At 73.1% G+C, this 57,671-nt stretch carries 41 protein-coding genes, 1 pseudogene and 1 riboswitch (1 of these 43 running past the window's edge); of the genes and pseudogenes, 6 read left to right on the forward strand and 36 right to left on the reverse strand.

The features are described from left to right. Positions 1-106, forward strand: a pseudogene (locus IF01_RS0108525) (ATP-binding protein); the annotation flags it as partial. Positions 107-208: 102 nt separating this feature from the next. On the opposite strand, the gene cimA reads toward IF01_RS0108525, so the two are convergent. The 28 genes from cimA to IF01_RS0108670 all read right to left on the reverse strand — a co-directional run bounded on the left by cimA (position 209) and on the right by IF01_RS0108670 (position 43,495). Beyond that, on the reverse strand, positions 209-1,825 hold the full coding sequence (gene cimA, locus IF01_RS0108530; RefSeq protein WP_030392691.1) for a citramalate synthase: 1,617 nt from the start codon (positions 1,823-1,825) through the stop codon (positions 209-211). Between the two features lie 402 nt (positions 1,826-2,227). After that, positions 2,228-3,340 carry a branched-chain amino acid aminotransferase gene (locus tag IF01_RS0108535; protein WP_030392692.1) on the reverse strand — a complete coding sequence of 371 codons (1,113 nt, stop codon included), beginning with the start codon at positions 3,338-3,340 and terminating at the stop codon, positions 2,228-2,230. Positions 3,341-3,557: 217 nt separating this feature from the next. Then, positions 3,558-4,595, reverse strand: coding sequence for a 3-isopropylmalate dehydrogenase (locus IF01_RS0108540; protein ID WP_030392693.1), 1,038 nt, complete (start codon positions 4,593-4,595; stop codon positions 3,558-3,560). Between the two features lie 77 nt (positions 4,596-4,672). Next, positions 4,673-5,242 (reverse strand): Uma2 family endonuclease, encoded by a 570-nt coding sequence (locus IF01_RS0108545; RefSeq protein ID WP_030392694.1) that lies wholly within the window; start codon positions 5,240-5,242, stop codon positions 4,673-4,675. 93 nt (positions 5,243-5,335) lie between these two features. Then, entirely contained in the window at positions 5,336-8,728 is a 3,393-nt protein-coding gene (locus IF01_RS50925; protein ID WP_030392695.1) for a S8 family serine peptidase, read from the reverse strand. Between the two features lie 280 nt (positions 8,729-9,008). Continuing rightward, entirely contained in the window at positions 9,009-9,167 is a 159-nt protein-coding gene (locus IF01_RS48140; RefSeq protein WP_157855184.1) for a hypothetical protein, read from the reverse strand. Between the two features lie 346 nt (positions 9,168-9,513). Further along, positions 9,514-11,097: a phosphoglycerate dehydrogenase gene (gene serA, locus IF01_RS0108560; protein ID WP_030392696.1), complete on the reverse strand. Its 1,584-nt coding sequence runs from the start codon at positions 11,095-11,097 to the stop codon at positions 9,514-9,516. Positions 11,098-11,354: 257 nt separating this feature from the next. After that, complete coding sequence (gene ilvC / locus IF01_RS0108565) at positions 11,355-12,353, reverse strand: ketol-acid reductoisomerase (RefSeq protein ID WP_030392697.1); 999 nt, start codon at positions 12,351-12,353, stop codon at positions 11,355-11,357. 136 nt (positions 12,354-12,489) lie between these two features. Beyond that, positions 12,490-13,014: an acetolactate synthase small subunit gene (gene ilvN, locus IF01_RS0108570; protein WP_030392698.1), complete on the reverse strand. Its 525-nt coding sequence runs from the start codon at positions 13,012-13,014 to the stop codon at positions 12,490-12,492. A 35-nt stretch (positions 13,015-13,049) separates the two neighbouring features. Further along, positions 13,050-14,903, reverse strand: coding sequence for an acetolactate synthase large subunit (locus IF01_RS0108575; protein WP_030392699.1), 1,854 nt, complete (start codon positions 14,901-14,903; stop codon positions 13,050-13,052). A gap of 310 nt (positions 14,904-15,213) precedes the next feature. Continuing rightward, positions 15,214-18,123 carry a putative bifunctional diguanylate cyclase/phosphodiesterase gene (locus IF01_RS0108580; RefSeq protein ID WP_082558511.1) on the reverse strand — a complete coding sequence of 970 codons (2,910 nt, stop codon included), beginning with the start codon at positions 18,121-18,123 and terminating at the stop codon, positions 15,214-15,216. Positions 18,124-18,732: 609 nt separating this feature from the next. Continuing rightward, positions 18,733-21,768 (reverse strand): helix-turn-helix transcriptional regulator, encoded by a 3,036-nt coding sequence (locus IF01_RS0108585; protein ID WP_233290165.1) that lies wholly within the window; start codon positions 21,766-21,768, stop codon positions 18,733-18,735. 131 nt (positions 21,769-21,899) lie between these two features. After that, a complete protein-coding gene (locus tag IF01_RS48145) occupies positions 21,900-22,061 on the reverse strand; it encodes a hypothetical protein (RefSeq protein WP_157855185.1) in 162 nt (53 codons plus the stop codon). A gap of 223 nt (positions 22,062-22,284) precedes the next feature. Then, positions 22,285-23,793 (reverse strand): Asp-tRNA(Asn)/Glu-tRNA(Gln) amidotransferase subunit GatB, encoded by a 1,509-nt coding sequence (gatB, locus tag IF01_RS0108595; RefSeq protein ID WP_030392702.1) that lies wholly within the window; start codon positions 23,791-23,793, stop codon positions 22,285-22,287. Positions 23,794-23,875: 82 nt separating this feature from the next. Further along, the gene (locus tag IF01_RS0108600; RefSeq protein ID WP_369826134.1) at positions 23,876-24,136 is read right to left on the reverse strand and encodes a hypothetical protein; all 261 of its coding nucleotides are present in this window, start codon (positions 24,134-24,136) and stop codon (positions 23,876-23,878) included. After that, entirely contained in the window at positions 24,133-25,626 is a 1,494-nt protein-coding gene (gatA, locus tag IF01_RS0108605; protein ID WP_030392704.1) for an Asp-tRNA(Asn)/Glu-tRNA(Gln) amidotransferase subunit GatA, read from the reverse strand. Before gatA ends, IF01_RS0108600 begins: the two co-directional genes overlap by 4 nt. A 3-nt stretch (positions 25,627-25,629) precedes the next feature. Continuing rightward, positions 25,630-25,926, reverse strand: coding sequence for an Asp-tRNA(Asn)/Glu-tRNA(Gln) amidotransferase subunit GatC (gene gatC / locus IF01_RS0108610; protein WP_030302932.1), 297 nt, complete (start codon positions 25,924-25,926; stop codon positions 25,630-25,632). Positions 25,927-26,113: 187 nt separating this feature from the next. Beyond that, positions 26,114-27,829, reverse strand: a complete 1,716-nt coding sequence (locus tag IF01_RS0108615) for a putative bifunctional diguanylate cyclase/phosphodiesterase (RefSeq protein WP_078879796.1) — start codon at positions 27,827-27,829, stop codon at positions 26,114-26,116. A gap of 310 nt (positions 27,830-28,139) precedes the next feature. Beyond that, the gene (ligA, locus tag IF01_RS0108620; protein ID WP_078879828.1) at positions 28,140-30,557 is read right to left on the reverse strand and encodes an NAD-dependent DNA ligase LigA; all 2,418 of its coding nucleotides are present in this window, start codon (positions 30,555-30,557) and stop codon (positions 28,140-28,142) included. Between the two features lie 24 nt (positions 30,558-30,581). Continuing rightward, a complete protein-coding gene (locus tag IF01_RS0108625) occupies positions 30,582-31,610 on the reverse strand; it encodes a methionine synthase (RefSeq protein WP_094745499.1) in 1,029 nt (342 codons plus the stop codon). Between the two features lie 120 nt (positions 31,611-31,730). Next, entirely contained in the window at positions 31,731-34,019 is a 2,289-nt protein-coding gene (locus IF01_RS44945) for a right-handed parallel beta-helix repeat-containing protein (protein WP_063764174.1), read from the reverse strand. Positions 34,020-34,231: 212 nt separating this feature from the next. After that, positions 34,232-36,562, reverse strand: coding sequence for a hypothetical protein (locus IF01_RS41460; RefSeq protein WP_037779401.1), 2,331 nt, complete (start codon positions 36,560-36,562; stop codon positions 34,232-34,234). Positions 36,563-36,773: 211 nt separating this feature from the next. Further along, the gene (locus IF01_RS41465; protein WP_037779403.1) at positions 36,774-39,023 is read right to left on the reverse strand and encodes a right-handed parallel beta-helix repeat-containing protein; all 2,250 of its coding nucleotides are present in this window, start codon (positions 39,021-39,023) and stop codon (positions 36,774-36,776) included. A 195-nt stretch (positions 39,024-39,218) separates the two neighbouring features. Further along, complete coding sequence (locus tag IF01_RS0108650) at positions 39,219-39,908, reverse strand: SDR family oxidoreductase (RefSeq protein ID WP_030392708.1); 690 nt, start codon at positions 39,906-39,908, stop codon at positions 39,219-39,221. 13 nt (positions 39,909-39,921) lie between these two features. After that, positions 39,922-40,446, reverse strand: coding sequence for an LOG family protein (locus IF01_RS0108655; RefSeq protein WP_030392709.1), 525 nt, complete (start codon positions 40,444-40,446; stop codon positions 39,922-39,924). Positions 40,447-40,502: 56 nt separating this feature from the next. Then, positions 40,503-41,060, reverse strand: coding sequence for a Uma2 family endonuclease (locus IF01_RS0108660; protein ID WP_030392710.1), 558 nt, complete (start codon positions 41,058-41,060; stop codon positions 40,503-40,505). Positions 41,061-41,075: 15 nt separating this feature from the next. Continuing rightward, complete coding sequence (gene mnmA, locus IF01_RS0108665) at positions 41,076-42,215, reverse strand: tRNA 2-thiouridine(34) synthase MnmA (protein ID WP_030392711.1); 1,140 nt, start codon at positions 42,213-42,215, stop codon at positions 41,076-41,078. A 98-nt stretch (positions 42,216-42,313) separates the two neighbouring features. Beyond that, entirely contained in the window at positions 42,314-43,495 is a 1,182-nt protein-coding gene (locus IF01_RS0108670; RefSeq protein WP_030392712.1) for a cysteine desulfurase family protein, read from the reverse strand. Positions 43,496-43,786: 291 nt separating this feature from the next. Between IF01_RS0108670 and IF01_RS0108675 the strand changes: the two genes are divergently transcribed. Further along, complete coding sequence (locus IF01_RS0108675) at positions 43,787-44,557, forward strand: IclR family transcriptional regulator (protein ID WP_030392713.1); 771 nt, start codon at positions 43,787-43,789, stop codon at positions 44,555-44,557. Here the strand turns inward: IF01_RS0108675 and IF01_RS0108680 are convergent. From IF01_RS0108680 to IF01_RS0108715, 8 genes are all read right to left on the reverse strand, one after another. Then, positions 44,493-45,152 (reverse strand): trimeric intracellular cation channel family protein, encoded by a 660-nt coding sequence (locus tag IF01_RS0108680; RefSeq protein WP_030392714.1) that lies wholly within the window; start codon positions 45,150-45,152, stop codon positions 44,493-44,495. The two genes, IF01_RS0108675 and IF01_RS0108680, sit on opposite strands and share 65 nt — an antisense overlap. A 43-nt stretch (positions 45,153-45,195) precedes the next feature. Next, a complete protein-coding gene (locus IF01_RS0108685) occupies positions 45,196-46,260 on the reverse strand; it encodes an ABC transporter ATP-binding protein (protein WP_030392715.1) in 1,065 nt (354 codons plus the stop codon). 34 nt (positions 46,261-46,294) lie between these two features. Further along, positions 46,295-47,368, reverse strand: a complete 1,074-nt coding sequence (locus tag IF01_RS0108690; RefSeq protein WP_030392716.1) for an ABC transporter ATP-binding protein — start codon at positions 47,366-47,368, stop codon at positions 46,295-46,297. Continuing rightward, on the reverse strand, positions 47,365-48,375 hold the full coding sequence (locus tag IF01_RS0108695) for an ABC transporter permease (RefSeq protein ID WP_030392717.1): 1,011 nt from the start codon (positions 48,373-48,375) through the stop codon (positions 47,365-47,367). Before IF01_RS0108695 ends, IF01_RS0108690 begins: the two co-directional genes overlap by 4 nt. A 101-nt stretch (positions 48,376-48,476) precedes the next feature. Then, positions 48,477-50,258: an ABC transporter substrate-binding protein gene (locus IF01_RS0108700; protein ID WP_030392718.1), complete on the reverse strand. Its 1,782-nt coding sequence runs from the start codon at positions 50,256-50,258 to the stop codon at positions 48,477-48,479. A 56-nt stretch (positions 50,259-50,314) separates the two neighbouring features. Beyond that, on the reverse strand, positions 50,315-51,304 hold the full coding sequence (locus tag IF01_RS0108705; RefSeq protein WP_030392719.1) for an ABC transporter permease: 990 nt from the start codon (positions 51,302-51,304) through the stop codon (positions 50,315-50,317). Positions 51,305-51,778: 474 nt separating this feature from the next. After that, positions 51,779-52,726 carry an enhanced serine sensitivity protein SseB gene (locus IF01_RS0108710; protein WP_051741118.1) on the reverse strand — a complete coding sequence of 316 codons (948 nt, stop codon included), beginning with the start codon at positions 52,724-52,726 and terminating at the stop codon, positions 51,779-51,781. A gap of 175 nt (positions 52,727-52,901) precedes the next feature. Next, complete coding sequence (locus IF01_RS0108715; protein ID WP_030392721.1) at positions 52,902-53,696, reverse strand: enhanced serine sensitivity protein SseB C-terminal domain-containing protein; 795 nt, start codon at positions 53,694-53,696, stop codon at positions 52,902-52,904. A 244-nt stretch (positions 53,697-53,940) separates the two neighbouring features. Continuing rightward, positions 53,941-54,047: riboswitch (glycine riboswitch) on the forward strand. 215 nt (positions 54,048-54,262) lie between these two features. Between IF01_RS0108715 and gcvT the strand changes: the two genes are divergently transcribed. The 4 genes from gcvT to IF01_RS0108735 all read left to right on the forward strand — a co-directional run. After that, positions 54,263-55,384, forward strand: coding sequence for a glycine cleavage system aminomethyltransferase GcvT (gcvT, locus tag IF01_RS0108720; RefSeq protein WP_030392722.1), 1,122 nt, complete (start codon positions 54,263-54,265; stop codon positions 55,382-55,384). Positions 55,385-55,473: 89 nt separating this feature from the next. After that, positions 55,474-55,857 (forward strand): glycine cleavage system protein GcvH, encoded by a 384-nt coding sequence (gene gcvH, locus IF01_RS0108725; RefSeq protein WP_030392723.1) that lies wholly within the window; start codon positions 55,474-55,476, stop codon positions 55,855-55,857. A gap of 78 nt (positions 55,858-55,935) precedes the next feature. Next, on the forward strand, positions 55,936-57,204 hold the full coding sequence (glyA, locus tag IF01_RS0108730) for a serine hydroxymethyltransferase (RefSeq protein WP_030392724.1): 1,269 nt from the start codon (positions 55,936-55,938) through the stop codon (positions 57,202-57,204). Between the two features lie 190 nt (positions 57,205-57,394). Beyond that, on the forward strand, positions 57,395-57,671 hold the start of the coding sequence (locus IF01_RS0108735; RefSeq protein ID WP_030392725.1) for an L-serine ammonia-lyase. 1,091 nt of this gene lie beyond the right edge of the window; only the first 277 of its 1,368 coding nucleotides appear in the window; it begins with the start codon at positions 57,395-57,397; the stop codon falls past the right edge of the window.

A 57,671-nucleotide genomic window follows, 5' to 3' on the forward strand; every position in this document is an offset into this window, starting at 1 on the left:
CAGCACCGAAACCCCCGTCATCACCCTCGACGCCCGACGACGCGACAGCGCCAAGAGCGCCCTCATCACCCTCGTCGAACACGCCCTCCTCGCCCGGCTGCGGTGACCCCGGGGCACCGTTCCACGACGCACGGCCGAACGGCGCGGCCCGCGGACCCTCCGGTCCCCGGGCCGCGTCGTCGTGTCACCGCGGCGGGCTGACCGGCCCTCAGTCCTGGGTCGGGTCCGGCTCCAGTCCGGCCCGCAGCAGGCCGTAGGTGTAGGCGTCCTCCAGCCCCAGCCAGGAAGCGGCCACCACGTTGTCGGCCACCCCGACCGTGGACCAGGTGGCGGTGCCGTCGGTGGTCTCGATCAGCACCCGGGTCTTGGAGCCGGTGCCGTGCTGGCCCTCCAGGATGCGGACCTTGTAGTCCACCAGCTCCAGCTTGGCCAGTTGCGGGTAGATCCGCTCCAGCGCGGTGCGCAACGCCTTGTCCAGCGCGTCGACCGGGCCGTTGCCCTCGCCGGTGGCGAGCATCCGCTCGCCCTTGGCCCACAGCTTGACCGTCGCCTCGTTGCCCGCGCTGCCGCCCGGGCCCTGCTCGCTGATGGTGCGCCAGGACTCCAGGGCGAAGTAGCGCTCGCGGCGGCCGCGGACCTCGTCGCGCAGCAGCAGCTCGAAGGAGGCGTCGGCGGACTCGTAGGTGTAGCCGAGGTTCTCCTGCTCCTTGACCCTGGCCACCACCCGGCCGGCCAGGTCCCGGTCGGTGGAGAGGTCGTAGCCGAGCTCCTTGCCCTTGAGCTCCACCGAGGCGCGGCCGGCCATGTCGGAGACCAGCATCCGCATGGTGTTGCCGACCGTCTCCGGGTCGATGTGCTGGTAGAGGTCCGGGTCGACCTTGATCGCCGAGGCGTGCAGTCCGGCCTTGTGGGCGAAGGCCGAGAAGCCGACGTAGGGCTGGTGGGTGGAGGGGGCGAGGTTGACCACCTCGGCGATCGCGTGCGAGATCCGGGTCATCTCGGCGAGGCTGCCGGGCGGCAGCACCCGGCGGTCGCACTTGAGCTCCAGCGCGCCGACGACCGGGAAGAGGTTGGCGTTGCCGACCCGCTCGCCGTATCCGTTGGCGGTGCACTGGACGTGGGTGGCGCCGGCCTCGACCGCGGCCAGGGTGTTGGCGACGGCGCAGCCGGTGTCGTCCTGGGCGTGGATGCCGAGCCGGGCGCCGGTCGCGGCGAGGACGTCGGCGACGGTGTCGCGCACGCCGGAGGGCAGCATCCCGCCGTTGGTGTCGCAGAGCACCACCACCTCGGCGCCGGCCTGGTGGGCGGTGCGGACCACGGCCAGCGCGTAGTCCCGGTTCGCCCGGTAGCCGTCGAAGAAGTGCTCGCAGTCGATGAAGACCCGGCGGCCCTGCGCCCGCAGGTGGGCGACGCTGTCCCGGACCATCTCCAGGTTCTCGTCCAGGGTGGTGCGCAGCGCCAGTTCGACGTGCCGGTCGTGGGCCTTGGCGACCAGGGTGATCACCGGTGCGCCGGAGTTGACCAGCGCGGCGAGCTGCGGGTCGTCGGCGGCGCGGCCGCCGGCCCGCCGGGTGGCGCCGAAGGCGACCAGCCGGGCGTGCCGGAGGTCCAGCTCCTCGGCGGCGCGGGCGAAGAACTCGGTGTCCCGGGGGTTGGCTCCGGGCCAGCCGCCCTCGATGAAGCCGACGCCGAACTCGTCCAGGTGCCGGGCGATGGCCAGCTTGTCGGCCACCGTGAGGTTGATGCCCTCACGCTGGGCGCCGTCGCGCAGGGTGGTGTCGAAGACGTGGAAGGCGTCGTCGGGGAGGTTGCTCGCCTGGGTCATGACCCTGGGTCTCCGTTCCGGGAGGTCGGTTTACTGCTCTGCCGGTTCTGATTCCGGCTCCACTGTCCAGCATCCCGCGCGCGCCCGGTGTCCCTCGGCCCCTTGTGGGGGCTCCGGCCGGTCCGGGGGAAACAAAAAGACCCCTCGCGGGTGCGAGAGGTCTGCGCGCGGGTCTGGACGCTGGTGGTCGCTGCTCCGCATCGGGTGGTGCGGGAGCGGTCACTGCGGACCGGCGCGCCTGCTGCTAATAATCAGCGAAAGCGAGGACACGTCGGCAGTCTGGCACATCGTCCGCGTCGCGGCCCGCCCGTCTCGGCATCCGGAACGGGCGGGCCGGGACGGGCGGGTGGAGCCGGGGCGCGCCGGGCGGGCTCGACGAGCGGCCCGCCCGGCGGGGCGGGATCAGACGATCCGGTGCAGCCAGCCGTGGGTGTCGGGGGCCTGGCCGCCCTGGATCGCGAGCAGGGCGCGGCGCAGCTCCATGGTGACCGGGCCGGGCTCGCCGGCGCCGACGGTCCAGTCGCCGCCGCGGGACTTGACCGAGCCGACCGGGGTGATCACGGCGGCGGTGCCGCAGGCGAAGACCTCGGTCAGGGTGCCGTCGGCGTTGCCCTGCTTCCACTCCTCGGTGGAGATCTTCCGCTCCTCGACCGCGTAGCCGAGGTCGGTGGCGAGCTGCAGCAGCGAGTCGCGGGTGATGCCGGGCAGCAGGGCGCCGGACAGCTCGGGGGTGACGATCCGGGCGTCCTTGCCCTCGCCGAGGACGAAGTAGAGGTTCATGCCGCCCATCTCCTCGATCCACCGGTGCTCGGCGGCGTCGAGCCAGACGACCTGGTCGCAGCCCTTGGCGGCGGCCTCGGCCTGGGCCACCAGGGAGGCGGCGTAGTTGCCGGCGCACTTGGCGGCACCGGTGCCGCCCGGGGCCGCGCGGACGTAGTCCTCGGAGAGCCAGACCGAGACCGGCTTGACGCCGCCCGGGAAGTAGGCGCCGGCCGGGGAGGCGATGATCATGAAGAGGTAGGAGTTGGCGGGCCGGACACCCAGGCCGACCTCGGTGGCGAACATGAACGGCCGCAGGTAGAGGCTCTGCTCCGGCTCGTTCGGGACCCAGGCCTGCTCCTGCTGGACCAGCAGCTCGACGGCCTCGACGAAGGCCTCGACCGGCAGCTCCGGCATCGCCAGCCGGCGGGCGGAGGCCTGGAAGCGCGCGGCGTTGGCCTCCGGGCGGAAGGTCGCGATCGAGCCGTCGGCCTGGCGGTAGGCCTTGAGGCCCTCGAAGATCGCCTGGCCGTAGTGCAGGGTCATGTTGGCCGGGTCCATCTCGATCGGCGCGTAGGGCGCCAGCTGGGCGTCGTGCCAGCCCACGCCCTCGGTCCAGCGGATGGTGACCATGTGGTCGGTGAACACGCGCCCGAAGCCCGGGTTGGCCAGCCGGGCCTCGCGCTCCGCCTGGGGCAGCGGGTGCGCGGAGGGCTTGAGGTCGAACGTGATGGGCGCCTGGGTGGGCGTGCTCATGGCTGTGTGTCCTTCACCGTGGGGTTGGTCCGGGCCGCCTCCGCCGGTGCTCGTCCCGGACTCTCGCTCCGGTACGGACGCACGACGGCACGGCCCACTGTCGATACTCGCATCCAGAGGGCCGTGCCGAACAGTCGCGGACTCCTTGGAGAACCGCAAGCTGCCGTTATGGGGTCCGGCCCTCGGGCCGGAACACCGTTTGTCGGGTCCCGGCCTCCTAGGCGGATACTCGGGCGGCGAGCGCGTCGCCGACCTGGGAAGTGGTACGGGTGCCGGTCCGCTCGGTGAGGTCCGCGGCGACCGCGGCCTCGATCCGGGCGGCCTCGGCGGCGTACCCGAGGTGGTCGAGGAGCATGGCGACCGACAGCACGGTGGCGGTCGGGTCGGCCTTGCCCTGGCCGGCGATGTCCGGGGCCGAGCCGTGCACGGGCTCGAACATCGACGGGAAGGCGCCGCTCGGGTTGATGTTGCCGCTCGCGGCCAGGCCGATCCCGCCGGTGACGGCGGCGGCCAGGTCGGTCAGGATGTCGCCGAACAGGTTGTCGGTCACGATGACGTCGAACCGCTCGGGCTGGGTGACGAAGAAGATGGTCGCCGCGTCGACGTGCAGGTAGTCGGTGGTGACCTCGGGGAACTCGGTGCCGACCTGCTCGAAGATCCGGGTCCACAGGTGGCCGGCGTGCACCAGCACGTTGTTCTTGTGCACCAGGGTCAGCTTCTTGCGCGGACGCGCCTGCGCCCGGCGGTAGGCGTCGCGCACCACGCGCTCGATGCCGAAGGCGGTGTTGAGGCTGACCTCGGTGGCCACCTCCTGCTCGGTACCGGTGCGCAGCGAGCCGCCGTTGCCGACGTACGGGCCCTCGGTGCCCTCGCGGACGACCACGAAGTCGATCTCCGGCTCGCCGGCCAGCGGCGACTTCACACCCGGGAAGAGCCGGCCCGGCCGGAGGTTGATGTGGTGGTCGAAGGCGAACCGCAGCTTCAGCAGCAGCCCCCGCTCCAGCACTCCGGACGGCACGCTCGGGTCGCCGATGGCGCCGAGCAGGATCGCGTCGTGGGCCTTGAGCTCGGCGAGCACGCTCTCCGGGAGGGTCTCACCGGTGCGGTGGTAACGCCGGGCGCCGAGGTCGAACTCGGTGCTCTCCAGCTTCACATCGGCGGGAAGTGCCGCCTCCAGCACCTTGAGGCCCTCGGCCACCACTTCCTGGCCGATACCGTCACCGGGGACGACTGCGAGACGAATCGTGCGAGACATGCTCGGAGGCTACGCCGATGTCCCAGAGCCTGACATCCGGCGTCCACCATCCGGACAGCACCCCTACTGGGAGCCGATCAGGTGAGATCGATGTCGACCGGGAAGGGCCGGTCGAGCTTCAGCTGCTTGTGGTGGATGCCGGTAAGCCCGTAGAGCCCGGTGGCCGGGTCGATCTCGTAGGTGTGGACCACGGGCCGGCCCTCGTTGCACTCGACCCGCCAGAAGTGGGGGATGCCAGCGGCGGCGTACTTGCGCGGCTTGACCTCGCGGTCGCGCTCCTGGGATTCCTGGGAAACGACCTCGACCAGGAGCAGCACGTCCTCCGGACGGCAGAAGGTCTGGTCGTCGCCGGTGTCCGCCCGCAGGTCGACCACCATCAGATCGGGCTCCGGCCGATTGCGGTCGTCCAGTACCAGCCCCATCCGACGCCAGATCTCCCAGCCGACCGGTACCTGATCGGTCAGGCACCGGTCCAGAACACCGACCGTGCGCGCGTGGAAGCGAGTCTGAGGCGCACTGAACACCAGGCTGCCGAACAGCAGCTCGGTGTGCGGCGGCAGGTCGCACATTCGATCGAGATCGTCGGCGCTGCGACCCTCGGCCGGCGGGCGAAGCCAGTCCGGGTATGGCTCAAGGAGGTCGTCCACCGTTCCACGTTCGCAAGAACGGCGTGACGGAAGCCAGTCGACCACCCGGACGAGGGAGCGCGTGGGCGCGGCCTCGCGCTCCCTCGGAGTGGCTCAGGGCAGGGTCAGGATCTGGCTGCGGCGGCCCTCCGGGTTGAGGTGGTGGAGCAGGAGGACGCGGGACCGGTCGCCGTCGGTGCGGCGGATGTCGAGCAGGGTGGCGGGGTGGACGGGGGCGGCCAGGGCGGTGGGGCCGCCGGGGCCGGTGCGGATGTCGACGGCGGGGTGCAGGACGTCGACGGCCAGGGTGGGACGGGTGCCGCGCAGACCGATCGCGGAGAAGGCGTCGGCCGGGTCCCGACCGGCGCCGGACAGGCCGGTCCACACGGCGTAGTGGACCGTGCTGTGCCCGGCGCGGACGCCCGGGAGGACGGACAGCCGGACCGGAAGGACCACCGTGTCGGAGTCCAGCAGGGCGGTGTCGGTGTCGCCCCAGCGGGCGTTCAGCGGCTGGACGTCGAGTTCGGCGCCGGTGCGGGCGTCCAGGGTGCGGGCCACCAGGACGTCGCTGCCGCGCATCCGGTCGGCCTTGACCAGCACGTCGGTGGTGCCGTCCCCGTCGGTGTCCAGCACGGCCCGGACGCCGAACAGCCCGACCGGGGTGGCGGCCGGGGCCCAGACCTGGGCACCGAGGTAGAGCCGGCCCTCGGCGAGCGGGTCCCCGGCCACGGCGGGCGCGTCGGTGGCGGCCCCCGCGGCCCGCAGGTTGGCCGCGCGGTCGCCGGGGCGCTCCACGCAGACGTCCCGCAGGTGCTCGGCCTCCTCGGTGCTGCCTTCCGGCACGAAGCCCGCGCCGGGGCCGACGGCCGCCCCGCTGTCCGGCGGGCAGTCCGCCCAGCGGGCGCCCTCCCCGCCGAGTGCGAAGGCACTGAGCAGGCCCGGCGCGTCACCGGGCGCGTCGGTGCCGGTGAGCGCGACCACGGCCCCGGAGCGGGTGGTGCGGACCGGGGCGGTGGCGGCCACGTCGGTGGCCGGGCGCGGGGCCGCGAACAGCGGCACCCGCAGGCCCGGGGCGGCCGGGTCGTCCGGGGTCAGCAGCAGCCGGCCGGAGAGCTCGCCCCGGTAGCTGCGGGCCCGGCCGCCCTGGACGGTGGCGATCGTCGGGTCCGGGGCACGGCCGAGCGCGCCGGGCACGCTCAGGGTGACCCGGACCCGCGCGGTGCCGCCGGGCGGCACCTCGATCCGGTCGGGCGCGAGCTCGAAGCGGGCGCCGGGCAGCTCGGTGGCGGCCGCGTAGCCGGTCCGGTAGGCGACCGGGGCCGCGGACAGGTTGCGGACCTCGACCTCGCGCACCAGGGCGAGCGGCCCGGTGACGGCGACCGGGCCGAAGGAGACGCCGACGGCCCCCTCCACCGCGCCCTCCCCCGCCGCGTAGGCGACGGCCGGGGTGCGGACGGCCCGGTCGACGGCGGCCCGGCCGGCGCCGGTGCGCTCGGGCCCGTAGACCGGGCCGGTGCCGCCGTCGCCGAGCCAGGTGTCCCCGGCGGTGTTCATCAGCGCGGCCTTGACCTGCTCGACGGTCCAGCCGGGGTGGGCCGCGCGGACCAGCGCGGCCAGGCCGGCGGCGTGCGGGGTGGCCATCGAGGTGCCGTCCTCGCGCTGGCCGCCGGTGCCGCTGCCGACCCGGGCCGACCAGATGGTCTCGCCGGGGGCGGCGAGGTCCGGCTTGACCACCCCGGGCACGCCGATGCCGCGGGAGGTGAAGTCGGTGAGGGTGTCGAGCCGCTGGGGCTGGTCCTGGGCGACGACGCCGTGCAGCGGGTTGCCCGGCGCGGCGAGGCGGACCCGGACCGGGCCGGCGGCGGCGCCCGCGCGAAGCCGTTCGCCGTCGGCGCGGGCGAGCAGGGCCAGCGGGACCCGGTCGTTGCCGGCGATCTCGGCGAGGTGGTCGTCGTCGGCCGCGAGCAGGGCGCCGAGCGCGCCGGCCCCGGCGACGTGGTCGGCGCGCGGGCCCGAGCCGCAGGCGCGCTCGGACTCGCGGGTGCTCCAGGCGAGCACGGCGATCCGCCCGGCGAGCCGCTGCCGGTCGGCCTCGGAGAAGGCCGTGCAGCCGTCCCGCTGGTCGGCGGGCAGGGCGAGCTCGCCGGCCACGTCGGCGGTGGACCAGTCCTGGTAGCGGGCGCTCCAGTGGGCCGGCACGACCCCGGCCAGCGGCTGCGGGTCGAGCACGGTGAGGCCGTCGGCGTCGCTGTGCGGGTCGACCGAGGCGGCGACGGCGAGCGCCCTGGCGGCGGTGCCGGGGCTGCCGCCGATGGCGTACACGTCGCCCTCGTTGCCCGCGGCGGCGACCACCACGGTGCCGAGCGCGGCGAGCCGGTCGACGGCGAGGGCGTCGGCGTCGTCGGTGGCGCCGAAGCGGCTGCCGAGCGAGAGGTTCAGGACGTCGAGCCGGTCGCTCGGGTCGCCGTCGCCGTCCGGGTCGGCGGCCAGGTCGAGGGCCTCGCCGAGCTGGTCGGTGGAGCCGTCGCAGCCGAACACCCGGATCGCGTACAACTGGGCGCCGGGCGCGGCGCCGGGGCCGACCCGGAAGCCGGCCGGGTCCAGGCCGGGCCGGTAGGGGCCCCGGTAGGGCTGTCCGTCGGTGGTGACGCCGAGGCCGGCGGCGGTGCCGGCCACATGGGTGCCGTGGCCGTTGCGGACGCAGTCGATCGGGTTCTCGTCCGGGTGCGGCTCGGGCTGGTAGTGCGGGGAGGACGGGTCGGGCTGGTAGTCGTCGCCGACCAGGTCGCGGCCGCCGGTCACCTTGGCGCTCGGGAAGAGGCCGGCCGGCGCGGGCTTCGCCCCGTCGACGGAGCGGAACGCCTCCTCGGTGCCGGGGCCGCCGAAGTCGGCGTGGGTGTAGTCGATGCCGCTGTCCGCGATGCCGATCCGCACGCCCCGGCCGGTGTCGCCGCCGTCCGGGCCGCCGTCGGAGGAGGCGCCCGTCCAGACCTCGGGCGCGCCGGTGACCGGCACCGAGTGGGCGTTGTCCCGCTGCTTGCGGACGATCGGGTGAACGGCCGCGACCCCGGGCAGGATGCGCAGCGCGGGCAGCCGGTCGGCGGGGGCGTTGACCGCGAGTCCGGTGACCAGGGTGCGGGTGCGGTAGAGCTCCCGGGCGGCGGGGACGGCCTCGTGGACGGCGTCGGCCAGGCGGTCCAGCGCCGTGGAGGCGCGGGTCCGCTGGGCGGCGCCGGCCCGGGCGGCCTCGCCCCGGACGGCCTCCGGGGAGCGCCGGTTGCGGCGGGCCTCGTCCCCGGCCCGGCGCCAGGCGGGGGCGACCGGTTCGGTGGCGAGTTCCAGCAGGACGGCGACGGGTCCGGCGGCGGAGCGGCCCGGCGGGGCCGACGGGGACGTCGGCGGGCTGCCGGTGGCCGGGGCGGCCCCGGTGAGCAGGGCCGGTCCGGCGAGCAGGGTGAGCGTCAGGCCGAGCCGGGCAAGCGGTCGGCGGACGACGGGATGGCGCATGGTCCTCTCCCCCGGCCGGGGGAACTGATCCGCATCCGGTGCCGCTGACGCCCGCCCGCGCGGCCGTCGATCACCCTTCCGGGGGCCCCAAATTAGGAATATCGCGCCGGTCCGGGCGAGTAACTTCCACCGAACGGCGGCAACTTGCACTCCTGGGAGTGACCCTCCGTCAGTCCGTCCGGCCCATTCGGCGGATGAACGCCGAACGGGCCGGAGGCGGCCCGTCGGAGCCGGCCGACCAGGGGCCGCCGGTCAGTGGCCGGTGGTCAGTGGCGGCCGGTCAGTGGCCGGTGGCGCCGCCGTTGTCGCGGCGGTCCAGCGCCCGCTGGAGCGCGGCGGCGGCGAAGGGGTTCCGCTCCACGGCCCGGCGGCGGCGGGGGGCGCGGGTCTGCGGGGCGGCGGGGGCGGAAGCGGCGTGGCGGTCGGCGGTCGGGGGCATACCGGGGCTCCTTGGTTCGATACGCGCCGTGGGAAACGGACGCGGCGGGGTGGGGAGGAGGGGGGTAGGTACACCGGGCAGGGGTCTCCCGCCCATCGGGTGCGGACGCGCGCACGGGCCGGACGCCCTGGCTACAGGGGCGGCACACCGTGCGGCTGACTCCACGGTACGACCCGCGCCCAGCCGTGTCTGCACGAATACTTGGATTTCCTACTATCTGAGACGGCCGTCACCCGGAGGAACGCGCCAGGGCCCGGACCGCCGTGCGAACGGCGGTCCGGGCCCTGGTCAGGGATGGTGCGGGGTAGTGCGGGGTAGTGCGTGGTGACGCGTGGCGGTGCGGGGCTCAGGCGCCGAGGTCGACCGAGCGGGCGAAGCGGGCGCCGATCTCGGCCGCGATCGCCGACAGCACCTCCTGCGGGATCTCGCTGTCCACGGTGAGGGAGGCGAGCGCGCCGCTGCCGTCGCGGGCGACCTGCATGCCGGCGATGTTGATGCCGGCGTCACCGAGGTGGCGGCCGAGGACGCCGACCACACCGGGCCGGTCCTCGTACTTGAAGAAGGCCATGTGGTCGGTGAGCGCCACGTCCACGTCGAAGGCGTCCACCCCGACGATCTTCTGGACCTGCTTGGGGCCGGCCAGCGTGCCGGAGATGGCGATCTCCTCGCCGTCCGCCAGGGTGCCGCGCACGGTGATGACGTTGCGGTGCTCGGGGCTCTCGCTGGAGGTGGTCAGCCGCACCTCGACGCCGCGCTCCTGGGCGAACAGCGGGGCGTTGACGTAGGACACCGTCTCCGCCACGACGTCCTCGAACACACCCTTGAGGGCGGACAGTTCGAGCACCTTGACGTCGTGCTGGGTGATCTCGCCGCGCACCTCGACGTCGAGCCGGACGGCGACCTCGCCGGCCAGCGCGGTGAAGATCCGGCCGAGCTTCTCGGCCAGCGGCAGGCCCGGCCGGACGTCCTCGGCGATCACGCCGCCCTGGACGTTGACCGCGTCCGGCACCAGCTCGCCGGCCAGCGCCAGGCGGACCGACCGGGCCACGGCGATGCCGGCCTTCTCCTGGGCCTCGTCGGTGGAGGCGCCCAGGTGCGGGGTGGCCACCACGTTGTCGAGGGCGAACAGCGGCGAGTCGGTGCACGGCTCCTTGGCGTACACGTCCAGGCCGGCGCCGGCCACCCGGCCGTCGCGCAGGGCGCTGAGCAGCGCCGCCTCGTCGACGATGCCGCCGCGGGCGGCGTTGACGATCCGGACGGTCGGCTTGACCTTGTGCAGCGCCTCGTCGCCGATCAGGCCGATGGTCTCCGGGGTCTTCGGGAGGTGGACGGTGATGAAGTCCGAGACCTCCAGCAGCTCCTCCAGCGAGACCAGCTTGACGCCCATCTGCGCGGCGCGGGCGGCCTGGATGTAGGGGTCGTACGCGACGATCTTCATGCCGAAGGCGGACATCCGCTGGGCGACCAGCACGCCGATCCGGCCGAGGCCGACGACGCCGAGGACCTTCTCGCTGAGCTCCACGCCGGTGTACTTGTTGCGCTTCCACTCGCCGCCCTTGAGCGCGGCGTTGGCCGGCGCGATGTTGCGGGCGACGGAGATCAGCAGACCGCAGGCGAGCTCGGCGGCGGTGACGATGTTGGAGGTCGGCGCGTTCACGACCATGACGCCGGCCTTGGTGGCGGCGGAGACGTCCACGTTGTCCAGGCCGACGCCGGCGCGGGCGACCACCTTGAGCTTGCGGGCCGCGGCCAGCGCCTCGGCGTCGACCTTGGTGGCGGAGCGGACCAGGATCGCGTCCACGTCCGCGATGGCGGTCAGCAGTTCGGTGCGGTCCGCACCGTTGCAGTGCCGGATCTCGAAGTCCGGGCCGAGGGCGTCGACGGTGGCGGGCGACAGCTCTTCGGCGATCAGTACTACGCCAGATTTCACAGTTGTAGCAGCGCTCACGACAGTGTGTCCTTAACTGTCCGGTTCTCCCCGGATCCGGGCACGAGGGTGGCCTTGCCGGGCGGGGGGAAGGTGGCATGCCGCGTAGCTAGACGCACGACGCTGTGGGCCTGACGCGCACTCGGAAGTGTATCGACGGGCTGGGTAACGGGCTGCTCCCGTCCGGCAAAATCACCCGGACGGGAGCCGCCTTGTTGTACAAGGGGGATACAAACCCGCGAGGGCCCTCCCCCGAGGCCTTACGCCTCTTCCTTGACCCAGCTCATGAGCTTGCGGAGCTTCTTGCCGGTGGTCTCCAGCAGGTGGTCCTCGTCGGCCTTCTTGTACTCGTGGTACTTGGGCAGACCGGCCTTGTACTCGGCGATCCAGGTGTTGGCGAAGGTGCCGTCCTGGATCTCGGTGAGGACCTTCTTCATCTCGGCCTTGGTGTCGGCGGTGATGATCCGCGGGCCGGTGACGTAGTCGCCCCACTCGGCGGTCTCGGAGACCGACCAGCGCATCTTCTCCAGGCCGCCCTCGTACATCAGGTCGACGATGAGCTTCAGCTCGTGCAGGCACTCGAAGTAGGCGATCTCCGGCTGGTAGCCGGCCTCGACCAGGGTCTCGAAGCCGGCCTTCACCAGGGCGGCGGTGCCACCGCAGAGGACGGCCTGCTCACCGAACAGGTCGGTCTCGGTCTCCTCGGTGAAGGTGGTCTTGATGACGCCGGCCTTGGTGGCGCCCAGGCCCTTGGCGTAGGACAGCGCCAGGTCGAAGGCCTTGCCGGTGGCGTCCTGCTCGACCGCGACGATCGCGGGGACGCCGCGGCCCTCCTCGTACTGGCGGCGGACCAGGTGGCCCGGGCCCTTCGGGGCGACCATGCAGACGTCGACGTCGGCCGGGGGCTTGATGAAGCCGAAGCGGATGTTCAGGCCGTGGCCGAAGAACAGGGCGTCGCCGGCCTTCAGGTGCGGGGCGATGTCCGCCTCGTAGACGTCCGCCTGGATCGGGTCCGGCACCAGGATCATGATGACGTCGGCCTCGGCCGCGGCCTCGGCGGGGGTGACCACGCGCAGGCCGGCCTCCTCGGCCTTGGCGCGGGACTTGGACTCCGGCTTCAGGCCGACCCGGACGTCCGCGCCCGAGTCGCGCAGGGACAGCGCGTGGGCGTGGCCCTGGCTGCCGTAGCCGATGACCGCGACCTTGCGGCCCTGGATGATGGACAGGTCGGCGTCGTCTTCGTAGAACAGCTCGGCCACGGGGGCACATCTCCTTGCGAGTGGATTGCCGGGTCTGCGGTGGTTCCTACCGTATGCGGATCCGGCGTCGGGGTGGGGCGGTGCTTCAGGGTTTGAGACGGCGGCGCGTCCCGGAGGGGCGAGGACCGGTCGGGTCCTAGGCGCTGCGGTCGAGGGCGCGCAGCGAGCGGTCCGTGATCGAACGGGCGCCGCGGCCGATGGCGACCAGGCCGGACTGGACCAACTCCTTGATGCCGTAGGGCTCCAGCATCCGGAGCATGGCCTCCAGCTTGTCCGAGCTGCCGGTGGCCTCGATGGTCACCGCGTCCGGGGACACGTCGACCGTCTTGGCACGGAACAGCTGGACGATCTCGACGATCTGCGACCGGGTGTCGTTGTCGGCCCGGACCTTCACCAGGACCAGTTCCCGCTGGATCGCAGCGGACTGGTCGAGTTCGACGATCTTTATCACGTTGACGAGCTTGTTGAGCTGCTTGGTGACCTGTTCCAACGGGAGGTCCTCGACGTTGACCACGATGGTCATCCGGGAGATGTCCGGGTGCTCGGTCGGGCCGACGGCGAGGGAGTCGATGTTGAAGCCCCGACGGGAGAACAGCGCGGCGATCCGGGCGAGCACGCCGGGCTTGTTCTCGACCAGGACGGAGAGGGTGTGCTTGGACATGGGTCGTGGGTTCCCTTGGTCGTTCCGGAAGGGGCTCAGTCGAGGTCGTCGCCGAAGTCGGGACGGACGCCGCGGGCGAACTGGATCTCGTCGTTGCTGGTGCCGGCCGCGACCATCGGCCAGACCATGGCGTCCTGGTGGACGATGAAGTCGATGACCACCGGGCGGTCGTTGATCTCCATCGCCTGCTTGATCACCGCGTCGAGGTCCTCGGGGCGCTCGCAGCGCAGGCCGACGCAGCCCATCGCCTCGGCCAGCAGCACGAAGTCGGGGATCCGGGTGCCCTGGGCCGGCGGCTCGATGCCGTCGTGGCCGGGACCGGCGTGCAGCACGGTGTTGGAGTAGCGCTGGTTGTAGAACAGCGTCTGCCACTGCCGGACCATGCCCAGCGAGCCGTTGTTGATGACCGCGACCTTGATCGGGATGTCGTTCAGGGCGCAGGTGACCAGCTCCTGGTTGGTCATCTGGAAGCAGCCGTCGCCGTCGATCGCCCAGACCGCGGCCTCGGGCCGGCCGGCCTTGGCGCCCATCGCGGCCGGGACCGCGTAGCCCATGGTCCCGGCACCGCCGGAGTTGAGCCAGGTGCCCGGCTTCTCGAACCGGATGAACTGCGAGCTCCACATCTGGTGCTGGCCGACGCCCGCCGCGTAGACGGCGTCCGGGCCGACCAGCCGGCCGATCCGCTCGATCACCTGCTGCGGGGAGAGCTGGCCGCCGGGCGCGGGCTCGTAGCCGACCGGGTAGGTGGTCTTCCACTCGTCGAGCCGCTCCCACCAGTCGCCGTAGTCGCCCTTGTGGCCGGCGTCGAACTCGGCCTGGACGGCGACGATCAGGTCGGCCAGCACCTCGCGGGCGTCACCGACGATCGGCACGTCCGCCGGGCGGTTCTTGCCGATCTCGGCCGGGTCGATGTCCGCGTGGACGACCTTGGCGTACGGCGCGAAGCTGTCCAGCTTGCCGGTGACCCGGTCGTCGAAGCGGGCGCCGAGGGTGAAGAGCAGGTCGGCCTTCTGGAGCGCGGTCACGGCCGGCACGGAGCCGTGCATGCCGGGCATGCCCAGGTGCTGCGGGTGGCTGTCCGGGAAGGCGCCGAGCGCCATCAGGGTGGTGACCACCGGGGCGCCGGTCAGCTCGGCCAGGATGCGCAGCTCGGCCGTGGCGCCGGCCTTCATGACGCCGCCGCCGACGTACAGGACCGGGCGCTTGGCGGTGACCAGCATCTTGGCCGCCTCGCGGATCTGCTTGGCGTGCGGCTTGGTCACCGGGCGGTAGCCGGGCAGCGAGGTCTCGACCGGCCAGCGGAAGGTGGTGGTGGCCTGCAGGGCGTCCTTGGCGATGTCGACCAGGACCGGGCCGGGGCGGCCGGTGGCGGCGATGTGGAACGCCTCGGCGATCACCCGGGGGATCTCGGCCGGGTCGGTGACCAGGTAGTTGTGCTTGGTGATCGGCATCGTGATGCCGCAGATGTCCGCCTCCTGGAAGGCGTCCGTGCCGATCGCCTTGGAGGTGACCTGGCCGGTGATGGCGACGATCGGCACCGAGTCCATGTAGGCGTCGGCGATCGGGGTGACCAGGTTGGTCGCGCCCGGACCGGAGGTCGCCATGCAGACGCCGACCCGGCCGGTGGCCTGCGCGTAGCCGGTGGCGGCGTGGCCGGCGCCCTGCTCGTGACGGACCAGGATGTGGCGCACCTTGGTGGAGTCCATCAGCGGGTCGTACGCGGGAAGGATGGCCCCGCCCGGGATGCCGAAGACGGTGTCCGCACCGACGGCCTCCAGCGAGCGGATGAGCGACTGGGCGCCGGTCATGGTCTCGACGACGTGCTGAGGAGCGGGAGCGTGGGCGGCCGGGGTGTCCCCGCGGCGGGGGGATGCGGCGTGCTCGGTCATCTGCCTGTCTCTTCTCGGTTCTGGCCGGCCCGGTGGTTTGCGGGCCCCGGGGGGTCGAGGGTGGGGTCCCGCTTGCGGGCCGATCGCCGGCTCTGCCCCAATCGTCCCTTTCGCGGGGCCTCGGGGCCAGGGGTCTTGCGGTGGTGGAACAGCGTCGGTGCAACAAAAAACCCCTCGTGCCCAAGGGCATGCGAGGGGTGGCGCGTCGGTCTGTCACGAACGGGGCAGGGCCCGCTCAGCCGACGCGCCCGCCAAGTACGAGAATTCGGGTGCGCATGGCAACGACCTTCCTCCCGCCGAGGGTCGGCTGTCAAGCAGGTGGGACGGCCGTCTCGCCATGCGGACCGGCTCCCGGACCTGCCACGGCCGGGTGTTCGGGCAGGTCGGAGCCGTTGTGGTGAGGTGCGACACGCCCCGCGGCGGCCTCGCCGCGGCCACTCGTCCGGGTGTCCGCGGCCAGGAAGGCGCGCCGCGCGGGCAGCGGGCCGAGCGGCCTCGGCACCGGATACGCGCGGCGGGCCAGCTCGCGCCGGAGCCGGATCTCGTCCAGCGGCGCGGAGAACGCCGAGCCCTGCACCTGGCGGCAGCCCAGCTCCTGCAGCACGGCCACCTGGCGCGGCAGGTCGACGCCCTCGGCGGCGGTGACCAGCCCGAGGTCCCGGCCGAGCCGCAGGGCGTGCCCGGCGAGGGTCCGGGCGAGCGCGGACTCGCCCAGGTCCTGGACCAGCGAGCGGTCCAGCTTGAGGCCGTCGAAGGGGAGCCGGACCAGTGTGCCGAGCGAGCCCCGGCCGGCCCCGAAGCCGGCCAGCGCGGTACCGACGCCGAGCCGGCGCAGCGCGTCCAGCCGGCGGCCGAGCTCGTCCGCCAGGTCGTCCGGGCCGGTCCTGGCCACCTCGACGATCAGCTGGCCGCCGGGCAGCCCGCTGTCCCGCAGGGCCGCGACCACCGCCTCGTAGAGCCCGGGCGCGCACAGCCGCTCGGCCGACAGCCGGACCGACACCGGGACCGGCGGCGGGACGGCGCGGCCCCGGACGGGCAGGCCCCGGCGCAGCGCGGCGGCGGTCACCGCCTCGCGGACCAGCCAGCGGGAGAACCGCGCGGCGGCGTCGCCCGGCTCGGTGGAGCGCAGGAACTCCGCGGGGGTGAGCAGCAGGCCCTGTGCGGAGCGCCAGCGGGCCTGGGCCTCGACGGCGGTGACCGCGCCGGTGGTGAGGTCCACCACGGGCTGGTGGAGCAGGGTGAAGCCGCCCTCGCGGACCGCCGCGCGGAGCCGTTCGTCCAGCTCGGTGCGGCGCTCCAGGTCGGCGCGCATGGCCGGGGTGTAGAGCATCACCCGGCCCTTGCCCTCGGACTTGGCGCGGTACATCGCGAGGTCGGCGTTGCGCATCAGCTCGTCGGCGGCGGCGCGCGGGTCGGCGGCCGGACCGCGTTCCGGGGTGCCGAAGGCGATCCCGATGCTGGCGGCGACGCTGAGTTCGCTGCCGCCGATCCAGTAGGGCTCGGAGAGCGCGGCGCGCAGCCGTTCGGCGAGCTCCTGGACCTGGAGCCGGCCGAGCGGGCCGCAGACCAGGGCGGCGAACTCGTCGCCGCCGAAGCGGGCGACGGTGTCCCCGCAGCGGACGGCGCCCTGGAGCCGGCGGGCGGCCTGGACCAGCAGCTCGTCGCCGACCTGGTGGCCGGCGGTGTCGTTGACCGCCTTGAAGCCGTCCAGGTCGAGGAAGAGCACGGCGACCCCGGAGCCCGCCTCGTCCTGCGGGCCGCGGGCGGCCAGGGCGGCCCGCAGCCGCTGGGTGAACAGCGCCCGGTTGGGCAGGTCGGTGAGCGGGTCGTGGAACGCGTTGTGCTGCAACTGGGCCTGCAGCATGACCCGTTCGGTGACGTCGCGGCTGTTCAGGATCAGGCCGTCGCGGTACCGGTCGACGGTCGACTCGACGTGCAGCCACTCGCCGCCGCCGGAGCCGATCCGGCACTCCACCCGGGCCGCGGGCAGCGGCTCGGCGCCCGGGTCGCGGTGGGCGGCGAGCCGCCCCCGGGCGAGGAAGCGGCGGACCTCCAGCAGCACCCGGTCGACGTCCTCGGGGTGGATGAGGTCGAGCAGGTTGCCGCCGACGAGCTCCTCCGGGTCCCGCCCGTAGACGCCGAGCGCGGCCGGGGAGACGTAGGAGAGCACGCCGTTGGCACCGGCGATCATGATGACGTCGCTGGAGCCCTGCACCAGGGAGCGGAAGTGCGCCTCCTTGTGGGCGAGTTCCTGGGCCAGCGAGAGGTTGTCGAGCAGCATGATGCCCTGGCGCAGGATCAGCGCCAGGCCGACGGTGCAGGCTGCCGAGGCCACCACCCGGTCCAGCGAGCGCCCGCCGAGGGCGTTGTAGAGGATCCCGGCGGTGCAGACGGCGGCGGCCGCGTACGGGGTGAGCGCGCTGAAGGTGGTGGCGACCCGGCGGCGGGGCAGCCCGCCGAGCGCCGGGTGCTCGCGCAGCGGGCGGCGCCAGCGCGGGGACCACGGGGCCCAGGCGAGCAGCAGGCTGCCGGCGAACCAGCCGGCGTCCAGGAGTTCCCCCGAGTGGTAGCTGCTGCGAAGCTCGGGCGAGGTGAACAGGGCGTCGCAGAGCACGGTGACGGCGAGGCCGACCATGGCGGTGTGGACGGCGGCGCGGTTGCCGTCCCGGCCGCCGAAGCGCAGGCCGACGACCAGCGAGACGAGCAGGATGTCCAGCACCGGGTAGGCCAGGTTGAGGGCCAGCCGCAGCGGGGAGCCGTCCTCGCCGGCGGCGGTGCGGCCGAGGGCGAGGCTCCAGCTGAGGGTGAACAGCGAGCCGGCCACCAGCCAGCCGTCCAGCAGCAGGCAGAGCCAGCCGGCGGCGGTGCGCGGGCGCTGGGCCAGCACCAGGACGCCGGTGATGGCCAGCGGGGCGAACAGCAGGAAGGCGTACTCGGCCAGCGAGTTGGGCGGCAGCTGGGTCCGCTCGACCAGCTCGTACCAGCCCCAGGTGCCGTTGCCGAAGGCGACCATGAGCGAGGAGAGGCCGAACAGCAGCCAGGCCGGGCGGGCGTGGCCGCCGACGGTACAGCCGTAGGCGAGACAGGAGAGCGCGGCGGCGAGGGCGGCCGCCGCCAGGCCGAAGTCGCCCATGAAGACGGCGACCTGGCGCGAGCCCCAGCCGAGTGCGGCGCCGAGGGCGTAGGCGAGGCAGAGCACGCCGAGGACGGCGCCCGGCAGCTTGCGGCTGCAGAGCGCCCGGCGGAGCGGTCCGGGTCTCGCGCCGCCGCCGGCCGGACGGTACGGGGGCGGGCCGCCCGCGCGGACGCCGCGTGGGCGCGGGCGCGGGCCCGGCCTCGGCGGGCCCGGTCTCGGCGGACCGTCCGCGGGCAGGACGGCGTCCGGCGCCTGGGGCCGTCCGGCTCCGGGCAGCACCGCGTCGGTGGAGCTCACTCGGCCTCTCCCCCTCCGGCCCGGGGCCTCGCGCCCCGGTCACGGACCACCGGCCGCGCGCCCGGTGGCCGTGCGCGGTGACCTGGCGCCCCGGCAGGGCGGTGACCCAGGGGGCGGGGGGCCTGCCGGCCGTCCCGCCACACCGATGTTCCCGTTCGGGACCCTACACCACTTCGGTCACTCAATGACACGCACACTCAACTTAGAGTAATGGCCCAGGGGTGGGGAATTGCGTCCGATTCCACCGAATCGGTCCGGTTGACGGGGGCGCGCACAAGGGGGCTCACGCAGCGCGCACGGGAGCACGCGGCAGCGCCCGCCCGGCACCGGCCACCGCGGCGGTACGCCGGGCGGGGCATCGGACGGGCGCACCCGACGGGAGCGGCCGACGGGCCGTCAGCGGGCGGCCGGGGCAAGGTCCTCGGGGAACAGCCGCAGCCGGTGGGCCAGCGCGGCCGCCTCGCCCCGGCCGGCCACCGCGAGCTTGCCGAGGATGTTGGAGACGTGCACGCTCGCGGTCTTCGGCGAGATGTACAGTTCCTCGGCGATCTGCCGGTTGGTGCACCCCCGGGCGAGCAATCGGAGCACGTCCCGCTCACGGGGGGTGAGGCCGAGGGATTCACCGGCCGGCAGTGCCGGAGCGGGCACCGGGCGGCCGGCGACGAGCGGGAGACCGGCCCGCGCGGCCAGCGCGTCGATCTCGGCCCGCAGTGCGGCGTCGGACCGGGCGGACGCCAGTTCCCGCGCCTCGCGCAGGAGTTCGGCACCGGATTCGCGGCGCCCGGCCAGCACCTCGGCCTCGCCGGCCCGCAGCAGCGCGACCGCCAGCGGGTACGGCAGCCCGGTCCGGCGCAGCGCCGCGACCGCGGTGGCCCACTGCTCGGGGGTGTCCGCCCCCTCGGCGCGGGCCAGTTCGGCCTCCAGCAGCCGGGCCCAGCCGTGGTGCAGCGGCACGGTCGGGGTCAGCCCGGCCGCCGTCGCGGCGATCCTGGCCAGCACCGCGGCCCGGCCCCGGTCGGCCTCGGGCAGGCCCCGGCTGTCGGCCTCGGCGGCGGCGCCGTCCACCAGCAGCGGGTAGAGGTCGGCGAGGTAGCCGCAGCGGAGGTCCTCGTCCAGGGCCGCGATCAGCTCGGCGCGGGCGTCCAGCGGACGGCCCGCCCCGGCGGCGACCCGCAGCGCCAGCCGCGCGATCGGGACGGAGTGCTGGAGCTGGCCGATCCGGTTGGCCGCCCTGGCCTGCGTCAGCATCGCGGCGGCGCCGGGCAGGTCGCCGCGGAGCAGGGCGATCTCGCCGCGCATCCGGTCCAGGAACTCGGCGTGGGTGCCGGTCACACCGATCAGCTGGCACTCGGCGAGCACCTGCTCGGCCTCGTCGACCCGCCCGAGGTCCATCAGCGCCTCGGCGAGGTTCCCGGTCAGGATGGCGCCGATGTTGCGCTGGAGGCCGTTGCCCCGGGCCGACTCCAGGCCCTCGCGGGCGAGCGCCGCCGCCTCCTCGGCCCGGCCGAGGCCGCGCTGCATCGAGGACAGGTTGTTGAGGCCGCGCAGCAGCACGTCGGGGGCGCCGATCCGCCGGGTGGCCTCCACCGCCGCGGTGAGCTGGGCGACCGCGGTCTCCGGGTCGGAGTCGAGGTCGTTGCGCAGCCCGCCGAGCGTCATCAGGGCGTGCTGCTCGACCGCGTCGGCGCCCACCTCGCGGGCGATCCGGACCGCCCGCTCGGCGAGTTCGACCAGCTCGGGCCGGGGGTTGGAGAGCATCCCGCTGCCCGCGGCGAGGGCGAGCACCTCGGCCTGGACGGCGGACGGCGGCAGGTGCTCGACCAGCCGCTGCGCGTACGCGATCTCCTCCTCGTCGCCGGAGCGGCGCAGGTGGCCGAGCATCCGGGCCCGGTTGATCCGGAACCAGGCGGCGCGGGCCGGGTGCTCGGTCTCGTCGACCAGCTTGAGCGCCCGCTTGGCCAGGCTCAGCCCGCGCTCGCGGTCCCCGCTGCGGCGGGCCGCGACCACCGCCTCGGCCAGCACGTCGATCAGGCAGAGCCGGTCGCAGCGCTCGTCGTGCCGGTCCACGTCGCAGGAGCAGGGCGGGTAGGTCTCGGCCCAGTCGTGCGGGCGCAGGGTGCCCGCCAGCACCTCCGCCGGGACCTCGTCCCAGAGCTCCAGGGCCCGTTCCAGCATCCGCAGCTGCTCGGCGAAGGCATTGCGCCGGCGGGCGGCCCTGGCGGCCTCCAGGGCGGTCGGCAGGGCCCGGGCCGGGTCGTGGGCGTGGTACCAGTAGTTGGCCAGCCGGGCGGGGCGGACGTCGGAGCCGACCAGGTGCGGATCGGCCTCCAGCGCGGCCGCGAAGCGCCGGTTGATCCGGTGCCGCTCGCCCGGCAGCAGGTCGTCCGAGACCGCCTCCCGGACCAGCGCGTGCCGGAACCGGTAGCCGTCGCCGTCGGTGTCCGGGCGCAGGATGTTGGCGCCGACCGCGACCCGGAGCGAGGCGATCAGCTCCTCCTCGTCCTCCAGGACGGCGGCCAGCAGGGCGTGCTCGACGTAGGAGCCGCCCTCGGCGGCGATCCGCAGCACCCGCTGGGTCTGCTCGTCCAGCGCCTCGACCCGGACCAGCAGCATGTCCCGGAGCGAGTCGGTGAGCCCGGCCGAGCAGCCCTCGCGGAAGGCGGTGGCCAGCTCCTCGACGAAGAAGGGGTTGCCCTCGGAGCGGCGGTGGATCCGGTCGACCAGCTCCCGGTCCGGGGCGGCGGTGCCGAGGATGCCGGCCAGCTGCGCGGCCACCTCGCCGGGCCCGAACCGCTCCAGCTCGGCCCGCTGCACGGTGCGCAGCCGCTCCAGCTCGGCCAGGAACGGCCGCAGCGGGTGGCGGCGGTGCAGGTCGTCGCTGCGGTAGGTGGCGACCAGCAGCACCCGGGCCCGGTGCAGGGTGCGGACCAGGTAGGCCAGCAGTTCCCGGGTGGAGCGGTCGGACCAGTGGAGGTCCTCGACGGCGAGCACGAGGGTACGGTCCGTGCCGAGCCGTTCGAACAGCCTCGCGGTGTGCTCGAACAGCCGGGCTCGTCCGTACTCGTCGTTGGGTTCGCCGTCGGCCTCGCCGAAGTCGGGCATCAGCCGGGCGAGATGACCCTCCATCCCGGCGGCGGCCGCCTCCAGCTCGGGACCCAGGCCCCGGTGCAGCCGGCGCAGCGCGGTGGCCAGCGGCGCGTAGGGCAGGCCCTCGGCGCCGATCTCCAGGCAGCCGCCGACGGTGGTGACCACGCCGTCGAGGCAGGCCTGGCGGAGGAACTCCTCCAGCAGCCGGGTCTTGCCGACGCCGGCCTCGCCGCCGATCAGCACGGTCTGCGGCTGGCCGTCCCCGGCCCTGCGCATGGCGTCCAGCAGGACGGTGAGTTCCGGATCGCGGCCGACGAAGACGGGACTCACCGATATCTGCTGCATGGAGGCGAGCATGCCACAGAGGTCGGGTGCGCTCCGAGGGGTTATCCCGCCCCCTGGACGCCCGGAAGGGGAGGCGCACCCCCGTGGCGCCTCCCCTTCCGGTCCCTGCTCGGCACCTCGGTGCCGGTCCGTCAGCATTCGCGCGGACGGACGGCGCGCCGCTGCAGGCGGAAGCCCACGTTCGGACGCCAGCCGGTGCGCTTGGCACCCTTCGCCTCGAGGACCAGGCGCTCGTGCTGGGCCTGGGCCCGGAGTTCCAGTTCCTGCTGCTTGATGAGCTCGTACTCGATCACGGTGTTTCCCCTCGTGGGTTTCGGTGTCTCTCTCGTTCTGAGGTAAAGATTCCTCTCCCAGAGGGGGGCGCCGCATCGGCAGCCTGCCGGATGTTCCGGCCCCCTTCCGCCTTAGGCAGGGGGTCCCGGGTACGGCAAAGGCCCGGTCCTACCCCTTATGCAGGGTAAGACCGGGCCTCAGGCCACTAAGTAGCCCTAAGAACGCCTTAGACGCCTTGGAACCTCAGGCAGAAACGCCCAGCTTCTCAAGGATCAGATCCTTGACCCGGGCCGCGTCGGCCTGGCCGCGGGTGGTCTTCATGACCGCGCCGACCAGGGCGCCGACCGCGGCGACCTTGCCGTCGCGGATCTTGGCGGCGATCGCCTCGTTCTCGGCGATGGCCTGGTCCACGGCGGCACCGAGCGCGGAGTCGTCCGAGACCACGGCCAGGCCGCGCTGCTCGACGACCGCGTCCGGCTCGCCCTCGCCGGCCAGCACGGCCTCGATGACCTGGCGGGCCAGCTTGTCGTTCAGCTTGCCCTCGGCGACCAGCGCGGCCACCCGGGCGACCTGCGCCGGGGTGATCGGCTGCTCGGCCAGCTCGGTGCCGGTCTCGTTGGCCCGGCGGGCCAGCTCGCCCATCCACCACTTGCGGGCCTGGTCGGCCGGGGCGCCGGCGGCGATGGTCTCCTGGATCGGCTCGACGGCGCCGGCGTTCAGCACCGACTGCATGTCCTTGTCCGTCAGGCCCCACTCGGCCTGCAGCCGGGCCCGGCGCACCCGCGGCAGCTCGGGCAGCGCGGCGCGCAGCTCCTCCACCCAGGCGCGGGCCGGGGCGATCGGCACCAGGTCCGGCTCCGGGAAGTACCGGTAGTCCTCGGCGTTGTCCTTGATCCGGCCGGCGGTGGTGCTGCCGTCCTCCTCGTGGAAGTGCCGGGTCTCCTGGACGATCGTGCCGCCGTCGGTCAGCACCGTGGCGTGCCGCTGGATCTCGAAGCGGGCGGCCCGCTCCACGCTGCGCAGCGAGTTGACGTTCTTGGTCTCCGAGCGGGTGCCGAAGGTCTCGGTGCCGTTCGGACGCAGCGACAGGTTGACGTCGCAGCGCATCTGGCCCTTGTCCATCCGGGCCTCGGAGACGCCCAGCGAGCGGATGACCTCGCGCAGCTCGGCGACGTACGCCCGGGCGACCTCGGGGGCGCGCTCGCCGGCCCCCTCGATCGGCTTGGTGACGATCTCGATCAGCGGGATGCCGGCCCGGTTGTAGTCCAGCAGCGAGTGGGTCGCGCCGTGGATCCGGCCGGTCGCGCCACCGACGTGGCTGGACTTGCCGGTGTCCTCCTCCATGTGGGCGCGCTCGATCTCCACCCGGAAGGTCGAGCCGTCCTCCAGCTGCACGTCGAGGTAGCCGTTGAAGGCGATCGGCTCGTCGTACTGCGAGGTCTGGAAGTTCTTCGGCATGTCCGGGTAGAAGTAGTTCTTCCGCGCGAACCGGCACCACTCGGCGATCTCGCAGTTCAGCGCCAGGCCGATCTTGACGGCCGACTCCACACCGATCGCGTTGACGACCGGCAGCGAGCCCGGCAGGCCCAGGCAGGTCGGGCAGACCTGGCTGTTCGGCTCGGCGCCCAGCTCGGTCGAGCAACCGCAGAACATCTTGGTCTTGGTGCCCAGCTCGACGTGGACCTCCAGGCCCATCACCGGGTCGAACGACGCGAGCGCGTCCTCGTAGGAGACCAGGTTCTTGACGCTCACAGCGTCCCCTTCACTAAAAAGTCTTCGGTGGTGCGGGCCCGGCCCGCACGCGAGGGTGCGGGCCGGGGCCTCACGGGCTGGGTCAGCCCAGCAGGACGTCGTCGTCGCCGAGGCGGCGCAGCTCACGGACCAGCAGGGCGGTGCCGGTGACCAGGGCGGCGGCGCCGACCAGGGCGTTGACCAGCTTGAGGGTGTCGCTCTCGCCGCGGGCCTTGCGCACGTCCTTGACGATGGAGACCGCGCCGAAGGCGCTGGTGCCGATGGACAGCCAGAGCCCGGGCTTGGAGTGCTTCCACCCCTTCAGCGATGCCGACTGGGCCTTGGCGTTCTCGATCTTGCTCACAGTGCCGGTGCCTCCTCCAGCAGGGTGTGCCCCCACTTGTCGTTGAGTGCGGCCTCGACGGCGCCGCCCACGCGGTACAGGCGGTCGTCCGCCATCGCGGGTGCGATGATCTGCAGGCCGACCGGGAGATTGTCCTCCGGGGCCAGGCCCACCGGCAGCGACATGGCCGCGTTGCCCGCAAGGTTGGACGGAATCGTGCAAAGGTCGGCCAGATACATCGCCATCGGGTCGTCGGCGCGCTCGCCGATCGGGAAGGCGGTGGTCGGCGTGGTCGGCGAGACCAGCACGTCCACGCCGGCGAAGGCGGCGTCGAAGTCGCGGGAGATCAGCGTCCGCACCTTCTGGGCCGAACCGTAGTAGGCGTCGTAGTAGCCCGAGGACAGCGCGTAGGTGCCCAGGATGATGCGGCGCTTCACCTCGGGACCGAAGCCGGCCTCGCGGGTCAGCGCGGTGACCTCCTCGGCCGAGCGGGAGCCGTCGTCGCCGACCCGCAGGCCGTAGCGCATAGCGTCGAAGCGGGCCAGGTTGGACGAGGCCTCGCTCGGGGCGATCAGGTAGTACGCCGGCAGCGCCAGGGTGAAGGACGGGCAGGAGACCTCGACGACCTCGGCGCCCAGCTCGCGCAGCAGCTCCACCGACTCGTCGAAGCGCTGCATCACGCCGGCCTGGTAGCCCTCGCCGGAGAACTCCTTCACCACGCCGATCCGCATGCCGCGCACGTCGCGCAGCTTCGCGGCCTCGACCACGGCCGGGACCGGCGCGTCGATCGAGGTGGAGTCCAGCGGGTCGTGGCCGGCGATCGCCTCGTGCAGCAGCGCCGCGTCCAGCACGGTGCGGGCGCACGGGCCGCCCTGGTCCAGGCTGCTGGAGAAGGCCACCAGGCCGTAGCGCGACACCGAGCCGTAGGTCGGCTTCACGCCGACGGTGCCGGTGACGGCGCCGGGCTGGCGGATCGAGCCGCCGGTGTCGGTGCCGATCGCCAGCGGCGCCTCGAAGGCGGCCAGCGCGGCGGCCGAACCGCCGCCGGAACCACCGGGGATCCGGGAGAGGTCCCAGGGGTTGCCGGTCGGGCCGTAGGCGGAGTTCTCGGTGGAGGAGCCCATCGCGAACTCGTCCATGTTGGTCTTGCCGAGGATGACCACGCCGGCGTCCTTGAGACGCGTGGTCAGGGTGGCGTCGTACGGCGGGATCCAGCCTTCGAGGATCTTCGAACCGCAGGTGGTCGGCACGCCCTTGGTGGTGAAGACGTCCTTCAGCGCGAGCGGGACGCCGGCCAGCGGGCCCAGCTCCTCGCCCTTGGCGCGCTTCTCGTCGACGGCCCGGGCGGCGCTCAGCGCGCCCTCGGTGTCGACGTGCAGGAAGGCGTTGACCTTCTTGTCGACGGCGCCGATGCGGTCCAGGTGCGCCTGGGCCACCTCGACGGCGGACACCTCGCCCTTGGCGACGGCGGCGGCGGTCTCGGCCGCGGTGTAACGGATGAGCTCGGTCATCGGTCAGTCCTCCCCGAGGATCTGGGGCACACGGAAACGCTGCTCCTCGGCGGCCGGGGCCCCGGCCAGCGCCTGGTCCGGGGTGAGCGACGGCCGGACCTCGTCCGCGCGCATGACGTTGGTCAGCGGCAGCGGGTGGGAGGTGGGCGGGACGTCCTGTCCGGCGACCTCGGAAACGCGGGCGACCGCGCCGATGATCACGTCGAGCTGCTCGGCGAAGTGGTCCAACTCTTCGGCCTGCAACTCAAGACGCGACAGCCGAGCGAGGTGGGCGACCTCCTCGCGCGTGATGCCAGGCATGCAGCGATCCTCAGGGTGAGTTCTGGTGAGGCCCGGATCCGCCTTCCGGCGGCGCCGGGCCCGGGCCGGGAACCGCCTGTGCGGCGCTCCCGTCCTCGTGGTCTGTGGTCCCCATCCTATGGGGCACGGCCCGGCCACCGGCCAACGACCGGCGGTGGGACCCGGTCACCCTCGCCGCGCGGCACCCTCACTGCGGGCGGGTCGGCGCCCAACTCTGCTGCTTGGGCGCCTGGATCTCCAGCTTCGCCGCCTGCGCCGCCTGGATCACCGGCGGCAGCACGGGCTGGATCGCGGGCGGCAGCCGGTCCGCGGCGGAGGAGAGCCGCTCCACCGGCGGGGCGCCGGTGCGGTGCACCCGCAGCCAGGCGGTGGCCTGCTCGGCCGGCAGCGCCGCCGACACCAGCCAGCCCTGCACCGCGTCCACGCCCATGCAGTTCAGCCGTTCCCAGGTCTCGTCGTCCTCGACGCCCTCGGCGACCACGGTCAGGCCGAGCGAGTGGGCCAGCTCTACCGAGCAGCGGACCACCGCCGCGTCGTGGTCGTCGGTCGCCATCCGGGAGACGAAGGAGCGGTCGATCTTCAGCTCGCCGACCGGCAGGCTGCGCAGCCGCACCAGCGAGGAGTGGCCGGTCCCGAAGTCGTCCAGGGACATCCCGACCCCGTAGCCGCGCAGCTCCGCCAGGGTGTCGGCGGCGCGGCGGGAGTCGTCCAGCAGCAGCCGCTCGGTGATCTCCAGCTGGAGCGCGTGGGCCGGCACCTGGTGGCGGACGAGGTGGCCGGCGACCCGCTGGGCGAAGCCGGGGTTGAGCACGTCGCGCGGCGAGACGTTCACCGCGACCTGCACCTGGAGGCCCTGCTCGCGCCAGCTGGCGAGCTGGCCGACGGCGGCCTCCAGCACGTAGTCGGTCAGCCGGGGCATCAGCCCGCTGGACTCGGCGAGGCCCACGAACTCGTCCGGGGAGACCCGGCCCTGCCCGGGGCGCTCCCAGCGCAGCAGCGCCTCCAGGCCGACCACCCGGCCGTCGAAGGCCACCTTGGGCTGGTAGTGCAGCTGGACCTCGCCGGTCTCCAGGGCCCGCCGCAGGTCGCCCAGCAGCCCGATCCGGTACGGGGTGTCGGCGTCCTGCGCCTCGTCGTACTGCTCGACCGAGGTGCGGCCGCGCTGCGCGTGCCCCATCGCCACGTCGGCGCGGCGCAGCAGCGACTCGGCGTCCTGGGCGTGCTGGGGGAAGACGCAGACGCCCGCGCTGGCCTCCAGCACCAGCAGCAGTCCGTCCAGGCGGATCGGGGCGGCCAGTTCGGCGATCAGCGCCTTGGCCACCTTCTCCAGCGAGTCGGGGCAGCCGATGCCGGGCAGCAGGACGGCGAACTCGTCGCCGCCCATCCGGGCCACCATCGGGCGGCCGCGGTAGTGCCGGGGCAGTCCGGCGAAGACGTCGTCGATGGACTCGCGGGTGGCGCTGCCGGAGGCTCCGCCGGAGCGCAGCGCCCGGTGCAGCCGGCGGGCGATGTGGACGAGCAGCCGGTCGCCGGCGGTATGGCCGAGGGTGTCGTTGAGCGACCGGAAGCGATCGAGGTCGAGCAGGATCAGACCGACGCTGTAGCCCTCGGTGTGCTCGGCGATCGCCTCCTGGGCGGCGAGGAGTAACGCCTGGCGGTTGGGCAGATCGGTCAGCGGGTCGGTGAGCTGGTCGCGCGCCCGGTCGCGGGCGATCCGCCAGGCCGCGACCAGGACGGCGAGCGGCACCGCGAACAGTGGCAGCAGCTCCGCCTCGTAGCGGTAGACCAGCACGGCCAGCGGGATGAGCGGCGCGGCGCCGGCCAGCAGCACGCCGAGCAGCAGGACCGCTCCCGCCACCCCCTGCGGCGGGCGTGTGGGCGCACCGCCGGTCGTACGATCCATAAGCCCAGTCCTCCGTCGGGCCCGCCCCGTCAGGCCGCCTAGCGGTGAGGCACCGTACCGGCGCCGGCAGCCTGCCGGGCATGGAGCGGCCCCGCGGAGTCCGGCTCGGCCGGTACCCCCACCCCTGCTGACACTCTGTTGCGCTCCAGGGTATGCGCGGCTTCACCCGACGGGCAGACTTTCGGACAACCGGACATACGCCACCGCGCGGGTGCCGCACAGTGTCACGATGCCCGCTATCACTGTGCGGCACCCGATGACGTTGCATCAGGACGATAACAAGCCGGATTCGGGGCTTCCGCGCGCGGGGTCAGCCCTCGGCGCCCTCCTCGACGGGCTCCGCGGCGGCCTCGGCGGCGGCCTCGGCGGCGTCCGGTGCCCCCACCTCGGGATCCTTCGTCCCGGCATCCCCGGTGACGTCCTCGGCGGCGTTCTTTGCGGCGGCCTTCTTCCGGGCCGGTGCCTTCTTCGCCGGCTCCTCCGGCGGCTCCGCCGGCAGCCCCAGGTGGACCCGGGCGGCGGCCGAACCCTGCTCCAGCAGGATCGTGAAGCCCGCGTCGCCGAGGACCGGCAGCCCCAGCTGAACGGCCTTGTCGTACTTCGACCCAGGATTGTCGCCCGCGACCACGAAGTGGGTCTTCTTCGACACCGAACCGGTCACCTTCGCACCCCGCGAGGTCAGCGCCTCCTTGGCGCCGTCCCGGGTGTGCCCGGCCAGCGTGCCGGTGACGACGACGGTCAGCCCCTCCAGCGGGCGCTCGCCCTCCTCCTCGGTGGCCTCCTCGGTGAAGCGGACCCCGGCCGCCCGCCACTTCTCGACGATCTCCCGGTGCCAGTCCACCTGGTACCACTCCACGATCGAGCGCGCGGTGCCCGCGCCGACCCCGTCGGTGGCGGCCAGCCGCTCCTCGCTCGCCGCGAAGATCGCGTCCAGGTCGCGGAACTCCCGGGCCAGGTCCTGGGCGGCGACCGGGCCGACGTGCCGGATCGAGAGGCCGTTGAGGAAGCGCCAGAGCGGGCGGTCCTTGGCCTTCTCGATGTTCTCCAGCATCAGTCCGGTGTTCTTCTTCGGCGCACCGGCGGTGGTGGCGAAGAAGAACACCTCCTTCTCCTCGCCGGTCTCGTCGTCCAGCTTCGGCATACCGGTCTTCTGGTCGCGCACCAGCACCCTGATCGGCAGCAGCCGCTCCACCGTCAGGCCGAAGATGTCGCCCTCGTTGCCCACCGGCGCCTCGGCCGGCGCCAGGGGCTGGGTCAGCGCGGTGGCGGCGACGTAGCCGAGGCCCTCGATGTCCAGCGCCGAGCGCCCGCCGAGGAAGGCGATCCGCTCCCGGATCTGGGCCGGGCAGAACTGGGCGTTGGGGCAGCGCAGATCGATGTCCCCCTCCGCCATCGGCCGCAGTCCGGTGCCGCACTCGGGGCAGTGCGAGGGCATCACGAACGCCTGCTCGCTGCCGTCCCGCAGGTCGTACACCGGGCCGAGGATCTCCGGGATCACGTCGCCGGCCTTGCGCAGCACCACGGTGTCGCCGAGCAGGACGTCCTTGGCCTTGACCACGTCCTGGTTGTGCAGGGTCGCGTACTGCACCATCGAACCGGCCACCTTCACCGGCTCGGCCAGCACCGCGTACGGGGTGGCCCGGCCGGTGCGGCCGATCCCGACCTTGATCGCGGCGAGCTTCCCGGTGACCTCCTCCGGCGGGTACTTCCAGGCGATCGCCCAGCGCGGGGACTTCGAGGTGGAGCCGAGCCGGCCCTGCAGGGCGATCTCGTCCACCTTGACGACCACGCCGTCGATCTCGTGCTCGACCGAGTGCCGCTGCTCGCCGAAGTGCGCGATGAACTCCCGCACCTCCGCCAGCGTGCCGACCACCCGGTTGTGCCGGGCGGTGGGCAGGCCCCAGCCGCGCAGCAGGTCGTAGGCGTGCGACTGGTTGTCGATGTCGAAGCCGACCCGGGCGCCGATGCCGTGCACCACCATCCGCAGCGGGCGGGAGGCGGTGATCAGCGGGTCCTTCTGGCGCAGCGAGCCGGCCGCGGCGTTCCTCGGGTTCATGAACAGCCGGATCATTGCCCGGGGCCGCTTGCCCTCCTTGGCGCGCTCCTCGTTCTCCAGCCGGCGGCGCTCGTTCTCCTCCGCGAAGGAGGCGTTGAGCGCCTCGAAGGCCTCGGTCGGGAAGTAGACCTCGCCGCGGATCTCGACCAGCTCGGGCACGTCCTCGCCGGTGAGCCGGTGCGGGATCTCCTCGATGGTGCGGACGTTGGCGGTGATGTCCTCGCCGACCCGGCCGTCGCCCCGGGTCGCCGCCTGCGTCAACCGGCCGTTCTCGTAGGTGAGGTTGACGGCCAGGCCGTCCACCTTCAGCTCGCACAGGTAGTGGTACTCGATCCCGGCCAGCTCGCCGGCGACCCGCTCGGCCCAGGCGGCGAGCTCCTCGTCGTCCATCGCGTTGTCCAGGCTGAGCAGCCGCTCCCGGTGCTCGACCGGGGCGAACAGCAGGGTCGGCGCGCCGCCGACCCGCTGCGTGGGCGACTCCGGGGTGACCAGGGCGGGGTGCTCCGCCTCCAGCCCCTCCAGCTCGCGCATCAGCGCGTCGAACTCGGCGTCGCTGACGACCGGCGCGTCCTGCTCGTAGTAGCGGGCCCGGTGGTCCGTGATCTCGGCGGCCAGCTCGGCGTGCCGCTTGCGCACCTCCGCCGGAACGTCCTCCCAGCCCTCGACAGCCACCACCGCAAGCCCTCCGTCAATCTCTCATTCCGGGTTGTCCACCAGGCTCCTGGCCGCGTTCACACTGAGTGACAGCGCCCGGCGCGCGTGGTCCGGGGAGGCCCCGGCCAGCCCGCAGGTCGGCGTCACCAGTACACGGCGGCCGAGAAGCTCGGGGGCGAACCCGAGCCTGCGCCACAACGCCCTGACACCCTGGACACTACCGGCCGGGTCCGACAGTGCCGTTGATTGAGCGAGCGCCCGCTCGGTGGAGGGGACGACGCCCGCGAGGATCACGGTGCCCGCGTCGACCGCCTCGCCGAACTCCTCGTCCTCACGCTCGGTCAGCAACGAGAAGTCCAGCGAGACACCGGCGACTCCCGCCCGGCGCAGCAGCGGCAGCGGCACCCCGGGGGCGCAGCAGTGCACCACCACGGGTGCGTCCAGGGCGCCGATCACGTTCCGCAGCGCCTCCTCGGCGAGCTGCCGGTCGACGGAGCGCAGCCGCTGGAACCCGCTCGCCGTCCGCACCTCGCCGGACAGCACGGCGGGCAGCGAGGGCTCGTCGAGCTGGAGCACCAGCTCCGCCCCGGGCACCCGGCGGCGGACCTCGGCGAGGTGGCGGCGCAGGCCCTCGGTGAGCGAACCGGCGATGTCCCGGCAGGCGCCGGGGTCGGCGAGCGCCTTCTCGCCGTACTTGAGCTCGATCGAGGCGGCCAGCGTCCACGGGCCCACCGCCTGCACCTTCAGCGCGCCGGTGTACCCCTGGGTGAACTCCTCCATCGCGTCGAGGTCCTCGCCCAGCCAGGAGTGCGCCCGCCGGGTGTCCCGGCCCGGACGGTCGGCGAACCGCCAGCCGCTCGGCTCGGTCTGCGCGAACAGCTCGACCAGGAGGCCGGCGGAACGGCCGATCATGTCGGCGCCCGGCCCGCGGGCGGGGAGTTCGGGGAGGAACGGCAGGTGCTCCAGCGCGCCGGTGGAGGTCCGGGCGGCCTCCCGGGCGTCGGTGCCGGGCAGCGATCCGACGCCGGTGGCGGCGCCGACCAGGTCGGGGAAGGGAAGTCCGTTGCTCACGGCCGAAGCCTATGGGGTCGGGAACGCCGACGGCCCCGGCACCGGGCGCGGGGCTCGGTGACGGGGCCGTCGGTGCCGGGTCCCGGCGGCGGGTGCCGCCGGGGCCGGGAGGTCGGTGACTCAGTAGCTCTGGGTGCCGAAGATGTCGACCACGATGTGGACCGGAGCGGCACTCGCGTTGCGGATCGTGATGTGCGCCGCGTTCACCTTCACCACCACCTGGTTGGCAACGGTCTCCCCGGCCTGGAAGTTCAGGTTGGAGACGGCCGGCATGAACTCGTCGCCCGGGTAGACGATCAGGTGGCCGTCGGTGCCGGGCTCGGTGACGGTGACGTTGAGGGTCGCCGCGGCGATGTTCGGCACATAGATCTCCACATCCAGCGCGTCGAAGGCCCCGACGGTGCCCGCCGGGCGCACGCAGCACCCGGTGCTGACATCCCGGCGGGTGTCCATGGCCCGCCAGGGGCCGACCGGGGTGAAGGTGAGCCGGCCCTCGGCGCTGTAGTAGCCCGCCAGGTCGGCGATCACGTGCACGGTGCCGCCGGAGGAGTTGTAGAAGGACACCTTGCCGTCCTTCACCGGCACGGTGACCAGGTTCGGGACGGTCCGGCCGGCCGTCCAGTTGAGGCTGGAGGTCTGCGGCAGCGCGGTGCCGTGCGGGTAGACCCGGAGGTGGCCGTCCTCGGTCGGGTCGGTCATGGTGACGTTCATCGTCACGGCCGTCACCCCGTCGAGGGGAGCCCCGGCCAGACCGGCGACCTGGAGGTCCACCGTGCCGCCCGCGGGAACGGCCTCGGTACCGGGGACGCCGACGGCCTCGCGGGTGTCCAGCAACCGGGACGGGCTCAGCGGGTGGAAGAGGTCGCCCTGGGCGCCGTAGTAGCCGGCCAGGTCGGCGATCACGTGCACGGTGCCGCCGGAGTGGTTGTAGAACGACACCTTGCCGTCCTTCACCGGGACGTTCACCTGGTTGGCGAGGGTCCGGCCGGCCGTCCAGTTGAGGTTGGAGGTGTCCGGGCGCTCCTCACCGTGCGGGTAGACCCGGAGGTGCCCGTCCTCGGTCGGGCCGGTCACCGTGACGTTCATCGTCACGGCCGTCACCCCGCTCGCCGGGATGCCGGCCACGCCCGCGACCTTGAGGTCCACCTGGCCGAAGGCCGGGACGGCCTCGGTGCCGGGGACGCCGACGGCCTCCCGGGTGTCCAGCAGCCGGACCGGGCCGGCGGGGGTGAAGACGCTGCCGAAGTCCCGGCTCTCGGTGGCGCCGCGGTCGCGGTAGCCCTTGCCGGTACCGGTGTTGCGCACCGTCGGGTCGTCGGCGGGACCGGTACCGGTCCTGTCCACCGGGAGCATCCCGGGGGCCGTCTCGTCGGCCGAGTCGACGGACGCGGACTGCGGCCCGTCCAGGCTGTGGGGTTCGTGGACCTTCGCCACGAAGTCGTGCGCGCCCTGACCGGTGGCCGCGGTGAACGCGGGCCGGCTCGGGTACTCGGTGTCGGCCCAGCGGTACGGCGCGGCTTCGCTGCGCGGATCGACCACGTTGTAGTCCACGACGGTGCCGGCGGTCGCGGTCGGAGCGACGACGATGCCGGTGGCCGCCGCGATGTCGGCGCAGCGGCCGCTCTGTGCACGCGCGGTGTCGATCACGTTGTTCTCGACCACCGCGCCGGCCGAGGCCCCGTCCAGCGCGATGCCCACGACGCACTCGGCGTAGATCGAGTTGCTGACGACGACCGTGCCCGGCGCACCGTCGACCAGGACCGACGGCCGGCCCTGGTTGCCGGTGGAGACCGAGTTGGTGGTCAGCACCGTCCCGGTGGAGCCGCCGTCGACGGTGATCGCCGGCATGCCGTAGCCACCGTTCAGGCTGCCGCGGGCGAAGGTGACCTGTCGGGAGCCGTTGGTGATCCGCAGGGCACCGTCCGCGGCGACCGCGGTGAACTTCACCTGCTTCGCGCCCTCGACCGTCACGCTCGGCGTCCGGCCGCCGTTCAGCACAACGAGGTTCTCGAACTCGACGAACTCGGCTCCCCTGACCGTGATGCCCTTCGACGGGGTTTCGATGTTGCCGATCATCGCCGCGTTCTGGGGTGCGTCGTCACGGGGCCGACCACGGAAAACGACGGGCGCGCCCTGCCGGCCGGACCGCGTGATCACGAGGTCCTCGTTGTAGGTGCCCCAGGCGATCTCCACCGTCTGGCCGGCGGAGGCGACGGCCGCGGCGGCCGCCACGGTGCAGAAGGGCTGCGCCTTGGTCCCGCTGCCGGAGTTGCTGCAGTTGGCGCCGGGCGCGTGGTCGACGTAGAGCGACCCGGCGGCGGCGGAGGCGCCGCCCGTCGTGACGGCGGGCAGCCCGACCGTCGCGACCAGCGTCAGGCCGGCGGCCAGCGCGGTACGGGTTCTGGACATGCGGGATCTGGCGATGTCTTTCGACACGGTAATTCCCCCTGTGAGTCGCGGCCGGAGGCCGCGGTTCCGGCCCTGCGCACCGAGCGGAGGTGGAGGGCGTACGGATCATTCCACAGGGTGGCCGACCCGTCATCAGGCGTCCCACCGGTACGGCCCCGTACCGAGCGGGAGGCTCGGTACGGGGCCGCCGGAGGGTGCGGACCGGGTGACGGTCAGTAGCTCTCGCTGCCGCTGGAGTCGACCACGAGGTGCACCGGCGCACCGCTGGCGTTGTGGAGCACGACCGTCCTGCTGGTCGGATCGACCGGGACCACGGCCTGGTTGGCGACGGTCTGCCCGGCCTCGAAGTTGAGCGTGGAGGTGTCCGGGACCGGGCCGACGCCGGGGTACGCCGTGAGGTGGCCCGCGGCGCCCGGCTCGGTCACGGTGACGTTCAGGGTCGCCGAGGCCGGGTAGATCCCCCCGTTCGCGAAGACGGTCAGGGAGCCCCAGGCCGGGACGGTGCCCGCCGGGCGGTAGTAGGGACGCCCCCAGTCCAGGCGGGTGTCCATGACCCGGGTCGGCCCGCCCGGGTAGAACGCGATCCGGCCCTCGGCGCTGTGGTAGCCCACCAGGTCCGCGATCAGGTGCACCGTGCCGCCGGAGCGGTTGTAGAACGACACCTTGCCGTCCTTCACCGGCACCGTCACCAGATTGGCGACGGTCCGGCCGGCGGTCCAGTTCAGGTTCGAGGTGTCCGGCGCCGCGCCACCGTGCGGGTAGACCGTCAGATGGCCGTCGTCGCCCGGGTCGGTCACGGTGACGTTGACCGTCACCGCCGTGACGCCGGTCGACGGCACCCCGGCGGTGCCGGTCAGCTGCAGCTCCAGCGTCCCGTTCGGCGCGACCGGCCGGGCCGACGGCACCCCGATCGGTGCCCTGGTGTCCAGCACCCGGGTCGGGCCCTGCGGGTGGAAGAGGTCGCCCTTCGGGCTGTAGTAGCCCGCCAGGTCCGCGATCAGGTGCACCGTGCCGCCGGAGTGGTTGAAGAACGACACCTTGCCGTCCTTCACCGGCACCGTCACCTGGTTCGGGACCGTCCGGCCCGCGACCCAGTTGAGGGTGGAGGCGCCCGGCCGGTCCTGGCCGTGCGGGTACACCGCGAGGTCGCCGTCCTGCGTCGGACCGGTGGCCGTCACGGTCATCGTCACCGCGGTGACACCGGTCGCCGGGACCCCGGCCACCCCCGTGACCGCCAGGTCGAGCGTCCCCCCGGCCGGCACCGCCTGCGCGGACGGCACCCCGATCGGCGCCCGGGTGTCCAGCAGCCGCACCGGGCCCACGGGCGTGTACGCGCTGCCCACGTCGAGGAACTCCTGCGCGCCCCGGTCCCGAGTGCCGTGGCCGGTACCGGTGTTGGGCAGCGTCGGGTCGTCCACCGGGGCCTTGCCCTGGCGGTCGGTGGCGAGCATGCCGGGGGCGTTCTCGTCGGCCGAGTCGATCAGGTGGTTGAGCGGCCGGTCCGGCCCCCGCCAGAAGGTCGTCGGCGACACGAAGTCGTGCGCGCCCTGACCGCTGGCCGCCGTGAACGACGGCTGGTCGGCGTACTCGGCACCGGCCCACTTGTACGGTGCGCCGCCGCTGCGCGGGTCGACGACGTTGTAGTCCGCCCTCGTCCCGGCGACGGCGCTCGCGGCGACCGTGATGCCGGTCGCCATGTAGCTCCAGGTGTCGCACGGCGAATCGATGTCGCGCCCCGCGTTGACCGCGTTGTTCTCGACCGTGGCCCCGCCCGAGGCGCCGGTCAGCACGATGCCCGGGGAGCAGGACCCGAGGGTGCTGTTGGCGACCACCACGGTGTTCGGGGCGCTGTCGACCAGGACGGCCGGGTGGTCCTCGCCGGTGCTGGAGACGATGTTGTTCGTGCTGACGACGGTCCCGGTCGAACCGCCGTCCACCGTGACGACCGGCCCCTGCGCGCCCCGGAGGTTGGCCCGGGCGTAACGGACCCGCTCGGAACCGCCGGTGACCCGCACGCCGGTGCCGCCGCTGCCGCTGACCCCGGTGAACGAGACGTCCCGCGCCCCGTCGGCCAGCACGACCGGCCGTCCGGCCGCCGCCTCGACCTCCAGGTACTCGAACACGACGTAGCGGGCGCCCCGGACGGTGAGGCCGCCGCCGGGGTGGGCCGAGGAGCCGATCACGGCGCTGCCGCCGTAGCCCGGTTCGTACGGCGACGGGCCGCGGAAGGTGATCGGCGCCCCGGCCGTACCGGAGCGGGTGATCGTCAGATCGGTCTCCTCGTACTCGCCCCTGGCGATCTCGACCGTCTGCCCCGGCCCGGCCACCGCCGCCGCGGCGGCGACATGGCAGTACGGGACGCTCCGGGTGCCGGGGCCGCCGTCGGCGCAGCCGGCCGCGGTGTTGTCGACGTAGAGCGTGGTGACGGCGGCCTGCGCACCGCCCGCGCCGACGGCCGGCAGGCCGACCGCCCCGAGCAGTGTCGCGCCGACGACCAGCGAGGTTCGGATTCTCGTTCGGATTCCGGTTCGGACTCTGTGCATGGCACTCCCCCTGACGGGCCCGGGGCCCGTTGCCGTGTCCCGTCCTCCGGTCCCGGTCGGCCCCGGAGGACGCACGGATGATGCCACGGGCGGCCGCCCCCGAACCGCGGAGGCCGGCACTCCACCCGCACGCCCCGGGCACGGCCGCGGCCCCGGTGCCGAGCACGGATGCTCGGCGCCGGGGCCGCGGGGTGGGGCGGGGTGGGACCGGTCAGTAGCGCTCGACGCCGTAGCGGTCGACCACGAGGTGCAGCGGCGCGCCGCTGGCGTTGTAGAAGGTGACCTGGTCGCTGCCGTTCTTCATCGGCACCACTACCTGGTTGGCGACGGTGTCGCCGGGCGCGAAGTTGAGGACGGACGTGTCGTTCGGGCTGCCCGCCGAGTACGCCTTGAGATGCCCCGCGGCGCCCGGCTCGGTCACGGTGACGTTCAGGGTCACGTCGGCCGGGTAGCTGCCCCAGGCCGGGTAGACGGTGACGGAACCCCAGGCCGGAACGACAGCCGGCAAGCGGTACTGCGGGCGGCTCCAGTACTCCCGGGTGTCCATGATCCGCGACGGGCCGGAGGGGTAGAACGCGGCCCGCCCGTCGGCGCCGTAGTGGCCGGCCAGGTCGGCGACCAGGTGCACGGTCCCGCCGGAGTGGTTGTAGAACGACACCTTGCCGTCCTTCACCGGCACCGTCACCAGGCCGGCCACGGTCCGGCCCGCCGTCCAGTTCAGGTTCGAGGTGTTCGGCGCGGCGTCACCGTGCGGGTAGACGGTCAGGTGCCCCTCCTGCTCCGGCTCGGTGACCGTCACGTTCATCGTCACGGCCGTGGCCCCGGCCGCGCCCGCGACCGGCAGCTCCAGCGTGCCGAAGGCCGGGACGGCCTGGACCTGCGGCACCCCGATCGGCTCCCGGGTGTCCAGCACCCGGACCGGGTCCTGCGGCTGGAAGAGGGCGCCCTTGGTGCTGTAGTAGCCCGCCAGGTCGGCGATCACGTGCACGGTGCCGCCGGAGTGGTTGTAGAACGACACCTTGCCGTCCTTCACCGGCACCGTCACCTGGTTCGGGACCGTCCGGCCCGCGACCCAGTTCAGGGTGGAGGTGGTCGCCCTCTCGTCGATCATCGAGGAGGGACTCGACCAGGCGTAGCCGAACGGGCGCACCGCGAGGTCGCCGTCCCGCGTCGGCTCGGTCGCGGTGACGGTCATCGTCACGGCCGTCACACCGTTGGCCGGCACCCCGGCCACGCCCGTGACCGGCAGGTTGATCGTCTCCCCCGGCGCCACGGCCCGCGCCTGCGGGACCCCGATCGCCTCCCGGGTGTCCAGCAGCCGCACCGGGCCCACCGGCGTGTACGCGCTGCCGCCGGTCCGGTCCTCGTACGCGCCCCGGTCGCGGATTCCGCTGCCGGTGCCGGTGTTGGGCACCGTCGGGTCGTCCTGCGCCGTGTTCCCCTTGAGGTCGACGGTCAGCATGCCGGGCGCGTTCTCGTCGGCCGAGTCGAACTGGTGCTTGGGCGCGTCGGGGCGGTTCCGCGCGTCCCTGGACGTGGGTTCGACGAAGTCGTGGGCGCCCTGTCCGCTGGCCGCCGTGAAGGCCGCCCGGTCCGTGTAGCCGGTGCCGGCCCAGTCGTAGGCGGGCGACCCGCTGCGCGAGTCGACCACGTTGTAGTCGAGCTTCAGACCGGCCGTGGCGCTCCGGTCGACGGTGATGCCGACGGCCGGGGTGCCGGCGTCGCACCGGTCGCCGCGCTCGTTCACGGTGTTGATGACGTTGTTCTCGACCGTGGTGCCGGCGGAGGCGCCGGTCAGGACGAGGCCCTTCGAGCAGTCCCCGAGGGTGTTGCTCACGACGACGGTGCCCGGGGCGCCGTCGACCCGGACGGAGCCGGCCGTGTTGGTGCTGAGCAGGGTCCCGGTCGAGCCGCCGTCCACCGTGACGTCGGAGAGGCCGCTGCGGACGGCACTGACCCGCTCGGAGCCGTTGGTGATCCGCAGCGCCGGGCCGCCGGCCAGGCCGACCTCCGAGAAGGACACGTCGCGCGAGCCGTCGACGACGACGGCCGCGGCCTGCGGTCCGGTCGTGACCTTCAGCAGCTCGAACCGGACGTACTGGGCCCCCTTGACGGTGAGCCCCCCGCTGGGCTTGTCGGAGGTGCCGAGGTAGGCCCAGCCCGAGTTGTACGGCGCGGGCTGTCCGGGCGTCGGGCCGCGGAAGGTGATCGGTGCCCCGGCCGTGCCCGAGTGGTCGACGGTCACCGGCTCGACGTAGTTGCCGTCGGCGATCTGGACCGTCTGACCGGGCCGGGCGGCGGCGGCCGCGGCGGCCACCGTGCAGTAGGGCTGGGCCTGGGTGCCCGCGCCGTCGTCGGCGCAGGCGGCGTTGGCCGCGTTGTTGACGTAGAGCGTGGTGGCGGCCGCCTGCGCGCCGCTCGTCGCGACGGCCGGCAGGCCGACCGTTCCGAGCAGCGTCACGCCGACCGCAAGTGTTGTGCGAATTCTGGACATGGAACCCCCCTGACAGGCCGACGGCCTGACAACATGTCAATCCTCTGCACCCGGACAGGCCGAGGACGAACGGACGAAACCGAGGACGACCTTCGCGCCTTCACGGTTCCGCCGCCGAAAAGCCGGGGCGCCGGACCTGTCGGCGCCCCGTTCGTGGACCTCCTACCGCCCCGGGCGGACGGTGATGTCGGTGATCTCCGCGTCCCGGGAGGCGTCCAGCGCCGCCAGGATCGCCTTCGCCACCGACTCCGGCTCGATCCACTGGCCGGCGTCGTACACCCGGCCCTCCTGCTGGTGCACCTTGACCTGCATCGCGGTGGCGGTGCGGCCCGGGTACACCGAGGTGACCCGCACGCCGTTGCCGTGCTCCTCCAGCCGCAGCGAGTCGGCGAGGGCGCGCAGCCCGTGCTTGCTCGCCGCGTACGCCGACCAGTCGGCGCCGGCCCGCAGCCCGGCACCGGAGTTGACGAACACCACATGGCCCTTGGCCAGCCGCACCGAGGGCAGCAGCAGCCGGGTCAGCTCGGCGGGGCCGACCAGGTTGACGTTCAGGGTCTCCTGCCAGGCCTTGACCGGCAGTTCGCCGACCGGGGCCAGCTCGACCACGCCCGCCACGTGCAGCAGCGAGTCCAGCTCGACCGGCGGCGCCTGGTGCCCGAGGGCCCAGGAGAGCTTCGCCGGGTCGGCGAGGTCGCCGACCAGGGTCCGCGCGCCGGGGAAGCGCTCGCGCAGCTCGGCGGCGCGGCGGGCGTCGCGGGCCAGCAGCCAGAGCTCGTCCCCGCGCTCGGCGAGACGGGCGGCGAGGACGGCGCCGATGCCGGAGCCGGCGCCAGTGATCAGATGAGAGGCCATGACCGTGATCCTCTCAGCCCTTGAGCTGCTCGAACACCTGGGCCGGGGTGTCGGCGAAGGTGATCAGCTCGCCCAGCGGACGGGGCAGGAAGCCCTCGGCGTCCATCCGCTCCAGCTGGGTGCGCAGCCCGGCGTAGAAGCCCTCGGTGTCGAGCACCACCACCGGCTTGTCGTGCAGCGCGTGCTTCTTCAGCTCCAGCACCTCGGTGACCTCGTCCAGGGTGCCCAGCCCGCCGACCAGGACCACCACCGCGTCCGCGCGCGCCAGCAGCTTCGCCTTCCGCTCCGCGAGGTCGGCGGTGGTGACCAGCTCGTCGGCCCCGTCGTACGCCTTGTGCTTCAGGAACTCGACGGAGATCCCGACCAGCCGCCCCCCGGCCGCCTTCACCCCGTCGGCCAGCAGCCCCATCAGCCCGGCGTTCGACCCGCCCCACACCAGGGTGTGCCCGCCCTCCCCGAGCAGCCGGGCGAAATCGGCGGCGGGGACGGAGTAGCGGTCGTCGAGCGAGTACGCGGAGCAGAAGACACAGATATTCATAGTGCCTCCCGGTCTATCACGCCCCCGCACCCCCGCTCACCGGGTTTGTTCGCCGCTCAGTCCTTGTACGGGACGAGCACCGCCAGGTCCAGCGTGAAGCCGAACGGCTCCGGAATGCCGATCCCGTCGCCGAACTTCCGGTCCGTGCGGGTGTGGTACCGGTCGTGGTCGGGCTCGGAGAACAGCGTCACCGTCCGCTCGCGCGGATCCACGATCAGGTAGAGCGGGATCCGCATCACGGCGTAGTCGTGCAGCTTGTCCATCCAGTCGTTGCCCGGATTGGAGGGCGACACGATCTCCACCGCGATCAGCGCCTCGGCCGCGGGGGCCCGGTTGCCCGGCTCGGAGAGGACCTCCACCGGCAGGTAGGTGAGGTCCGGCTCACGCCCCTTGGAGACGTCCGGGCTGACGATCTCACTTCGCTCACTGGGGAGGTACCCGTCCGGGGCGTGCCGTTCGAACTGTCGGCGCACCTGGGCGATGTTGAGCTGGTGGATGTTCGACGGCGACGCCTGCATGGTCAGCGTGTCTCCGGACCACTCGATCCGGACGCCCTCGGGGGCGATCCGCTCCAGCTCCTCGACGAAGTCGCGGTGCTGCTCGTAGAAGCTCATGCGGTCCTCTCGTCCTCAGACGTTGACGGCCGGGCGTTCCGTGGTGGCGATGGTGGCGGAGCCGACGACGCGGGTGCCGTCGTAGAGGACCACGGCCTGGCCCGGGGCGATGCCGCGGGCGGGGGTGTCGAGGTCGACGCGGAGGGTGTCGTCGGTGACCGAGGCGCTGACCGGGACCTCCTCGCCGTGGGCGCGCAGCTGGGCGGTGTAGCGGCCGTCGGCCAGGGGCTCGGTGCCGCACCAGCGGGGGCGGATCGCGGTGAGGCCGGTGACGTCGAGGCCCTCGACCGGGCCGACGGTGACGGTGTTGTTCACCGGCGAGATGTCCAGCACGTAGCGGGGCTTGCCGTCGGCGGCCGGGCGGCCGATCCGCAGGCCCTTGCGCTGGCCGATGGTGAAGCCGTAGGCGCCGTCGTGCTCGCCGAGCTTGGTGCCGTCGACGTCCAGGATGTCGCCGGTGGCGGTGCCGAGGTGGCGGGCCAGGAAGCCCTGGGTGTCGCCGTCGGCGATGAAGCAGATGTCGTGCGAGTCGGGCTTCTTGGCGACGGCCAGGCCGCGCCGCTCGGCCTCCTCGCGGATGACGTCCTTGGTGGTGTCGCCGAGCGGGAAGAGCGAGTGGGCGAGCTGGTCGGCGTCGAGCACGCCGAGCACGTAGGACTGGTCCTTGGCCGCGTCGACGGCGCGGTGCAGTTCGCGGGTGCCGTCCGGCAGGTCGACGATCCGGGCGTAGTGGCCGGTGCAGACGGCGTCGAAGCCGAGGGCGACCGCCTTGTCCAGCAGCGCCGCGAACTTGATCTTCTCGTTGCAGCGCAGGCACGGGTTGGGGGTGCGCCCGGCCGCGTACTCGGCCACGAAGTCGTCGATGACGTCCTCGCGGAAGCGCTCGGCGAGGTCCCAGACGTAGAACGGGATGCCGATCACGTCGGCGGCGCGGCGGGCGTCCCGGGAGTCCTCGATGGTGCAGCAGCCGCGCGCGCCGGTGCGGAAGGACTGCGGGTTGCTGGACAGGGCCAGGTGCACACCGGTCACCTCGTGGCCGGCTTCGACCGCGCGGGCCGCGGCGACGGCGGAGTCCACCCCGCCGGACATCGCCGCGAGCACACGCAGGCGGCCGGTGGTGGACGGAGCGGTCGGGGCACCCGGGAAGTCAGTCATGATGACAACAAGCGTACGTGGTGCCGCCCGGCATTCCGCCGGGGTTCCGGCGCTCGGCCGGACGGCCTTCCGGTACTCGGCCCGTCAGCCTTCCGGCTTCAGCGCCGGACGGCCGCGAGTCCGGCGTTGCGGGCCCGCTGGACGGCCGGGGCGATGGCCTCCGCGAGGGCGGTGACATCCTCGCGGGTGGACGTGTGCCCGAGCGAGAAGCGCAGCGAGGCCCGGGCGAGCAGCGGGTCGACGCCCATCGCCAGCAGCACATGGCTGGGCTGCGGGACGCCGGCCGAGCAGGCCGAGCCGGTGGAGCACTCGATGCCCCGGGCGTCGAGCAGCATCAGCAGCGCGTCGCCCTCGCAGCCGGGGAAGGAGAAGTGCGCGTTGGCGGGCAGCCGCCCCTCCCCCGCCGGGTCGCCGTTGAGCACCGCGTCGGGGACGGCGGCGAGCACGGTCGCGACCAGTTCGTCCCGCAGCGCGCCGAGGGCGAGGGCGTGCTCCTCGCGGCGTTCGACGGCGATGGCCGCGGCGGCCGCGAAGCCGGCGGCGGCGGGCGCGTCCAGGGTGCCGGAGCGGACGTCGCGCTCCTGGCCGCCGCCGTGCAGCAGCGGGACGGGCGTCGCGCCGCGCGACAGCAGCAGCGCGCCGATGCCGAACGGGCCGCCGATCTTGTGGCCGGTGACGGTGAGCGCGGTGAGTCCGGAACCGGCGAAGGAGACCGGCACCTGGCCGAGCGCCTGCACCGCGTCGGCGTGCATCGGGATGCCGTACTCGGCGGCGACGGCGGCGAGTTCGACGACCGGCTGGACGGTGCCGACCTCGTTGTTGGCCCACATGACGGTGACCAGCGCGACCGAGGCGGGGTCGCGTTCGATCGCCTCGCGCAGCGCCGCCGGGTGCACCCGGCCGAGCGCGTCCACCGGCAGGTAGTCGACGGTGGCGCCCTCGTGCTCGGCGAGCCAGTGCACGGCGTCCAGCACTGCGTGGTGCTCGACCGGGCTGCACAGCACCCGGGTGCGGGCCGGGTCGGCGCCGCGGCGGGCCCAGTACAGGCCCTTGACCGCCAGGTTGTCGGACTCGGTGCCGCCACCGGTGAGCACGATCTCGCTGGGCCGGGCGCCGAGCGACTCGGCGAGCGACTCGCGGGCCTCCTCGACCACCCGGCGGGCCCGGCGGCCGGCCGCGTGCAGGGAGGAGGCGTTGCCGACGACCCCCAGGTGTGCCGACATCGCGGCGATCGCCTCGGGCAGCATCGGCGTGGTCGCCGCATGGTCCAGGTATGGCATAACCATGCGATTGTAGTGGCCCTCCGGCCCGCACCGGACCGGCGTGCCCGGGGCGGCCGGGCGCACCGCACCGATCCGGCCACCGGACGGCGGTCACCGGGACGGTGCCCCTCGGGGCAGCCCCGCTACGGAATGCGGCCCCCGAACGGTTAGCCTGACGGCCACCACCAAGCGGCCCGACGGCCATCGCCGCGCGGCCGGACGGCCACCGCCGAGCGGCCCGACGGCCACCAGCACCCGGCGCGACGGCCCCTGCCCGCGGCCCGGTCGGAACCAGGAACGGGGAGCGCAATGTCGCAGTCGGTCGATCGGGCGCTGACCCTGCTCGGCTCGCTCGGCGACGGACCGGTGACCCTGGAGCAGGCCGCCGGCTCGATCGGGGTGCACAAGTCCACCGCCCTGCGGCTGCTGCGCACCCTGGAGGAGCACGGCTTCGTGCACCGGCTGTCCGACCGCCGCTACCGGGTCGGCGGCCGGGTGCTGTCGCTGGCCCAGCGGGCGCTCCAGGAGATCGACGTCCGGCAGGTCGCCGCCCCGTACCTGGCCGCGCTGAACGAGCGCTGCGGCTGCACCGTGCAGTTGGCCGTGCTGCAGGACGACGAGGTGCTGTACCTGGACGAGCTGGCCGGCCGCTGGAGCACCGACCCGGGGCGGCCGACCCGGATCGGGCGGCGGGCCCCGGCCGCCGGGACGGCGATCGGCCGGGTGCTGCTGGCCGGGCTGCCCCCGGCCGGCGCGACGGCCGACGACCGGGCCGCCGACGCCCTGGCCGCCGATCTGGCGGCGGTGCGCGGCCGGGGCTGGGCGGCGGAGTCGGCCGAGCACCGGGAGGCGGTCACCTGCGTGGCGGCGCCGGTGGCTGGCAGCGACGGGCGGGCGGTCGCGGCCTGCGCGATCTCGGCGCCGGCCGACCGGATGCCGTCGGCCGAGCTGCTGCGGCTGGTGCCGGAGCTGCTCTGCACCGCGGAGGCGGTCTCGCTGGCGTACGGCGGCTCGCCTACTCCTCGCTGGTGCGAGAACCGTTGCGGTGCCAGGCCCGCGGCGCGCGCCAGCCGTACTTGAGGGCGAGCATCCGCAGGATGAACGCGGTCAGCGCGGCGGCGGTGCCGGTGGCGGCGGTGAGGCTGTCGAGGGCGATCAGCACGGCGACCAGGGCGGCGCCGACGAGGGCCGGCACGGCGTAGATCTCGCGGTCCCAGCGCAGCAGCGAGGGGAGTTCGCCGGCCAGGACGTCGCGCATCACGCCGCCGCCGGCGGCGGTCACCATGCCGAGGGCGACCGAGGAGACCGCGCCGAGCCCGTAGTCGTGGGCCTTGGCGGTGCCGGTGACGCAGAACAGGCCGAGGCCGAGCGCGTCGAGGGTCTGCACGGCGCGGTTGATCCGCTCGACCTCGGGGTGCAGGAAGAAGACCACCAGGCCGGCGAGCAGCGGGGTGCTGAAGTAGCCGAGGTTGCTGAACGCGGCGACCGGGGTGGCGCCGATGACGAGATCGCGCATCACTCCGCCGCCGAGCGCGGTGACCTCGGCGAGGACGCAGATGCCGAAGATGTCCATGTTCTTGCGGACGGCGAGCAGCCCTCCGGAGAGGGCGAAGACGAAGATGCCGACGAGGTCCAGCGACTGCTGCACGTCGGAGGGGAAGATCTGCGAGGTCACCGCACCAGTGTGACCCGGCCGGCCCTCCCCTCCGACCGCACGGTCAGGCGGAGGCCCGCGCCCCGTCGCCGGTGACGGCGTTCTCCGGGAAGTGGCAGGCCACCTGGTGGCCGGCCGTCGCCGCGACGAGCGGCGGCTCCTGGGTGGCGCAGATCTCCTGGGCCTTCCAGCAGCGGGTGCGGAAGCGGCAGCCGCTGGGCGGGTTGATCGGCGAGGGCACGTCGCCCTTGAGCAGGATCCGCTCGCGCCCGCCGCTCTGGCGCCGGCGCGGGTCGGGCACCGGGACGGCCGACATCAGCGCGGTGGTGTACGGGTGCATCGGGGCGCGGTAGAGCGAGTCCCGGTCGGCGATCTCGACGATCTTGCCGAGGTACATCACGGCGACCCGGTCGGAGACGTGCCGGACCACCGAGAGGTCGTGCGCGATGATCAGGTAGGTCAGGCCGAGCTCCCGCTGGAGGTCGTCGAGCAGGTTGACCACCTGGGCCTGGATGGAGACGTCCAGGGCGGAGACCGGCTCGTCGGCGACGATCATCCGGGGTCGCAGGGCGAGCGCCCGGGCGATGCCGATGCGCTGGCGCTGGCCGCCGGAGAACTCGTGCGGGTAGCGGTTGTAGTGCTCGGGGCTGAGCCCGCACAGCTCCAGCAGCTCCTGGACGGCCTTCTTGACCCCGCCCTCGGGCTCGGCCTTCTGCAGCCGGAACGGCGCGCCGACGATGGTGCCGACGGTGTGCCGCGGGTTCAGCGAGGAGTACGGGTCCTGGAAGATCATCTGGATGTCGCGGCGCAGCGGCCGCATCGCCCCGACACCCAGGTGGGTGATGTCGGTGCCCTCGAACTCGATCTTCCCGGCGGTCGGCTCGTCGAGCCGGGTGACCAGTCGGCCCATGGTCGACTTGCCGCAGCCGGACTCGCCGACGACGCCCAGGGTCTCACCGGCGTTGACCGTGAAGTCGATGCCGTCGACCGCCCGGACGGCGCCGGTCTGGCGCCGCATCAGGCCGCTGTGGATGGGGAAGTGCCGGGTCAGGCCGGTCACCCGGAGCAGCGGCTGCCGGTCCGGGGCGGGCGCCGGCGCGGGGATGGTCGCCGCCTGGGTGTCCGTCATCGGTTCTCTCCAGAAAGGTGGTACGAGTCCGGGCTCACAGCCGGGGCGCGATCTCTTCGGTGAAGATGCGGTGCCGCTCGGAGAGCGCGAGGTGGCAGGCCGCGTGGTGGCCGGGCGCGACCTCGGTGAGCCCCGGGGTCTCCTCGGTGGAGCGCCCGCCGGTCAGCGCCGCGTACGGGCAGCGCGGGTGGAAGGCGCAGCCGGACGGCACGTTGATCAGGCTGGGCGGGGTGCCCTTGACCGGGACGAGCCGCTCCTGGAGCTCCCGGTCGAGACGCGGCATCGAGCCCAGCAGGCCCCATGTGTAGGGGTGTTCGGGCGAGTCGAAGAGGGTCTCGGCCGGGCCGCGCTCGACGCACTTGCCGCCGTACATGACCAGGATGTCGTCGGCGAGCTCGGCGACCACCCCGAGGTCGTGGGTGATGATGATGACGGCCGAGCCGAACTCCTCCTGGAGGTCCCGAATGAGGTCCAGGATCTGCGCCTGCACGGTGACGTCCAGGGCGGTGGTGGGCTCGTCGGCGATCAGCAGCGAGGGGTCGTTGACCAGGGCCATCGCGATCATGGCGCGCTGGCGCATGCCGCCGGAGAACTGGTGCGGGTAGTCGTCGACCCGGCGGTCCGGCTGCGGGATGCCGACCCGGTCGAGCATCTCGACGGCGCGGGCGCGGGCCTGCTTCTTGGTCGCCTGCGGGTGGTGCACCCGGTAGGCCTCGACGATCTGCTGCCCCACCGTGTAGTAGGGGTGCATCGCGGTCAGCGGGTCCTGGAAGATCATCGCCATCTCCCGGCCGCGCAGTTCCCTGACCCGGTCCGGGCCGGCCGCGACGAGGTCCTCGCCGTCGAGCCGGATCTCGCCGGTGATCCGGGCCCGCTTGGAGCGGTGCAGGCCCATGATGCCGAGCGAGGTGACGGACTTGCCGGAGCCGGACTCGCCGACGATGCCGAGGGTGCGGCCCTTGGCCAGGTCGAAGCTGACCCCGTCCACGGAGCGGACCAGGCCGTCGTCGGTGTCGAAGTGGATCCGCAGGTCCCGGACGGAGAGGTACGGCTCCCCTCCTCCGGCCGGGGCGGCCGCGCGGGCCGGGGTCTTCTGGAGCTCGGTCACGACAGCCTCACCCGGGGGTCGACAGCGGCGTACAGGAGGTCAACCACGAGGTTGCAGAGGACGATGAAGAAGGCGGCGAGCAGCGTGGTGCCGAGGATCTTCGGCAGGTCGTTGTCGGAGATCGCCTGGACGGCGAACTGGCCGACGCCCTGGAGCGAGAAGACCTGCTCGGTGATCAGCGCACCGCCGAGCAGCAGACCGAGGTCCATGCCGAAGATGGTGACGATCGGGGTGAGCGCGGCGCGGAGTCCGTGCCGGGTGACGACCTTGCGCTCGGCCAGGCCCTTGGCCCGGGCGGTGCGGATGTAGTCCTCGCTCATCGTCTCCAGCATTCCGGCGCGGGTGAGCCGGGCGTAGAGCGCGGAGTAGAGGAAGGCCAGCGAGATCCAGGGCAGGATCAGGTTGCGGGCCCACATCAGCGGGTCGTCGGTGAAGTTGACGTACTGCAGGTTGTCCAGGATCGGCCACTCGTAGCTGAACACCGTGAGCAGCAGCGCGCCGGTGAAGAAGACCGGCAGCGAGACGCCGGCGAGCGCGATGCCCATCGAGATCCGGTCGAAGATCGAGCGCGGCCTGAGGGCGGAGACGACGCCGGTGGCGACGCCGGAGACCAGCCAGAGCGTGGCCGCGCCGATGGCGAGCGACAGCGTGACCGGGATCCGCTTGGACAGTTCGGGCCAGACCTCCAGGTGGTTCTTGAAGGAGTAGCCGAAGCAGGGCACGTGGCAGGTGGCCGGTTCCGGGCCGAACTTGTATTCGGCGCCGCTGACCAGCCCCTTGAGGAAGTTCCAGTACTGCGTGTACAGCGGCTGGTCGAGGCCGAGGTTCTTCTTGACCGCCGCGATCGCGTCGGGAGAGGGGTTCTTCCCGATGTACTGGGTGGCCAGCTGGTCGACCGTCTCGCCGGCGAGGCGCGGGAGCAGGAAGAAGATCGCGAAGGTGACCGCGCTGACGACCAGCAGCAGCACCGCGGCGGCGAGGATCCTGCGGATGATGTAGGCAAACACAGTTGGTCGGCTCCGGCCGCCCGCCGCCGTCCGGGATCCTCCGGACGGCGGCGGGCTTTGCCGCTGCCTTCACCTGCCTTCAGGGATGCAGAGCCAGGCTCTTACTTGGTGGTGCCGATGTTCAGGTAGTCGTACTCACCCGAGAAGGCCGGCGTGGACGCGAGGTTGGTGGCGTTGTCCGGGCGGTACAGGAAGACCTTGAAGTCGGTCAGCGGGACGTAGACCGCGGCCTCCATGACCTTCTTGTCGATGTCGCCGTAGATCTTCTCGCGGGCCGCGCGGTCCGGGTTGGTGGCGGCGTCGTCGAGCAGCTTGTTGACCGCGGGGTCGTTCAGCGAGGCCAGGTTGCTGTTGCCGGAGGCCTTGATCGCGCGGCCGTCGACGATCTGCTGCAGGAAGCCGTAGCCGGTCGGCCAGTCGGCGCCCCACTGCATCATCATCAGACCGATGTTGTGCTCCTTGGCGAACTTCGGAGCGCCGGCGCTGTCGGCCAGGTACTTGCCCTGCGGGAACTGCTGGATCTCGGCGTTGATGCCGACCTTCTTCAGCGCGGCCTGGATCGAGGTGGCCGCGGCGACCTCGGTGGCGCGCTCGGTGCGGGCGGAGAGCACGGTGGTGATGCTGTCCTTGCCGCAGGCCTTCAGCGCGGCCTTGGCCTTGGCCTCGTCGCCCTTGTTGTCCTTGGTCTCCCAGACGTTGAAGTCCTGGTGACCCGGGATGTCGGGCGGGAGCACGGTGTTGGCGACCTGGCCGCGGACGGGGCCGCCGAGCGCGGTCTGCACCGAGACCTTGTCGACCGCGTACTGGACGGCCTTGCGGCACTCGATGTTGTCGAACGGCGCGACATCGGTGTTGATGGCCATGTAGACCAGACGGCCGCCGTAGGCGTTGTCGGTGTTGGCCTTCAGCTTCGGGTTCTGCAGGATCTGCGCCTGGGTCTGCGGGTCGACACCGCCGCCCACCAGGTCGACCTGGGCGTTGCCGGCCAACAGGTCCTTGTCGATGGTGGCCTGGTCGATGTTCATCCGGAGCACGATCTTGTCCGGCAGCTGCTTGCGGATCGGGTCCGTGCTCGGGTCCCAGTTGGTGTTCGGGACCAGGACGGCCTGCTTGCCGTCCTCGTAGGACTCGAACTTGAAGGAGCCGGAGGACACGATCTTCTTGACGTACTCGGCGCCGGTGTCCTTGGCCTGCGGGACCGGGACCGTCTGCGGGGCGCTGACCAGGTAGTCGAAGTCGGCGAAGGCGTGCGTCAGGTGGAAGACGATGGTGGTGTCGTCCGGGGTCTCGATCGACTTCAGGTCGCCGGTCTTGTCCTTGTACGGGCCCTCGTACGGCGTCGGGTTGTCGACCAGCAGCTCCTTGAAGTACGTCGGGCCGTTGGAGTTCACGTCCGGCGCGAAGTTGGAGCGCTCGACGGCGTACTTGACGTCCTTCGAGGTGATCGGGGTGCCGTCGTCGTACTTCAGGCCCTTGCGCAGCTTGTACGTCCAGCTCAGGCCGTCGGCGCTGACCTGGCCGAGCGACTCGGCGAGGTCCGGGACGAGCTTGTTGCCCGCCTCGCCGGCGCCCGGCTGGAAGGTGGTGAGCGGACGGCCGTACAGGCGCGAGAAGTTGTAGATGTACGCGTAGTACGTGTTGCCCGGGTCGAGCGAGTCGGGGGTGCCCTTCATCTCGAAGGTCACCGTCCCGCCCTTCTTGTCCGAGGCGTTGACGATGCCCTTGGTGGCCGCGTTGGCACCGGAGCCGCCGGCGGCCTCGGTGGCGGAGCCGGAGGCGGTGGACTTGGCGTCGGTGCTCTTCGTGCTGGACGAGCAGCCGGTGACGACCAGGACCGCGGCAGCAGCCGTGGCGGTCAGTGCGACGGTACGGGACCTACGCATGGGTGAGATCAACCCCTTGAGGAAGTGTTGGCCGAACGAGGGATCCTGACGCGGCGTCAGTTGCTCTTGGGATCGAGGGCGTCACGCAGCCCGTCGCCGAGCAGGTTGAAGGCGAGTACGGTGACGAAGATCGCCACACCGGGGACCACCATGTACTGGGGGTCCACCTGGTAGTACCGGATCGCGTCCTGGAGCATGCCGCCCCAGGAGGCCTGCGGGGGCTGGATGCCCACGCCGAGGAAGCTCAGCCCGGCCTCGAAGAGGATGTTGGTCGGGATCAGCAGGGTCGAGTAGACCAGGATCGGACCGACCAGGTTGGGCAGGAGCTCCTTGAAGAGGATGAACGGCCCGCGGGCGCCCAGGCTCCGGGCCGCGTAGACGAACTCGCGCTCGCGCAGCGAGAGGGTCTGTCCGCGCACGATCCGGCCCATGTAGGGCCAGTTGAAGAAGCCGATCACGAAGATCAGCACCATGATGTGCAGCGGGAGGCCGTGCAGGCCGAACGCGCCGCCCTGCAGCGAGGTCGAGATCGCGATCGCGAACAGCAGCAGCGGGAAGGCGAGGAAGACGTCCATCACCCGGCTGATCAGGGTGTCCACCCAGCCGCCGTAGTAGCCGGCCATGATGCCGAGCACGGTGCCGATGGTGTTGGACAGCACGGTCGCGCCGAAGGCGACCAGCAGGGAGACCCAGGAGCCCTCGATGACGCGGGTCAGCAGGTCACGGCCCTGCAGGGGGTCGACGCCGAGCGGGTGGTCCCAGCTCATGCCGCCCCAGTCGCCGAACGGCAGACCGCCGAGGTCGGCGTCCAGGAGGTCCTGGTTGAGGGCGTCGGGGTCGAGGCCGAAGGCCGATTCGATCGGCTTGGCCAGCACGGCGAGCAGGATCAGCAGGATCACCACGACGCCGCCGGCGACGGCGGCCTTGTCCCGCTTGAAGCGGGTCCAGGCGATCCGGCCGAGCGAGCGGCCCTCGATCTTCTTGGCCGGGCTCGCGGCGGCGTCTGCCTCCGGTGCGTTGCCGGCGGTCTTGATGGGTGCGGTCATGGTCAGTTCGGTCCCCTCGCCGACGGTGGCCGGCCCACGGGTGCCGGGCACCGGGATCGGCGGCGCGGCTGGTGCGGACGTGCTTGGGTGCGGACGTGCGGAAGTGCAGGAGCGGAGTGTTTCCAGCGGTACGACTGGCTCAGTACTGCTGCCACGCGGGATGGGCGTCACGTGGATCATGCGGTCCGCCAGCGCGTTCGCCCTTGTGGGACGCCAACCACGCGCGGCGGGCTGTTGCAGAACTCTCTGCCATCCGAACTGGCTTACGCCAGCCCTGACCACCGACAGATGCCCAACTGTGATCTGTGTGCATGCACCTCCACGACCATCGGCATATCCCTCTTCACACAGCTGTAACAGCCATGTCAAGATGTGTTCCATCCGATTCGGGGAGAACGTCCGAAAAAACGTCGAAACCGGCCTGACGTGACGTCAAGCCGGTTTCGTGGCACGGGACTCGGGGCTCCGCCCCGGTCAGCGACCGGGGTAGCCGGGCCACGGCTGCTGCGGCGGAGGCTGCTGCCCCGGCCAGGCCGGACCGGGCGGCTGGGTGCCGTAGCCGAAGCCCTGCCCCTGGGCCGGGCCCTGCTGCGAGGCGTACGGCGGCGGGGGCACCGGCGGGTAGGGGCCGGTCTGCGGACGGCCGTGCCCGGCCGCCTCCCGGTCGTAGAACGGGCGCGCGTGGGCCCGCATCCAGAGCGCCACCGGGTCGAACTCGTCCGCCATCGCCACCGTCGAGACCGCCAGCCCCTCCGGCGCGACCGCGATCGCCCGCTGCATCAGCGCCCGCACCGCCTCCACCGTGGGCGGCGAGCTCTCGTACAGCTCCAGACCGATGGCGAGGTACGGCTCGCCCACCGACGGCCGCACCCAGGCCCGGCGCAGCGCCCGCACCGCCCGCACCTCGGCCGCCTGCCGCTCCAGCAGCGCGAAGAACTGCTGGGCCGGCACCTGCGGCTCGCTCAGCTTCAGCGGACCGGCCGGCAGCCGGTCCAGTCCCGCCGCCACCCGGCGCAGGTCCGCCCACGGCACCCCGACCCCGCCGCCCGGGGCGTGCGGGTTCAGCCACAGCCCCCAGCGGGTCCGGTACAGCGAGGCCGCGATCTCCCGGCCGGAGATCACCTCGTGCGCCCGCGCCCAGCCGGACGCCGCCAGCTGCTCGGGCGAGGTGACGGCCGGCGCGTAGCCGTGGCCGCTGATCTCCATGTTCCCGTACTGGGCATCGGCGCTGCCCGGCGTCCCGTGCCACAGCAGCATCCAGACCCGGCCCTCGGCGAGCGCGTTCAGCATCGTCTCGTAGGCCTCGTAGCGCTCCGGCGCCACCTCGCGCAGGGCGCGTTCCAGCGCGCCCGGATCCGGGCGTCCGGTGGGCGCCTGGCCCCAGGGCCCCGGTGCACCGCCAGCTACCGATCCCGCACTCATGCGCCCACCTCGTTGCGCCTCTTCGTTCCTCGTCCGTCACCGGCGGCCCGGCGGCCGTCAGCACGCACCTTATGGGGCACCGTCGACCACCGCCACGCCGACGTGCCAGGGCCCCTGCCGCTCCCCCGCCCGCGCCCGGCCCCGACAGGTGCCGGAGGGACGGCCGGGGACCGGCTCAGCCCCGCACGTGGAAGGGCGCGACCCGGTTCACCATCCACTCGACCACCGGATCGTCCGCGAGGTCGAGCAGTACGAGGTGGACGCCGCCGGGCAGCGGCGCGGTTCCCAGCGCACGCCCCAGCGCCTCGTTCACCGCCCCCGGGTCGGCCGGGGCCGCCGGGTCGAGCTGGACGCCCACGAACATCACGGTCGGCTCGCCCTCGACGCTGGCCAGCGCCCGCCGGGCGGTCAGCACCCCGGGCAGCAGTGCCAGTTCGGCCCGGCAGGCGGCCAGGAACAGCTCCGGGTCCTCGCCCGGAACCGGCTCGCGCAGCGCCACCCGGCCCCCGGACGGCGCGTCCTGGGCGACGTCCCAGCGGTCCTCGCGCGGCCCGCGGCGCAGCTCGGCCACGCCCTCCGGCGGGACCGGGATGCCCACCGGAGCCTCGGGGTTGACGGCGATACCGACGCCCAGCGGCAGACCGCGGGCGAACTCCCACACCGGCGCGACCGCGAACGCCATCCCCGGCGCCTGCTGGAGCAGCACCTCCTGCGAGGAGAAGACCGGGACATAGGGGCCGCCGGCCAGCTCCAGGGTCGGCAGGTCCAGCGCCCGCCCCTGCGGGTCGCCGCCGGACGGCAGCGGGATCCACACCTGGCTGCGCGCCAGCACCTCGATCACCCGCGGGGTCGCGCCCGGGTCGCCGAGCGCGGCCGTGAGCACCTGCTCCAGTTCGTTGGCCGGCCAGGCACCGCCCGCCGGCGCCGACTGCGCCCCGCCCCAGCCCTGCTGCTCCACCGGGTTGCCCATCCGCCCCTGTACCGCCCTCCGCTCGCCGATTCCCGCAGCCTAGCGTCCGGGCGGGACGGAACGGGACGCGGAAGGGAGGCGGAACGCGGAAGGGAGGCGGGAAGCGGAACGGAAGGCGGGACGCGACCGGGAGCGGAGCGGGAGCTGTGAGGCAGCCCCCTCTCCCGCCATCGGTGCGGACGTGCCATGATGTGCGCGTCTGCGGTGGCATCCACCCAGGCCCTCCAACTCCATAACGGCCGCTCGAACCCGCGCGGGAGAGTCCGGAGTGCCCCGTCCTGGCGGCACAGCCGGCGCCGAAGGAGCAAGTCCTCCCCGGAATCTCTCAGGCCCCCCTACCGCACGGGTTAGGCAGATCTGGAAAGCGGTGCACGGCCCTGCCGTCCGCCCACCCACGGTGCAAGCCGCCATGCTGTCCTTTGCAGGGCAGTGGACGGTGAAGCTCTCAGGTACGACGACAGATGGGGAGACCCAGCCGCCGCATGCCCGCGCGCAGGGTCCGCCCCGTGCCCGGGCCGGTCCCGGCGTGCGCACCCCTGAGTGCCCCGACCGAGGAGTTCCTGGCCATGTCGTCCCTCCGCCTCACCGCGCTCGACGCGCTGCACCGCGCCCTCGGCGCCACCATGACCGACTTCGCCGGCTGGGACATGCCGCTGCGCTACGGCAGCGAGCGCGAGGAGCACCTCGCCGTCCGCACCAAGGCCGGTCTGTTCGACCTGTCCCACATGGGCGAGATCACCGTCACCGGCCCGCAGGCCGGCGAGATGCTGGACCACGCCCTGGTCGGCTTCGTCTCCGCGCTCGGCGTGCTGCGCGCCCGCTACACCATGATCTGCGCCGAGGACGGCGGCATCCTGGACGACCTGATCGTCTACCGCCTGCGCGAGGACGCCTTCCTGGTGGTCGCCAACGCCTCCAACGCCCAGCTGGTGCTGGACGAGCTGATCGCCCGCGCCAAGGGCTTCAACGCCGTCGTCTCCGACGACCGCGACGCCTACGCGCTGATCGCCGTCCAGGGCCCGGAGTCCACCGCGATCCTGGCCGACACCACCGAGGCCGACCTGCCCGGCCTGAAGTACTACGCGATCCTCCCGGCCCAGGTGGCCGGCCGCGACGTGCTGCTCGCCCGCACCGGCTACACCGGCGAGGACGGCTTCGAGATCTTCTGCAACCCGGGCGACGCCGAGCAGATCTGGCAGGCGCTGACCGCGGCCGGCACCGACCGGGGCCTGATCCCCTGCGGCCTGTCCTGCCGCGACACGCTGCGCCTGGAGGCCGGCATGCCGCTGTACGGCCACGAGCTGTCCACCGAGCTGACCCCGTTCGACGCCGGCCTGGGCCGGGTGGTGCGCTTCGACAAGACCACCAACGAGGGCGCCTTCGTCGGCCGCAAGGCCCTGGAGCGGGCCGCCGCCGAGGCCGAGGCCAACCCGCCGCGGGTCCTGGTCGGCCTGGTCTCCGAGGGCAAGCGGGTGCCGCGCGCCGAGTACACCGTGGTCTCCACCGAGGGTGCCCCGATCGGCCGGATCACCTCCGGCTCGCCCTCCCCCACCCTCGAGAAGCCGATCGCGATGGCCTACGTGGACGCGGCCCACGCCGCCCCGGGCACCACCGTCGCGGTGGACGTGCGCGGCAAGCACGAGCCGGTGCAGGTCGTGGCGCTGCCGTTCTACAAGCGCGCCCGCTGACCCCGCTCTCCCCCACCTTTCCCTCGCGAGGCTCGTCCGCCCGCCGGGCCGCTTCGTCGTACCCGCTTCCCATCCTGGAGAATGACGCCATGAGCAACCCCCAGCACCTGCAGTACACCGAGGAGCACGAGTGGCTGACCACCGCCGAGGCCGGTGAGGTCGCCACGGTCGGCATCACCAAGCACGCCGCCGACGCCCTCGGCGACATCGTCTACGTGCAGCTCCCCGAGGTCGGTGACACCGTGACCGCCGGTGAGACCTGTGGCGAGCTGGAGTCGACCAAGTCGGTCAGCGACCTGTACTCGCCGGTGACCGGTGAGATCACCGAGGTCAACGAGGCCGTCGCCGACGACAACAGCCTGGTCAACAGCGACCCCTTCGAGGGTGGCTGGCTGTTCAAGGTCCGCGTCGGGTCGACCGGTGCGCTGCTGAGCGCCGACGAGTACACCAAGCTCACCAACCCCTCGGCCTGAGCCACCCGGGGCGGCCGCAGCGCGGTGGCCGCCCCGCCCGCCGGCCCTCCTCCCTCTCACTTCCGGGAAGACTCCACCATGACGGTTCTGAACCAGTCCCTGCACGCCCTCGACCCGGAGATCGCCGCCGCGGTCGACGCCGAGCTGCACCGCCAGCAGACCACCCTGGAGATGATCGCCTCCGAGAACTTCGCCCCGGTGGCGGTCATGGAGGCCCAGGGCTCGGTCCTGACCAACAAGTACGCCGAGGGCTACCCCGGTCGCCGCTACTACGGCGGCTGCGAGCACGTCGACGTGGTCGAGCAGATCGCGATCGACCGGATCAAGGCCCTGTTCGGCGCCGAGCACGCCAACGTCCAGCCGCACTCGGGCGCGCAGGCCAACGCCGCCGCGATGTTCGCGCTGATCAAGCCGGGCGACACCATCCTGGGCCTGAACCTGGCCCACGGCGGTCACCTGACCCACGGCATGAAGATCAACTTCTCCGGCAAGCTCTACAACGTGGTGCCGTACCACGTCGACGAGAAGTCCGGCCAGGTCGACATGGCCGAGGTCGAGCGCCTCGCCAAGGAGCACCGCCCGCAGCTGATCATCGCCGGCTGGTCCGCCTACCCGCGCCAGCTCGACTTCGCCGAGTTCCGCCGGATCGCCGACGAGACCGGCGCACTGCTGATGGTCGACATGGCCCACTTCGCCGGCCTGGTCGCCGCGGGTCTGCACCCCAACCCGGTGCCGTACGCGGACGTGGTCACCACCACCACCCACAAGACCCTGGGCGGCCCGCGCGGCGGCGTCATCCTCTCCAAGGCCGAGCACGCCAAGAAGATCAACTCCGCGGTCTTCCCCGGCCAGCAGGGCGGCCCGCTGGAGCACGTCATCGCCGGCAAGGCCGTCGCCTTCAAGGTCGCCGCCTCCGAGGAGTTCAAGGAGCGCCAGCAGCGCACCCTGGACGGCGCCCGGATCCTGGCCGAGCGCCTGCTCCAGTCCGACGTCACCGAGGCCGGCGTCTCGGTGCTGTCCGGCGGCACCGACGTCCACCTGGTCCTGGTCGACCTGCGCAACAGCCAGCTCGACGGCCAGCAGGCCGAGGACCGGCTGCACGAGGTCGGCATCACGGTCAACCGCAACGCGATCCCGAACGACCCGCGCCCGCCGATGGTCACCTCCGGCCTGCGGATCGGCACCCCGGCGCTCGCCACCCGCGGCTTCGGCGCCGAGGACTTCCGCGAGGTCGCCGACATCATCGCCGAGGCCCTGAAGCCGGCCTTCGACGAGACCGTCGCCGCCGACCTGAAGGCCCGGGTCACCGCCCTCGCCGAGAAGTACCCGCTGTACCCGAACCTGTAGGTCCCTCCTGTTCGACCGCGGGTGACCGGGCTCACGCCGCCCGGACACCGGGGATTCCGGGGCACCGCGCACACTGGAAGGTGCGCGCGGTGCCCCGACCCGTGTCGGTCGCCCGACCCACCACCTCCGCCACTGCCGTCCCTCCCTCCCTGCCGGCACCACCCACGAGACCAGACAAGGACGTCACTCCGTGGCCATCAGCGTCTTCGACCTCTTCTCCATCGGCATCGGCCCGTCCAGTTCCCACACCGTCGGCCCGATGCGCGCCGCCCGGATGTTCGCGCGCCGCCTGAAGTCCGAGGCCCTGCTGGACGAGGTGACGGCGGTCCGGGCCGAGCTGTTCGGCTCGCTCGGCGCCACCGGCCACGGCCACGGCACCCCGAAGGCCGTCCTGCTGGGCCTCGAGGGCTACTCCCCGCGCACCGTGGACGTCGACCGGGCCGACCTCGACGTCGAGCGGATCACCG

The sequence above is a fragment of the Kitasatospora purpeofusca genome (assembly GCF_000718025.1).
Classification (GTDB): Bacteria; Actinomycetota; Actinomycetes; order Streptomycetales; family Streptomycetaceae; genus Kitasatospora; species Kitasatospora purpeofusca.

Excerpts from the sequence above, each read along its gene's own strand:
- cimA (WP_030392691.1), bottom strand. The coding sequence starts at position 1,825 with ATGACCCAGGCGAGCAACCTCCCCGACGACGCCTTCCACGTCTTCGAC.
- IF01_RS0108535 (WP_030392692.1), bottom strand. The coding sequence starts at position 3,340 with ATGAGCACGCCCACCCAGGCGCCCATCACGTTCGACCTCAAGCCCTCC.
- IF01_RS0108540 (WP_030392693.1), bottom strand. The coding sequence starts at position 4,595 with ATGTCTCGCACGATTCGTCTCGCAGTCGTCCCCGGTGACGGTATCGGC.
- IF01_RS50925 (WP_030392695.1), bottom strand. The coding sequence starts at position 8,728 with ATGCGCCATCCCGTCGTCCGCCGACCGCTTGCCCGGCTCGGCCTGACG.
- IF01_RS48140 (WP_157855184.1), bottom strand. The coding sequence starts at position 9,167 with ATGCCCCCGACCGCCGACCGCCACGCCGCTTCCGCCCCCGCCGCCCCG.
- ilvN (WP_030392698.1), bottom strand. The coding sequence starts at position 13,014 with ATGTCCAAGCACACCCTCTCCGTCCTGGTCGAGAACAAGCCCGGCGTG.
- IF01_RS0108575 (WP_030392699.1), bottom strand. The coding sequence starts at position 14,903 with ATGACCGAGCACGCCGCATCCCCCCGCCGCGGGGACACCCCGGCCGCC.
- IF01_RS0108585 (WP_233290165.1), bottom strand. The coding sequence starts at position 21,768 with ATGCAGCAGATATCGGTGAGTCCCGTCTTCGTCGGCCGCGATCCGGAA.
- gatA (WP_030392704.1), bottom strand. The coding sequence starts at position 25,626 with ATGACCGAGCTCATCCGTTACACCGCGGCCGAGACCGCCGCCGCCGTC.
- gatC (WP_030302932.1), bottom strand. The coding sequence starts at position 25,926 with ATGCCTGGCATCACGCGCGAGGAGGTCGCCCACCTCGCTCGGCTGTCG.
- IF01_RS0108615 (WP_078879796.1), bottom strand. The coding sequence starts at position 27,829 with ATGGATCGTACGACCGGCGGTGCGCCCACACGCCCGCCGCAGGGGGTG.
- IF01_RS44945 (WP_063764174.1), bottom strand. The coding sequence starts at position 34,019 with ATGTCCAGAACCCGTACCGCGCTGGCCGCCGGCCTGACGCTGGTCGCG.
- IF01_RS41460 (WP_037779401.1), bottom strand. The coding sequence starts at position 36,562 with ATGCACAGAGTCCGAACCGGAATCCGAACGAGAATCCGAACCTCGCTG.
- IF01_RS0108650 (WP_030392708.1), bottom strand. The coding sequence starts at position 39,908 with ATGGCCTCTCATCTGATCACTGGCGCCGGCTCCGGCATCGGCGCCGTC.
- IF01_RS0108655 (WP_030392709.1), bottom strand. The coding sequence starts at position 40,446 with ATGAATATCTGTGTCTTCTGCTCCGCGTACTCGCTCGACGACCGCTAC.
- IF01_RS0108660 (WP_030392710.1), bottom strand. The coding sequence starts at position 41,060 with ATGAGCTTCTACGAGCAGCACCGCGACTTCGTCGAGGAGCTGGAGCGG.
- mnmA (WP_030392711.1), bottom strand. The coding sequence starts at position 42,215 with ATGACTGACTTCCCGGGTGCCCCGACCGCTCCGTCCACCACCGGCCGC.
- IF01_RS0108670 (WP_030392712.1), bottom strand. The coding sequence starts at position 43,495 with ATGCCATACCTGGACCATGCGGCGACCACGCCGATGCTGCCCGAGGCG.
- IF01_RS0108675 (WP_030392713.1), top strand. The coding sequence starts at position 43,787 with ATGTCGCAGTCGGTCGATCGGGCGCTGACCCTGCTCGGCTCGCTCGGC.
- IF01_RS0108685 (WP_030392715.1), bottom strand. The coding sequence starts at position 46,260 with ATGACGGACACCCAGGCGGCGACCATCCCCGCGCCGGCGCCCGCCCCG.
- IF01_RS0108700 (WP_030392718.1), bottom strand. The coding sequence starts at position 50,258 with ATGCGTAGGTCCCGTACCGTCGCACTGACCGCCACGGCTGCTGCCGCG.
- IF01_RS0108705 (WP_030392719.1), bottom strand. The coding sequence starts at position 51,304 with ATGACCGCACCCATCAAGACCGCCGGCAACGCACCGGAGGCAGACGCC.
- IF01_RS0108710 (WP_051741118.1), bottom strand. The coding sequence starts at position 52,726 with ATGAGTGCGGGATCGGTAGCTGGCGGTGCACCGGGGCCCTGGGGCCAG.
- IF01_RS0108715 (WP_030392721.1), bottom strand. The coding sequence starts at position 53,696 with ATGGGCAACCCGGTGGAGCAGCAGGGCTGGGGCGGGGCGCAGTCGGCG.
- gcvT (WP_030392722.1), top strand. The coding sequence starts at position 54,263 with ATGTCGTCCCTCCGCCTCACCGCGCTCGACGCGCTGCACCGCGCCCTC.
- gcvH (WP_030392723.1), top strand. The coding sequence starts at position 55,474 with ATGAGCAACCCCCAGCACCTGCAGTACACCGAGGAGCACGAGTGGCTG.
- glyA (WP_030392724.1), top strand. The coding sequence starts at position 55,936 with ATGACGGTTCTGAACCAGTCCCTGCACGCCCTCGACCCGGAGATCGCC.